This window comes from Ensifer sp. R1-3 (assembly GCF_056739175.1).
The window spans coordinates 509,816-566,170 of sequence record NZ_CP096516.1 but is presented as its reverse complement, the minus strand read 5'-3'; the positions used below and the strand labels follow the sequence as shown (position 1 = coordinate 566,170).

Genomic DNA, 56,355 nt, shown 5'->3' with positions numbered 1-56,355 from the left:
CAGCCATACGCTCTCCCGCACGTTTGTGAGCCTCGGGCGAAACATCGCCGCATGGATCGATGATCAAACGAGCAACGGGCGATGCAAACAGACGTCAACAGCCGTTCACTTATACTGTTCTTGCCGATGCGATTCACTTCCTCATTGTCTTGCAACCCCTCGGGGTGGCGGGACTTCAAATCTTTCCAGGTGTAGGATCCAGCGACTGTTGATCCGCCCCCCCGCATCAGCGGTAATAAACTATTTATATCCATCTTGCGACCAATAGGCCGACGCACTCGAGGGGAGTTCTGCTGCCTTCAAGAAGCGCGGGCGGATACTGAAAGTCATTCTATTTGGTTCCTACGCCCGCGGCAATTGGGTTGACGAGCCGCACACGATGAAGGGCTACCGCTCGGACTACGACATCCTTGTAATCGTCAGTTCGAAGAAACTGGCCGAACCGCAGTATTGGGAAAAGGCGACCGATCGGCTGCTGTGGGACAAGGGTGTCTCAACTCCGGTGGGGCTGATCGCGCACGGCGCCCGGGAGGTGAACAACTACCTGGCCGATGGACAGTATTTTTTCATCGATATTCTGCGCGAGGGCGTCATCCTTTACGAGCTCGACGATCGGCCGCTGGCCGAACCGAAACCATTGTCTCCTTCTGATACGCTCAGGTTGGCCCAGGAGCATTTTGAAGGTCGTTTTCCCGAAGCCCAGCTGATGCTGCGCACAGCGGTTTGGCAAGCCGGACAGATTGGTGACGTTACGGAGTGGGTCTACATCAGGCTAATGAGCATGCCTACTCGACGCTTCTCCTGACCCTCACAAACTACAGCCCGCCTTCGCATAACCTCAAGTTTCTTCGCGGCCTGGCGAGGATCAGGATCGCCGGCTTATCGAGGCATGGCCTCGTGAACAGCACCGCTTCACGGCCTGGTACAATATCCTTAACGAGGCCTATGTGAAGGCGCGCTACTCGAAGCATTTCGAGATCACCGCAGAAGCGCTCGCGTGGCTTCGTGAGCGGACGGAACATCTGCACCGTCTTGTCGGGGCGATTTGCAAGGAGCGGCCCGGAAAGCTTGAACACGTGACCGCCCGAGGTGAATAATTTGTAACAAGCGGCAGTCGCTTAAGACTGGCGGATCGACCGCAGGGCATGTAGATAGCAGTCTTACTTTTTCGGATCCAAGGCGCCGATGGCGGTAACGCGACGACAAAGGGAAGACTTCGCCAATATGTCCTCCGCTCCCACACCGGAGCCGGTGACGACCTTTGCCGTCCAGATCATCGGATGGAAGAGAGAGCTTTTCGAACGATATTTTCCCGACAGGAACTTCCACTTCCTCCCGATGAACGTCGGCAAGCGCGAATTCGAGCGTGTCTGGAAGCCGCGAATCTTGGCCGAGAAGGACGCCGAGTTTCTCGCCTGGGGCCCGGAGCTGCCGGAGCGATTTGATGCACTGGCAAAAGCGAGGAACATTCCCGTCACCTTCATAGAGGACGGTTTCCTTCGCTCGGCCCGGCCAAGCGCCAGCCGCACGCCTCCCCTCTCCCTGGCGCTCGACAGCAGGGCGCTTTATTTCGACTGCCGCCATCCCTCCGACCTCGAAGTGCTGCTGAAGACCTATGACTTCGAAGCGGATGCGGTACTGATGGAGCGTGCGCGCGCCGGCATCGCGCTTCTCATCGAAAGCGGCATCAGCAAATATAATGGCGCACGTCAGCGCACCGCCGAGGAGGTCTACGGCGAGAAGACGGGCAGGCGGGTGCTGGTCGTCGGCCAGGTGGAGGACGATGCTTCGATCCGCTACGGCTGCCTCAGCCGCATGACCAACAACGACCTGGTGCGACTCGCGGCCTCCGAGCAAGCAGGCGCCCAGATCCTCTACAAGCCGCATCCGGACGTGCTGAGCCGCGCTCGCCCGGAAAGGTCCGACCCTGCCGGAGTGGCGCATCTTTGCGAGCTGGTGACCGAGAGCCTGCCGCTCGCCGAGGCGCTGCGCACCGTCGACCACGTCTATACGATCACCTCGCTCGCGGGCTTCGAGGCGCTCATTCGCGGCATCCCCGTTACGACCGCCGGCTGTCCCTTTTATGCCGGATGGGGCCTGACCGACGACCGCCAGCCGAACCCGCGCCGCGGGCGACGCTTGAGCATCGAAGCGCTTTTCGCCGGCGCCTATCTGCTTTATCCTCGCTACTTCGATCCCGAGACGGGAGCGCAAACCTCATTCGAAGCGACCGTGACCGCGATCAGAAGACAGCTCGACGAGCCGCAGGGCCTTGGCCCACCGCGGCCGCAATGGCGCGCCTGGGGTCCCTACGGCCTCTTCGGCTGGCGCCATCTCCTGGCCGCCTTCGTCACGCCGGTGATCCGGAAGCTAGGCAGTGACCGCGATGTCGAAGACTTCAGGGCCGACCCGATCCGTTTCTTCCGCGGCCTGTCCGACCGGAAGTACCGGATCATCGGCCGCATACTTTATCCGTTCGGGTGACTGACATGGGCTATCTCACCACCCATTTCCGGGTTGTCGGCGCCCTTCTGGTTCGCGAAATGGCAACGCGCTTCGGCTCAAAGCCCGGCGGCTATGTCTGGGCGCTACTCGATCCGGCGGCCCACATACTGCTGATGACGGTAGTCTTCCAGGCGATCGCCCGCGCGCCGGCGCTCGGCACTAGCTTCGCGCTTTTCTTCGCCACCGGCTATATCGCCTTCCAGTTCTACCAGGCGATGACGGGCTACCTGAACGCCGCGGTCAAAGCCAACAAGGCGCTGCTCAGCTATCCGAATGTCGCGCCAATCGACACCATCGTCGCCCGCTTCGTCCTGCAGATGGGCACGACGTCGCTGGTCGCCTTGATTGTGCTCGGCACGATCGTCGCCACCATGCGGGTCGACACGAACATCCACTGGCCCTCGATCCTCGAAGCGGTCGGGCTCGCCTGCCTCTTCGGCCTCGGCGTGGCCATGGTCAATTGCGTGCTCTTCCTCAAATATCCGCTTTACGAGCAGGTCTTCAGCATCGTCAATCGGCCGCTGTTCCTGATATCAGGCGTCTTCTTCCTGCCCGACTCGATCCCCGCGCCGTATCGCGATCTCGTGCTCATCAATCCGCTCGTCCACATCATCATGGGCTTCCGCCAGGGTTTCTATCCGGAATATCGGGCGGTCGGCCTCGACATGGAGTATCTCTACGGAATCGCATTTCTGACATTGTTTGCCGGAATGCTGGTCTTCACCCTTTCTAGAAAGACGCTAAGAAACGAATGATCCGGTTCGAGCAGGCGACGAAATACGCCCGCACTAAGGGCATCAAGAAGCCGATCATCGAGGACGCATCGCTGACGCTCAACCGCGGCAAGAGCGTGGGCCTGCTCGGCCGCAACGGCGCCGGAAAATCGACGCTGCTGCGCCTGATCGCCGGCGCCATCAAGCTCGACAAAGGACGAATCATCCGCCGCGGTAAGATTTCCTGGCCGCTCGGCTTTGCCGGCAGTTTTCAGAGCTCGATGACGGGGGAACAGAATGTGCGTTTCGTCGCCCGCATCTATGGCGTCGATACGGAGCAACTGACTGGATATGTCGAGGATTTCGCCGAGCTGGGTCCCTTTTTCAAGGCGCCGGTCGGCACCTATTCCTCCGGCATGAAGGCGCGACTCGCCTTCGGCTTGAGCATGGGCGTCAACTTCGACTATTATCTGGTCGACGAAATCACCGCCGTTGGTGACTCAAATTTTAAGAAAAAGTGTCAGGCTGTCTTCGAGACTAGGCTGCAGGATTCCGACGTGGTCATGGTCTCGCACAGCACCGGCACGATTCGCGACTATTGCGATTGCGGCGTTGTGCTGGAAAAAGGCAAGATGACTTATTATGAGAATGTCGAAGACGCGATCCGTGCGCACGACAAGAATATGAAGGAAAGCTAAATGGCGGCAAGCAAGGACGCGGCAGTGAATAAGCCTGACCCCGCGCAGGCCGCCGACAAGCCGAACACCGCCAAGGCCACGGCGAAAGGCAAAGGCATCGCGGTCCTCGAGGGACTTCTCGGCAGGGAGAGCGCACCTGTCATCCCGCTGCCGGGGCGCAAGGTCGAGCCTCCCAAGAAAGCTGGCTGGCAGCCGAAATGGCTGAGGAAGCTGCGCTGGCGCCACGCCATCATCGGGGCAACTTTCCTGGGACTTGTTGCCGTGCCTGCGACACTCGCCTCTCTCTACATGGCCTTCATCGCCGCCGACCAGTATCACAGCACGGCATCCTTCGCAGTCCGCAGCATCGAAGGCGGAGTTTCGGGGGATATCCTCGGCATGTTCAGTCAGGCTTCCGGCGGCAGCACCGTTTCGGACAGCTATATCCTGATGGACTATATTCTTAGCGAGCGGATGGCCTCGGATGCGGACCGGCGGTTCAAGCTCGAGGATGTCTACGCGACACGCGGGCTCGACTATTTCTACGGCATCGGCTCCGACCTGCCGATCGAGGACAAGCTTGCCTACTGGCGCGATATGGTAAAGGTCAGCTTCGACCATGCCTCCGGCATCATGCAGGTGACCGTGAAAGCCTTTGAACCGACGCAGGCGCAGGAGCTCGCGCAGTTCATCGTCGACCAGAGCGACAATCTGGTGAACAGCCTTTCGCTCTCCGCCCGCAACGATGTGTTGCGCGCCGCACAGGACGAGGTGCTCGCCGGGGAAGCTCGGCTTTCCAAGGCTCGCGCAGGGCTGCGCGACTATCGCGACAAATCGCAGGAAATCAGCCCAGCGGAAGGCGCGAAACTCGCGGTTCAGCTGATCGGTGGCTTGGAAGGAGAGCTGACGAAGCTCAACGCCGATCTCGCCACGGCCAAGAGCCAGATGAGCGAGGATACGCCGCGCATCCGCGTGCTCAAGACCCGCATCGAAAGCTTGGAACAGCAACTCGCCGTCGAGCGCCAGCGGCTGGGGGCGGGCCAAAAGGGCACGTCGGATGCACACAACCCGAACGTCCCGGACGTTGCCGGCCGTATCGCCGAGTTCGAGGAACTGGAGACCGAGCGGGAGTTCGCCGAGCGCGCCTATACGGCGGCACTGGCCGCGCTGGAAAAGGCGCGGGTAGAGGCGAATAATCGGCAGCGTTATCTGGCGCTCTTCATAGAGCCTACGCTTTCGCAGATGGCGCAGTATCCGGCGCGGTTGCTCAATGCTTTTCTTGTGGCTCTTGGGTTGCTATTTGCCTGGGGGATTGGGGTGATGGCTTACTACAACATAAGAGACAGGGCATAAACGTGTGTCCTACCTTGATAGGTTTTGAGCACGTCGCCACAGAATTCATTGGCAAACACCATCTTTTTGTCTAGATAGCTGCCAATATCACTCACTCGCTCACAATCGAGAAGATCAGAATGCACTCAGACGTGATTGCGTTGGTTCCTGCGCGGGCCGGTTCCAAAGGGCTCCCCGGCAAGAATGTCAGAGAACTTTGCGGCAAACCGCTTTACCGGCACAGCGTGGACGCAGCGATTATGGCCGGAATTCCGAAGATCTTTGTTTCCACGGATATAGATGAGATTTTCTCCCATTCTCTTCCCGGCGGCGTGCAGGTCGTGCGGCGCCCACCCGGTCTTGCCGCCGACACTACCACGATGGCGGATGTTCTGATTGATTTCTTAGGATCCACGCTTCCCAATGGCGGCACAGTCGTGTTGCTCCAGCCTACTTCACCGTTGCGGAAGCCAGATCACATCCGAGCCGCTTTGGAATTGTTCGCCGGTGGAGATTGTTCGCTTGTCATGAGTGTGTGTGCAGCGAATTCAAGCGTTTTGAAATGGGGCCAAATAAATGGGGATCGATTTCAGACGCTCTCCGATCCCCGGTACTGTTTTGCCAACCGTCAATCCTTGCCACCCGTGTTTCGTCCCAATGGGGCTTTGTATGTTTTTGATGCAAACACATTCAGGGCTAACGGTGACTTCTCTGCCGCCGCAATAAAGGTTGTGCAAATGTCGGAAGACGAATCACTCGACGTTGACACGATAGAAGATTTTAGAAAGTGCGAAGCAGCAATCTCACAAGGGATCACTCAATGAAGATTCGTAATCGCCAGGTCGGCCCTTCTCACCCGCCTCTCGTTATCGCTGAAATCGGGATTAACCATGGTGGTAGCCTTGAGGTGGCAAAGGCCATGGTCCTGGCGGCTGCCCAATCCGGCTGCGAAATCGTCAAGCACCAAACCCATATTGTCGAAGACGAGATGACGGAGGAGGCAAAGAAGATATTCCCGCCCAATGCCGACGTTTCCATCTGGGACGTGATGAAATCCTGCGCCTTATCACTCGAGGACGAAAAGACACTGAAAGATTACGCAGAGGGCCTCGGCCTCATTTACATATCTACTCCCTTCTCGAGGGCGGCGGCCGATTTCCTCAACTCGATAGACGTACCAGCCTTCAAAATCGGGAGCGGCGAGTGCGACAATATTCCCCTGATCCGGCACATCGCCTCCTTTGGCAAGCCCATCATCATGAGCACGGGGATGCAGTCAATCGAAACCATTCGCGCGTCCGTCGAAGTATTGGAGCGCTCAGGTGTCGAATATGCTCTGCTTGAGTGCACAAACCTTTATCCTTCTCCGCCGGAAATTGTTTCTCTGCGCGGCGTGACGGATTTAAAAACGGCGTTCCCTAATGCTGTCGTCGGATTTTCGGACCACAGCATCGGGCCGGACATGGCTCTCGCATCTGTGGCCCTTGGGGCTTGCATCCTTGAGCGTCACTTCAGCGACACACGGTATCGCAAGGGACCTGACATTTCCTGCTCAATGGATCCCGCGGAGCTGCGCTTCCTGATCGACAGATCCCGAGAAATCTTCATAGCTCTGAATAATGAGAAGCGGCGGACGGAGCCGGAGGAGGCAGTCTACCGGTTCGCGCGGAGCTCAGTTGTGGCTGACCGAGACCTTCAGCCAGGAGACGTAATCTCCGAGTACGACATCTGGGCACGACGGCCAGGCAATGGCGACATTCCCGGCTATCAGCTTGATGAACTGATTGGAAAAACTATCACTGTAGCCCGCAAGCGAAATGAACAGCTCCGCTGGAGTGACTTCGAGACACATCCTGAGGCTCTACTATGACTAAAAAACTATTGTTTCTTACCGGAACGCGTGCAGACTTCGGTAAGATTGAGCCCTTAGCTGTGGCGGCAAATAAAGCCGGCTACGCGATTAATTTTTTCGTGACCGGTATGCACATGCTGGAGAAATACGGTGCGACGAAACACGAGGTCCACCGCCTCGAAGGCATTGAAGTACACGAGTTCATCAACCAGCGCCTCGGCGATCCCCAAGACCTCATCCTTTCGAAAACGATCCTCGGAGTTTCCGATTGGGTGTATGAACACAAGCCCGATCTGGTCGTCGTTCATGGCGATCGGATCGAAGCGCTGGCGGTTTCGCTCGTCTGCGCGACCAACTATATCCGCTGCGCCCATATCGAAGGCGGTGAAGTATCCGGGACGATCGACGAGATCTATCGCCACTGTAATTCAAAGCTCTGCACCTATCACTTTGTCAGCTCGGAAATTGCCAGAGCTCGCGTCTTGGCTCTCGGCGAGGATCCACAGTTCGTTTACAATATTGGATCACCCGAGTTGGATCTCCATCGCGGCGATTCTGGTGTGACCCTCAGCAAGGTTCGGGACCGCTATGCAATACCATTTTCGGAATATGGGATCGTCACTTTCCATCCGGTAACGTCGGAAACGGACACGATAGGGGCGCAGGCGCGAAGCCTTTTTACGACACTGGCTGAGAGCGGCAAAAACTTCGTGATCATCTCGCCGAACAATGATCCTGGCAGCGATGACATTTTCGCTGAGATCTCGGAGCTCGATCCGCATCGTTTCAGGCATTTGCCGAGCATGCGTTTCTCTTACTTTTCCGAACTTATGAAAAATGCGAAAGCCATCATCGGAAACAGTAGTGCCGGGGTGCGAGAAGCACCGTTCTTGGGAGTGCCCAGTCTTAATATAGGGACACGGCAAAACAATCGATCCAGCGCTGCGACAATCACGGACGCATCGGCATTCGACGTCGACACTATTCGAGAGTTCCTAAACACGACGTGGGGCAGAAAGTTCTCAAGCGACCAAAGCTTCGGTAACGGCAACGCCGCCTCTCGTTTTGTCCAGGTTTTGAATGATCACACGTTTTGGTCAGCACCGCTTCAGAAGCAATTCAATGACTAGCGGTGATGTAGTTGGCGGAGCTACATCGGCTCTGCCGGCAGGGACAGACCTGATCATTATCTCTAATGGTCGGCAAGCGCAGAATGCGTTAGCATTTATCGAGGAGTTCGGAGAAACTCTGCTGTTGCGGCCGTTCGTTCTGACCCTTTATACAGACGCTAACCTTAAAGAGCGGAGTAGCATCTCTAACCTTCTGACGGAAAAACATGTCCCCCATGGCCTCCTGAAGCTGCCAGTGGGAGCCGCCTATTTCTCACTTCGAAAGCAGGGCCGAATACTGAGAGCATATCGGTCTGTTCTCACGAAGAACACGCCGCGGCGTCTTTTTCTATTTAATTACAACACCCACTACGGCCTTGTCTACGATCTTGCCAAAAGGGCGGAGATGCAGGTTTTCTTCATCGAAGAAGGATTGTCTTCTTACAAGAAGGCTCATGCATACGCACCGCCTCGGTCTTTGATTGATATAATCAACAAGGACATTATTGCCGATTCTTTTCTTGGAAAGATACTTTTGAAAATACCATATGAATTAGCTTCAAATCCAAAGACAGGTCTCAAAACGCTGGTGCGTTTTATTCAAAAAGAACTTTCTTTTGCCGTTAGGTGCATTGTCGTACCCTTCGACAATGAACTTACGGCCTCCTGTTTCAAAGGCATATTCAGCCGTAGCTATCGCTTCAGACGGTTCCACGAGCCGATATCCGGCTTCAACGGTGTGTTTGGTACTTTTCCGGACCGACTGGCCAACAGTTTCGGTGCGAGTGAAAGGAATTACTTTAGCTATATAAAACGCACCTTCCGAACAACCCAGCATCATTACGCAAGCAAATTGGCCGACTGCGGAATGACCGCTCAGTCCCTTTTATATGTAGATCAAGCCTACCACATAGACAAAGAGGTGATTATAGGTGTCATAGCGAAGTGCATTCAGGACAATTTCCCTCAAACGGATACATTGTATATTAAAGCTCACCCAAAATCTGATTTCAGCCTCGAAAAGCTCGAGGTGATCCGCGAGCGTTATCCCGAGTTTGAGATAAAGCTGCTACCTCATACAGACATACCAGCAGAGTTTATTCCTGCGCTCACCGCCTGTCGAAAAGTGATCGGTATCGCAAGTACAGCACTCGTATACGCAAGTGATCTCCGGCCGGATGTCGAGGCATACTCGATCTATCGACAGCTCTTGCCGCTAATTGCGAAAGACGCACGCACCGCTAAGATTGTTGCAGAGCACGGATCGATCCTCGAGGACTTCAACGGGGTCCAGTTTGTCTGATTCAAAGAAGCGCCGGGACGATTTTCAACGCCATCCCCTGATGCCATCAAAAGCGCTACTCATATATTCGGCAGATTCCTATGTTGGGTATTGCGACGTACTTTATAAGCATTTGACTCGGATCTCATGCGAAATCAACGTCATTGAAGTCGTGGAGGATCTTCGAGAACCCGGCCTGTCAAAAGCTCAGCGTGAAAAATGGGGGGTCTCTTTTCCGGAATGCAGCATAAGCATAGTCGCAGAAGCGGAGCTACCCAGGTGGATAGCTGAGAGCGGTGCAGACTTCCTCTTCCTTGGTCTACCGGGGAGAAAGGTCTTTCATATTTGCAATACTCTCCATGAGTTTCCGAGCTCAATTGCGTTGATGACGATCGCAACGGGATTTCCTGGACTTCAATATTACATGAGGTTTACTGGCCTATTTTGGAGGTCCTTTGTTGACCAGCTTTTGTTCACAGATCCACATTTATACCGACTCGCCAGGAACTGGCTTTCCCTATTGCCACTGTCGACCGCAAACTGCGTGTTGCTAGGCTCCCCTCGACTAAAAGAAGTGCCGCCACGCAGCCACATCCGCATCAGAAAATATATCGCCTTCTTTGAACAGAACGAAGTTCCGGCATCGAGCCACGGCCGATATGAGCTGGCGAGACAACTTGCAATTCTGGCCGACTTGCATCCGGACAGGAAGCTTTTGATAGTCGCGCGCAACAGCTCCGGTGAAACTTCAAATCACCAAGCACTCGACAACATGAGGCTCGCCCATATATTGCTAGAGAGGGAAGGCCGAACGGTCGAAGTGTTCAATGGTAACTGGATGACCATTGCCGACGACATAGAGTTCGCAGTTAGCGTTTCTTCCACGGCTCTGCTTGAGGCAAGCATCTTGCAGATCCCATCGTTCAGCATCGCTATTGGCGAGGAGTCCAAATCGCCATTTGATGCCTCTCGCTTCTTTCAGCGAGTGGGCTTCGAACGGCATTTGGGAGATCTCGCAGGACCGCTCCCTTTGAAACCCGTCGCCCGCGCCGCAGATTTTTTGGCGCCCCTAGACATGAATGCGCTACCGCAGGTCATTTCTCGCAGGCCCAAGCCGCGTCGCACGACAAAGCCGTACGAGTTTGCTCTGAGACGCTGGTGTGTCGCATCAGCGAGGGCGCTCGATCGAGCTTTCCGTTTCATCGACCGTTAGCAATCAGCTTTAGACTAAGACTAGAACAGGTCCCTCGAAACTTTTGACGTCGGCGTGTCTCTCGGTAGCGATTTCCTCGATGAGCTCTCGCCAAAGACAAAGGTTGAAGCAGCATGATTGGACCCAGGAATCGGTGTTCGAGTGTATCTCGCCTGCGGAGCCACGCAGATGCGCAACTATGCGGCGAGGGTAATTATGCGGAGCCGGAGACACCGATGGGCGCATTGCCCGGCTTTTCGACATCCATCGACTGAGGCGGTGCTAGGATTGACAAGCATGAAGCGCCACTGAGCGAGATCGGCTTCCGTTTGTGTGCTTTCGATCGGCGATAGCGCAGCCGGTCTGCTTCTTCATGCCCGGCTTGGATCCCCCTGCTGACTTCGAGAGCGAGTTCGACGACCGCCGGCGTCATCTGCTCAGCAATCAGCGTGCCGATGGCTTCATCGACAGGAGGCCCGGTGATCGACTGACACATAGGCTCCCACTTTGAGGTACTCGACATGCTGAATCCGATCTGGCGCGTCCACATGTGTGGGGCTGTCCTCTTTTCGAAGCGAAAAGCCGCTTGTTCGCGTCCAGGACCATCTAATTACTGCCGCGAGTCACTCAAAGCCTATCCTCTCGTATCTCCCGTGTCGAGGCCGTCAACAGAACCAGCCCTGCCACAAAGCAGACAAGCGCGAATTCGATCACATAGCCCTTGTCCAGCAAGTCGGCCCGGTACTCCGGGTAGATGCTCGCCCTAAACCACATGATGACGTGCACGAGCGGGTTGTGCAGCAGAAAATCGCGGAAGGGGCTCGGCAGCGATTCCGGCAGGAAGAAGACGCCGGAGATCATGAAGAGCGGGCGGTTCATGATGCCGAAGATCTGCTCGTAAAGCGGGAAGCGGGCGAACATCACGATATTGATCGTGCCGATGCCGAGGCCTAGCAGGGCGGCAGCACTCGCGGCCTCGATCATGCCGGCGATGTTCATCGGCTGGGTGACACCGCCGAGTTCGAGGATCATCATCAGGATGAGGATTGTCACCAGCGTATCGGTCATCAGCTGAAGGATGAAGCGCGAGGCGATCGCATCGAAAGGGGTGACGATTGGGTATGAGAAGAGTGCCTTGTTGGCCTTCACCGTGCCGGCCATGAAGCCGGACATGCGCTGATAGAAGGCGAAGGGCAGATAGCCGCTTGCGAAGAACAGCGGGAAGCTCAGGCCCAGCGCCGGCATCCGGGCGATCGCCTGGAAGATCAGCGTCATCAGCGCGACATGCGCCACTGGGTCGAAGATCGCCCAGAGATAGCCCCCCGGCTTCGAACCGAAGCGCGTCGACATTTCGCGCACGATAAGCGCCGCCGTCACTCGCAGATGCTGTTGGATGAGATTCACGTCCGACCCTAGTTGAATTGCCGTTGATGGAGTGCCCGCTGCCCCTCATCCGCCTGCCGGTACCTTCTCCCCGCAGGCGGGGAGAAGGTACTCGCGGCATGCTTCCAGTCCACTCTCCCCGCCTGCGGGGAGAGATTGGGGTTGGGGGCGGCGCCAGCATCTTGCCGCCATATTCCACAAACCGCTCTTGCTGGCAAATCTTTGGCGCTCTCCCTCACCAGACAAAAAGACCGCCTCGATCCTTTTCGGTCGAGGCGGCCAGGCGGCCCCACTGGGAGGTGAGCTCGTCTCGCTCAGCGCCCGCCTTCGAGTTCGCTCAGGAAAGCGCCAAGCTCCTTCTCCTCAATACCGACAAGATGGCCTTTTTCCGGATAGGCGCCGGAGCGGACGTCGAAAGCGAATTCGGAAAAGGCGGCGATGCGCTCCTGCTGCAGGCGGTCATATTCTGCGGCGAAGTTGCGATAGGTCTTGGCGTGGCGCGGACAATGGCCGCGATTGGCGCCCAGCACGTCCTCGGCAAAGAGATATTGCGCGTCGCAGCCCGTCCCTGCCCCCATAGAAAGCATCAGCATCGAGGTGCGCGCGCTGATCGCGGCGGCGACTTCGCCCGGCACCACCTCGATCTCGGCGGCGAAGGCGCCCGCCTCTTCCAGCACTTTCGTCTGGCGCCAGATCTCGAGTGCGCTTGCGGCCGTCTTGCCGACGGCGCGAAAGCCGCCGGTCCAGGTGGCCTTGGAAGGGATCAGCCCAACATGGCCGCAGACTGGAATGCCTTCATCCCGCATGCGCCTGACCGTCGAAAGGCTTGCGGCGCAGTAGACGGCGTCGCCGCCTGCCTTCAGCGCCTGAAAGGCGGCACGGATATAATCCTCCGCGGTGACATGGTCGCCGTATTCGAGGCCGGGAAAGGCAAAGACGGAAGGGGCCGCCTCGCGAAACTCGGGGCTGAGGAGCGCCGGCGGGACGGAGACGAGGTCGATGCGCGCCTTCTCCGCAGCCTCCGCCTCTTCCAGCGTCATGACCCGGAGCATGGTGAGCTGGCGCTTTCCTTTCATCGACAGGAGATCGGCAACGGTCGGGCGGCGGTGTCTCATCGGTCTCTCCAGTAGAGCGCTCCAGCAAGAGCGAGCAGCGCTTTCGCCTCGGAACGTGCGTCGTTTCAAAGAAAGGGTACTCAGGCCGCCAGCAGCTTCTTGAGCCGGGTTTCGGGCGAGGCAAGCGCCAGCGGCTCCGGCTTTGCCCCGGCGGCGATCAGCATTTCGGCAAGGCGGATATCGCGGGCGACTGCATTGCCGCGGCCGATGCCGCTTGCGGCGATCAGCCGTCCCTCGCCATCCAGATGAAAGAGGATGAAGGCTCCCTCCTCCATGTCGCGCCGCACGGTCGTTTCTGCACCGTCGGCAAGCCCCGCGATCTGCAGGGTGAACTCGTACTGATCCGACCAGAACCACGGCACGCTGACCATGGTTTCTCCCGCACCCATCAGATTGGCGGCGGCAAGCGCGCCCTGGTCCTGGGCATTGCGCCAGGCTTCGAGCCGCACTCGCCGGCCGCCATAATGCGGCAGAGGGAAGGAGCAGCAGTCGCCGGCGGCATAGATGTCGGGGTCCGACGTGCAGAGCCTCTCGTCGACGGCAATGCCGTTTTCAATCGCAAGGCCGGCCGCCTCTGCAAGCTCGGTGTTGGGCACCGCGCCGATGCCGACGACGATCAGGTCGGCCTCGATGTCGACTCCCTCGGCAAGCAGCAGGCGTGCGCCGTCTCCGGCTTCGTCGATCGCCGCGATTTGCGCGCCACAGATGATCTCCACGCCTTCCCGCCTGTGCCGCTCGGCGACCAAAACGGCAATCTCCTCCGGCACGCCGCGTGAGAGAACGCGCGGCAGGCCTTCAACAAGCACGACTTCGGCGCCGAGCTTGCGCGCAGTCGCGGCAAGCTCCAGGCCGATGAAGCCGCCGCCGATGACGGCGAGCCTTGCACCGGGTGTAAGGGCGCCGCGGATCGCAAGCGCATCGGCATGCGTCCTCAGCGTCCGGATGCGCCCGGCATTTTCCGGCACGCGCGGAAAAGCGCGGGGCCGGGCGCCGGTGGCAAGAAGCAGACGGTCATAATCGAGGGATCGTCCGTCCGTGAGCGTGACGGCTTTGTGCACGCGGTCGATGCTCTCCGCCGTGACGCCGGTCAGCACCGCAATCCGCGCTTCTTCGTAGCGCGCGGCGCCCGCGATGAATTTCGGCAGGGAGGCCTCCGCGAGGCCGTCCTTGGAAAGCGGCGGCCGCTCATAGGGAAGGTGCGGTTCGGCGCCGATTAGCATGATTTCGCCGCCGAAGCCCTTTTCCCGGAGGGCAAAGGCTGCCCGCGCACCGCATTCGCCGGCGCCGATAATAACGATATGCGTCATGCTCTCCTCCCTTTTCTGCCTAGAAGGCCCCTCTCCCTGCGAAAGCATTTCGTCCGACGCGTTCCGGATTCATGCCCCCTCACTCGCCGGGAGCTTCCAAAAAGTCTCAACGCCTAGGAAAGCCCGATGAACACGCTCCCCGCCTCCACCTTGACCGGATAGGTCTTGAGGTTGACGCAGACGGGGGCGCCCCTGGCCTGGCCGGTCTTGTAATTGAATCGACCGTTATGCTTCGGACATTCGATGATGTCGCCCATGACCAGGCCGTCGGCGAGGTGGATCTGCTCGTGCGTGCAGAGCCCGTCGGTCGCGAAATATTCGTCGTCCGGGCTGCGATAAACGGCAAAGGTGCGCCCCTCGTGATCGAAACGGACGACATCTTCCTCGTCGATCTCTTCGGCCGCACAGACCTCCACCCAGTTCGAGCTCATTCTTTCCTCCATTCGATGGTTTGCTGAGATCGCCCGCTGCCTTACTCCGCGGCAGGAACGAGCCGGTCGTTGTGGAACTCTTCGCGATAGGGCTTTGCCGTCGGCGGCAGTTCGCGCTTCAGGAAGAAATCCTCGTTGCGCAGCTGCCGCAGGAATGCGGGGATCATTTCACGGTAGCCGTGCAGGATCGAAGGATTGGCCGCCGGCAGGTCGTGCTTGATCATGGCGTGCAGCATCGGCAGCGCGTGATAGGGCACCATCGGGAACATGTGGTGCTCCACATGGTAGTTCATGTTCCAGTAGACGAAGCGGCTGACCGGATTCATGTAGACCGTGCGGCTGTTCAGCCGGTGGTCGGTCACGTTGTCGGCAAGGCCGCCATGCTGCAGAAGCCCCGTCAGCACGTGATGCCAAGCGCCGTAAAGCCGCGGCAGACCGATGAGCATCAAGGGCAGGATCGAGCCGAGATAGAGCGAAAGGCCGATCGTCGCCAGATAGATGGCAAGCCAGATCCGGGCGACGCGGATCGCCTTCGGCTGCTCCATTTCCGGAATGAAGGTCTTCTCCGCGGCGCTGATCACGCCGAAGGCGTTTCTGACCATATCGATCATGGCATGCCAGACGTCGATGATGCCGAAGAAGTTGAGGACTAAACGCAGGAGATCCGGCGGCCGCATGACGGCGATTTCCGGGTCGCGCCCGACGATGACGGTATCGGTATGATGGCGGGTATGGCTCCAGCGCCAGGCGACCGGATTGCGCATGATCATGAAGCAGGCGATCTGGTAGACGGCGTCGTTCATCCACATCGTCTTGAAAGCGGTGCCATGGCCGCATTCATGCCAGCGGCTATCGGAAGCGGATCCGTAAAGGACGCCACAGGCTAGGAAAAAAGGCGCCGCCCACCAGCTTCCCCAGAAATAGATGCCGAGGCCGCCGAGAAGAACCATGCTGCCGAGCCAGATCGCGGTGTCACGGATGGCGGGGCCGTCCTCCCGCTTCATCAGCTCCTTCATCTGCTTGCGCGGAATGTCGGTGTGATACCATTCGGCTGCGGCAAGGCCGCTTGCAACCGCCGCCTCGGCATCGCGGCCGAGCAGGCTGTAATCGCGCTTCGTCGCAACTGTCGTCATCCTTGCCTCCCCTGCAGCGGGCGCCTCTCATATGCGCTAATGTGGCTGCAGCCTTTTGAACCGGCGCCACTCCCGATCGGCGCCTCCATCCGATGAAGTGAGGATAGGTTGACTTTGGATGCTTCTCAATGCAGTCATGATATATTCTCTCAATTCCTATCAGAACGACAGGCTCACGGATGAGGGAATAGTTTCAGGGAGGAGACATGACGAAGAGGCCGACGATCGCGGATCTCGCCCGCGCCTCCGGCGTGAGCGTCGCAACGGTCGACCGGGTGCTGAACGGCCGTCATCCGGTGCGCGAGGAAACGGCACGCCGCGTCTATGATGCGGCGAAAACCATCGGCTATCATGCCGTCGGCCTGCTGCGGCAAAGGGTCTTCGAGGACCTGCCGCAATACTCGCTCGGCTTTCTCCTGCAAAAGCCCGAGCAGTCGTTCTACAAGGCCTTGGCAAAGGAGATCGAAAACGCGGCGCTTTCGGTGACGCATGTCCGCGCCAACGCGCAGGTGGATTTCGTCTCAAGCTCCACGCCCAGCGCCATCGTCGAAAAGCTGAAGATGATGGCGGCGCGCAATCAGGCGATCGCGCTGGTGTCGCCCGACTACCCGGCCGTGACTGCGGCAATCGAGGAGCTCAAGGAACGCGGCGTCCCAGTCTTCGCCCTCCTGTCCGATTTCGCGGCGGGCGTACGCGAAGGCTATATCGGTTTGAACAATCAGAAAGTCGGCAGGACGGCTGCCTGGATGATCGTCAAGGCAGCCAAGCGGCCCGGAAAGGTCGCGGCCTTCGTCGGGAGCCACCGTTTCCATGGGCACGAACTGCGCGAAATCGGCTTTCGCTCCTATTTTCGCGAGAACGCACCCGATTTCGAGGTCCTCGACACGATGGTGAACCTCGACACGCCCGAGATCACTCACGAGGCGACGCTCGATCTCTTGCAGCGCCATCCGGATCTCTTAGGCTTTTACGTCTGCGGGGGCGGCATGGAGGGCGCCATCTCGGCGATCCGCGAGGAAAAGCTCGGGGGCAAGCTGCTCGCCGTCGTCAATGAGCTGACGCCAGAATCGCGCGCTGCCCTTGCCGACGAAATGGTCCTGATGGCGGTCTCGACGCCCGTTCCGGCTTTGGCCCGGGAAACGATCGACCTTATGGTCGGCGCGATCGACCGGGGTGCTTCGAGCGTGCCCGGCCAGACCTTCCTGCCTTTCGATATCTATACGCCGGAAAATATCTGACCTCGACGTCGCGAAGACATTTGCGAAATTGCGCTTTCTGGAAAACGATAGCGAATCAACAGCTTTTACAACCAGGAGAAAGCGATGCGGCGCTTCATTCTTAGTCTTGTGGGCGTTGCCGCGCTCGCCGTCGCTGCAATTGCCGTTCTGCCAAGCCTGATTTCCAGCGATTGGGTGCGGGCGGAACTGGGCCGGCAACTGTCGGCTGCGACCGGCAGTTCGATCGCGTTCAACGGCCCTGTGAACCTTTCGGCATTTCCCTATCTCGCAGTCGTCGCGGAAGACGTGACGCTCTCGGCCGAAGCGGAAGGGATAACCGCCGAGTTTGCTGAGGTCTCCGGTTCGGTGGCGCTTTCCTCCCTCTGGTCGGACCGGCTGCACATCAAGCAGATCGCGCTCGACCGTCCCGTCATTGTCCTCAAAGAGAAAGCAGCGGACGAAGCGGCGTCGACAGCCGACCGCGGGATTGAGACCGGTTCCGGCGATCCGCTTCCCGCACTCGTCGCCTTTCTTGAACGAAGCGCAATCGAGTCGGTCTCGATCACCTCCGGCACATTCATACGGCGAAGCGCAGAAGATCCCGAGGAGGTCGTTTCCGATGTCGAGCTCACGCTTTCGGCACCCGACGTCGATGACGCGTTCTCCCTTTCTGCATCCGCCCGCGTGGGGGAGCGGAGCTACGAGACGAGCTTTACCATCTCAACCCTGCGGTCGCTGCTCGAGCGCCAGCCCGCCGATGTCACCCTTACCGCGGAAGCGGATCCGGCTCCCGCGCCGGGCCTGACCAACTTCGAGGCAAGCGGACAGGTCACCCTGAACGCCAATGGCAGCTATCAGATAAGAGGCGGCGAGGTGGAAGCCGGCGAACAGGCCTTCAGCCTGAATGCCCTCTTCGTCCCCGGCGAGCGGGCGCGGTTTCTCGTCGATCTCGAAGCCGACCGGCTCGACCTGACGCCGTTCATGGATGTCGCGCCGGAAACGTCGCAGACGGAAGCGCCGGCCGCGGATACGGCCAAGCCGGCGAATTTGCAGTTTCTGGCCGGCTTCGATGCCGACATGAGCATCAACGCGGCCGCTTTGACCCTTGGCGAAATTTCAGCGTCGGACGTTTCCTTTTCGGCCGCACTCAAGGACGGGGAACTGGCTGCCGAGCTCGGGCATCTGGAGATCGATGCCGGCAGCCTTGCCGCCAACGTCGCGACCGACGTCACGGCCGACGAACCGGCCTTCCGGGGCCGCCTCGCAAGCAAAGGGCTCGACATCGCCAAGCTCTCAGCCCTCGCCGGCCAAACCGTCCCGCTTTCGGGAGCATTGACGATCGACGCCGGCTTCGCCTTTCGCGGCCTTGACGGGGAAGCCATCAGAAAGACAGTAGATCTGGCGGGAACGATCGGCCTTCGCGATGCGGCCTACACCCTGCCGGGCATTGCCGATGAGACGATGCGCGAGGTGAAGGCGAAGAAGATCACGGCCCGGATCGAAAGCCTCGCGAAGCCGTTGCGCGTGGCCGGCCGACTGCAGTGGCGCAACAAACCGGTCGATGTCGATCTGCAAATCCCCGCCGTCGATACGATTCTCGCCGGCAATCTCTCCGCTGAGGGAATCCCCCTCAAGCTTCAGGTGAAGATGCCGGACGCAAACCTGTCGCTCGACGGCAAAGCTGCTCTGGCGGGGACCTATGCGGGAAAACTCGGTTTTTCCACCGCCGACCTTTCTGCTTTCCTTGCCGGCCTCGGGCAGAGCGGTGCTGAGAGCATCGGTCCGCTGGCGTTCAACGGGCATGTCGATGCGGGCGCGACGGGTGTTTCCTTTCAAGAGGCGAGCATATCCGTCAATAGCGTCGAAGGTGCGGGCAGCGGCTCCGTCGAATTCACGACACCCCTGAAGATCATGACCGCGCTGAACTTCGACGAACTGGACCTTGCGCAGCTTGCCGGGGCGCAATCCCCGGCTCTGCAGGCAAAGGCGGCGACAGGGGCTGAACCCGCCGACGTTCCACTCGACCTCTCCGCTCTTCGGTCAATCGATGCGACCATCAAGGTCAATGCCAAAAAGCTCGGCTACGGCAAGGTCTTTGCCGGACCGGTCGCCACCAGTCTCGTCGTCTCTGATGGCGTTGCAAGCCTGACGCTGCCCGAAGCTCCGTTCTATGGCGGCCACGTCGTCGCGAGTCTCCGGGCCGACAGCTCCCAGTCCGAACCCTCGATTGCCCTGAAGACCTCCATCTCCGGAGCATCGGCAGCGCCCCTGCTCACCGATATGGCGGGCTTCAAGCATCTCGAGGGCTCATTGAAAGCCGAGTTCGACGTGACCGGTGCGGGCGGCACAAGCGGGGCACTTGCGAAATCGCTGCAGGGCAACGCCAATGTAGGATTTTCGGATGGAGCCATCCGCGGCATCGACATCGCCAACGTCTACAACAATCTCGTGAGTTTGATGACGTCAGGTTTCAAACAGGATGAGAGCAAAGCCACCACCTTCACCGAGCTTGGGGCTTCCTTTGCCATCGAAGGCGGCGTTGCGCGCACCGAAGACCTCAAACTTGTCGGTCCATTGATCCGCATGACCGGGAACGGCGCGGCAGACCTCGCACAGAGCACTTTGAACTTCCGGCTCGAGCCCCGCCTCGTCGCATCCTTGAAGGGCCAGGGCGCCGAGATCTCCACCGACGGCATCGGCGTCCCCGTCGTGGTCGAAGGCAGCTTCGCCGCACCCCGCATCTATCCGGACCTTTCGGACTTGCTGAAGAATCCCGATGCCGCATTGGCAAAGCTCAAGGATTTCGGACTGCCGATCGACAAGTTGCCGATCGGCGACCTCCTTAACGGAGACGGCGCCGGCGCAGCCGTTAAGGATCTGCTCGGCGGCACGCTGGACAAGGCGCTAAAAGACAAGGCTTTCAAACAAGAAGAACAGCAGCTCTCGATCGAGGAGATCATTGGTGGCGATCCTGCACCGAAGCCCGACGAGGCGGCTGTAGAAATCCCCACAAACGAGGAAGCGGCCAAAGCCGACGCACCAACCGAACAACCGGCAAACGGAACGGAAGTGCCAAGTGAGGAGGCCGATGGTCCAATGGAGGGTTTTTTCAAGCAGCTCCTGCGGTAGCGGAAGCGACCAACCTCTCCCCAAACGCATCGACCGCAGGATGCGTAAAGCTAATCGGGGAAACGATACTTGAAATGTTCGATCTCGGCGCCGAACAACCGTTCGACGCGTTCGCGATCGCCTGGTTTATAATAACTGCGAATATCTGGCCTTGTTGGGTTAGCCTTCGCTCTGGTCAGGAATCGTTCATCAAAAGGCAGTCCGATTCTGTCGCATACGCTTCGTAGATCCTCCGACAGGCGCTCCTGCCGACCGACGAAGTCGACAACGATTTCGTCATTCTTGGTGTAGAGCTGCCACGACTTCCAATTAATACGCTCCTTCTCGGCTGCACCTGCTTCGATCAAGCAGAGCATTTGCGAGAAGCTCGGCCGGGTATCGGCCTTCCTGTAGTGCCAATTGTAAAGAGAAACAGCCCTCTCGAACGGGTTTCGCACGAAGCAGAATTTGAAATACTGTTTCCAGGCAGAGGGATCGAAGGCCTCGATTTCGCTTGCGCTCGAATGATCCGCGAGCCTGCCTGCAAAACGCCGGCTGAGAGCGACACCGGCCAGCGAATCGACGCTGTGGTTGCGGATGAGGGTTTGAGCAATCTTGCGTGGAGACAGGTGGCAGAACATAGCAATCAGCGCCAGCCGATTGGCTTTGGCTCCATTTCCGAGTGCATCCTTCCAGGATCCAAGTTGTACGTCCCATGGTCCGAATTCGCGAGCAAGATAGGCGGATACCGCGCTGCCGGCGGTTTTCGGCACGTGGATGAAAATGAACTTATGGCGATGGGATATAATCACTGCCTGGCCACTCCTTAGCCGGAAATGTCGAACCCGCCTGTCATCGAAAGCGAAGACTCCAGCAAACTGACGCCAATGCCCCTCATATCTGCATCCTATGCATGGCCTCGGCTAGGGGAAGCGGTTTTTTGTCTCGACATGGCCGGACATCATTCGAAACGGAGGCGGAGAACTTCTTCTCCTTCCTAGCCGAAACGGTCATGCGCAATCGGGAGCGTGGAGGCCAACTGGTTCTGCTCCGAGCACCGGCCGGACTGGAACGCGCTGACCTGCGGCCAGTCAACATTGATGCCCCTGCCAAGCTCGCGCCGTGCGTGCAAAGCGTGAGCCGTCTCGTTGAAGCGGGAAATGAGCGAGGACCAAAGACCAAATGCTCAAGTGCCATGCGAAAAGAACCGTCCACGGGAGAGCTGTTCTGCTGGCATCACTTACATGGCTGACAGCTCTGGCGCTGCCGGCTGCCGCGGATGACGGAGCGCCCCCGCCGTCCTCTGTTCTGTGGCCTACACCACATCACCTTGGCACATTGCGATGCCGTTAGGGGGAGGACGGCGGGCGGCAACCACCCCATCTGGCAAGCGACAGCATCTTTCCGCCCTGCGTGATTCCTTAAATCGAAATCGGCATAAGGATGAAAGAGGGTGCCAGTCTCCGCCTTATTGGCGAGCCCACGGGTAAGGTGCTCGCTCAAGTCTTCCGGACCTCAACGTCCAGATATTCGAGCGGCCTTCCAAGGTTCCTGCTAGCATAGCTGCGAAGGTATGCTGCCGTCTCCCCAATGGTTTTCCAGATAGCGGCCTCGTCCTTGTCGCCGGCAGAGATACTGCCCTCTTGAAAATTCTCAATCAGGAAATTGATCAACTCACTCACATCACCGCCCATGCGGTGCATAGAGTATGGCCAGAACTCCATTGAGATTAAATTAGCCTGCGATAATGTACGCTTGCCGCCGGCAACTACAAAAGGCTCAGCTCCTTGCACGTCAATCTTGGCCGCGAGAGGCTTAGCCACATCCAAAACTAAATCATCAAGGCGCTTCGCTACCACAGAGATCCTCTGGCGAGGGCCCTCACTTAATAGCCCATTCGATACGCTCAGACTTATTCGGTGATCTCCGGAGTGGCGCACAGAAATCTCGAAAAGCACAGTCGTATCCTTGTCAAATAGAGCAAGGTTCAGTAGGCGAACGTTACCGTTGTGACAGTTGACGGCGATGTTTTCTGAGAGATAGCGGAAATTGTTCGGCTCTGGCTCAAAAGCGAAGCATTCCACTTGCGGCATTTGGGCGATAGGGATAACTGTCAAGCCGATGTTGGCGCCTATATCCAAGTAAGTTCCACCTCGCTCGGCAAACAATTCCTTAAAGAGGGAACGCTCACGCGGAGCCCAAGAATGTTCTCTTGCGTATTTGACAAGGACTGAATCGTCGTCCACAGCGCCGCGAATAGTTCCGGCGTCCCCGTCAGCGACGAAACCGGTGAAACCCATCCTCCTCGCCATATCTCCGGCGGCCTCAAAGTTTTCTATATTCCTCGCGAGTTCTGCCAAAATCAGTTTCTGGACTCGCAGTGGGAGCGCTGCCACGGTTCGGCACAGTAAACTCTTCCCAAAAGTCTTCATTCCAGAGCTCCTGTGGTCTCTTTCTACATGCTTGATGACATCATGTTGGGGTTAAACCGCTCCTGTTCTTCGCCAGCCCGTTGTAGTTCGCAAACTTAACATCATAAGTCTCAAATTTGTCACCGGGAGCGCATTTGGTTCTGCCTTCATGAGCGGTCGGTAGTTTACCGATTCCATGCGCGGGGCACCACCTGCTGTGGGGCTCACCTTTTAGCTATCTAGCTATCTCCAAAGCAGTAGCGCCGGACACCAGCCGACACCAGATCGATCACCACTCTTGCCGCGAGCCTGGTTGTACTGTTGTACTTCTTCTGGTTCATGGTGTTCGCCGGTGAGGCATAGCGAGGCTCGTTCAGCCTGAGGTCGGTAGTGACCACCGCCGGCAGCTTCAGGTCGACCGTATGCAGGCTGCCGTCGACCTCGCGGGTGACGTTCACCTTGCCGTCGCCGATCTCGACCTTCGAGGCGAAGGTGCCCCGTGGCCAGTCAAACGTCCTTTTCGGCGATCAGTCTGGCGGTTGCCTCGTACATGAGAAAGCCGTGAGCTTGCAGACGCTTCCTTTGAGCGCCGGGCTAGGTTGTGGACCATAGTGGTGGTTGCCTTCTGTGGATCACACAACGATCTTCTAAATTATCCTATTCGAATTTATTAATATGTAGCGGAACCTTTATCCATCCCCTATAGTCCCTTCCCGCAATGGAGGTTGCCTGAGGAGGATTATATGAGCGACACCGCTTTTGGGTTCCTGGTAGCGGCTGAACTGTCAGCCTTGCTCTGGGCCGCACTGCTCATGTTGGCCTTCTCGGTTTTCTGATCATCCTTTCAGTTTCGTCACTCCTCAATGGCCTTTGCGACCGCCGTGCCGCAAAGTTCCGTCTCGGACGCCTCCTGCTTGCTGAGCTTTCCGTACTCCTCGATCGCAGCATCGTGACCTGGCAGCGAGCCGTCTTCGACAAAGGTGTTGACCAGAGCATCTGAGACTGCATCGCGCCAGATGATCTCCTGCCCCGCTGCGGTGCCAACCAGCTAACGGGCTGCATCGGCCTTGGTCTTGAACATGAGTCAGTGACTCATCCACCTTGCTCGCCTGTCAGGCCTCGAGCACCAGCTAAGTGGCATCGGCTCCTACAGTCAATTCCAGAAAGCCACCTTGGATGTTGTGGAGGCGAGCGTAGACGCCGTCCGGACGGCGCGCGAGTTCTTCGTGCGTCCCCTCCTCCACGACCAGCCCCTCGTTCATCACGACGATCTTGTCGGCATTAACGACGGTGGAAAGCCGGTGAGCGATCACAATGACGGTGCGGCCGCTCATCGCCTGATCGAGTGCCTTCTGGACAGCTGCTTCCGACTCCGTATCAAGAGCCGAGGTAGCCTCGTCCAGAAGCAGAATAGGCGCGTTGCGGACGAGCGCTCGGGCGATCGAGAGGCGCTGGCGCTGGCCGCCGGATAACGTCATGCCTTGTTCACCCACAGGTGTATCGTACCCCTGTGGCTGCGCGAGTATGAAATCATGCGCATAGGCAAGCCGGGCCGCTTCCTCTACTTCCGCGTCCGTCGCTTCGGGCCGGCCGTAGCGGATGTTATCGCGGATGGAACCTTCAAAGAGGTAAGCCTGTTGTGAGACATAGGCGAGCCCGTTGCGCAGAGACTGCTTGGTAACAGCGGCTATGTCTTGCCCGTCGATCAGGATCACGCCCGATTGTGGATCGTAGAAGCGTGGAATGAGGCTGATGATCGTCGATTTGCCGGCTCCGGACGGGCCAACGAGCGCGGTAGTCTTGCCACCTTCCGCCAGGAAACTGACACCCTTGAGGACCTCCTCGCCATTGCCATAGGAGAACCGCACGTCGCGAAACTCGACGGTCGCTTCGCTGAAGGCCAGTTGACGCGCCCCGGGCAGGTCCCGTTGATGCGGAACCGTGTCCAAAATTTCGTAAAGCATGCGGGCGTTGACGGCAGCGCGCTCCAGGGACACCTGCAGGCGAGCTAGGCGTCGCACCGGGTCGTATGCCAAGAGAAGCGCCGTTACAAAGGCGAACAAGGCACCCGGGGCCACGTTGCTGTAGATCGTGCGGAAGGCCGCATAGGCAAGCACGCCCGAAATTGCCAGGCCTGCAAAGGTCTCCGTCAACGGCGCCGTCCGTTCGCTCAAGCGCGCGATGCGGTTGGCGCGGTTCTCCGCGCCCTTGATGATGCCCTCGACCTTGCGGCCCAACTCGTCCTCCATCGTGAAGGCTTTGACGATGGAAATGCCCTGGATGGTTTCCTGCATCGCGCCTAGCACGCGGCTGTTGGCCTCGACCGCCTCGCGCGTCGCCAGACGCAGCCGCCTGGAAATGTAGCGGAGCCCGAGGAGCAACGGAGGGGTCCCCACAAAGGTGATGAGCGAGAGCAGCCAGTCCTTGCTTATCATCACGCCGACAAGACCGACCAGAGTCAGGACATCGCGGGCGACCGACGTGACTGTCATGTTGAGCACGTCGCGGATGCCGGAGATGTTCTGGTTAATCTTGGCGGTAAGGTGTGCGGAGCGCTTTTCCTGGAAAAAGCCAATGCTCAACGCCATCAGATGCGTATAAAGCCGGCGCTTATAGCTAGCGACAATACTGTTGCCAATTTTCGATAAAGCGACGGCTTGCCCATAAGTCGCAAGGCCTCTCAGCACAAAGGCAGCAAATATCGAGAAGCAGACGAGTAGAACGACGTCGCCGCGCTTGTTGGCGAAAGCTTCGTTGATCACCGTTTCACTGATCCACGCCGTGAAAGCGGTCGTTGCAGCCACGACCATCAGGCAGGCAATGGCAAACGCATATCCGCCGATATGGTCGCGGCCGTTTTCGGCAATGACGCGCCTTAGGATCCCAGCGATCGTTTCATTATCGACTTCGCGCTCTTTTCGATCCTTGACGTTCAAATAGTCCCGTCCCCGCAATCACGCATGCGTGCCCGTGTACTGGCGCCGTCCCCGGGTCTCTATAGTGCCTTGAGACCGTTTTGACCAGTCATGGGCACCCTGTTGTGGCAAGCCCAACGGTTCAGCCTTCCAGCCGCCTCCCTTCTGCAACTTCACAGGATTTCAGTTCAAACGAGGTCGGAAGCCACCCACTCTGCCATGACTTCGTTTTCAATGTTTTCCGTGCGGGCGAGGCTTCGGCTCCGTGTGAGCGAGGCTTCGGAGGCCCTTCGCAATTTCTTGATGTCGGACTGAAATTTGTGCACTTATACAGGAGCCATTATCCTGAACCTGATCGAAAGCACGAAAATTGTTCGAGGGGATAAAGTCCGCCATACATTGGCGGTTCGCCAAAAAGCTGAGGAATTCGAATCCTGACAGAGCTGCAAGGCACTTGGTGCTGGCAGCTACAGGACGCGGGGCAGACGTCTCCAGAGCCAGGCGCGCTGCGGGATTTCTCGTGGCAGACAAAAGGTACTCGGACGCCCGCACGATTTGCCGGGAGCATATATCATCAGGCGATCCATCCGGCTTTTGGCGGCATTACGAGAGCTTCGTTGACGAGCTCGCAAGCTCCTGCCGACAGCAAGAAGTGTCCGGCTTGAAAATCAAGATTGCTCTGTTCAACGATACAGACTTTAGGGTCAATATCGGATGCCGACTGACGAGCCAGGGTCTCAAGCAACAAATTCTAGATGCGTTCCCCGCGGCTGAGATTACGTCCATCGGTTTCAACTTCGCCGCCTTCAGGAAGGAATTCCCGAAGTCCACATCCGCTGGAGGATATGAACTCTCGGACATTGAGACCCGACTTTCCACTGCATATGGCGAAGGCGCTGTTGACCATATAACGGCCGCCGATTTCGTGATCCTTCAGCCAGAGGGATCGTTGGACCACAGGACAACGGCAGAAGGGCTTGCAACCTTCTTCACCCCTATTCTCACCGCCAGGAAGCTAGGAAAGCCATTTGCTGTATTGAACGGAACGATACCTATCTACGAGGGCGAACGATCGGATTATCTCAAAGGGCTTTTCCGCGAACTCGGCCATGTGGCCGCACGCGACGAAATCTCGGCGGAGTATTACGGGATCGAATTTCTGGCAGATGCTGCATTTCTTCGGATATCGCCAGCGCCCGTCGCGGATCGCGATGGTTGCCTGATAACCACCGGCGCCAGAAACAATGCCGAAGAAGACGTTGAAATTCTAAAGGCTGCGCTGAAGATTTGCGAGGCGTGGAAGCTTCGGCCTGTTGTTCTTACGCACGCAGTTGAACGATTCTCTCCATATGAGGCCGAGATCATTGGCCGTGGCGGCATTTTTGCTGAGACGGCCAGTATCGAACATGCTGCCGAGACGATCTCAAAATGCCGCCTGCACATCGGCGGGCGATATCATATGGCGATCTTCAGTCTCCTCTGTAACGTTCCTTCTCTCCTGTTCGACGTCAAGACCCACAAGAATCAATGGCTTGAACGATACTCTCCTCTGATAACGCTTGTGCATCCGCACACGGACCTCGATGCCGCGGCAGCCGCGGTGCTGAGCGGGGGCGTATCGCAGGGACATCCGGGATCAACGGCCGCGGAGAAATACGTTCATTTCCTGAAGCGCGCTATGGCTGAGCAGCCGCTATAGTCGGTCCCCCGTTCGACCAGACGCTGCTGCGGCGAGCGGCCAATTACAGCGGCGCGCGTTCCGAATTATCGCCATTGGCGGTAATGCGAGGCAGATAGCGGCCTACCCGCAATTGGCGAGATCGTGGTTGTCCGCCCCTCCACCGCCCAGTTCAGGATTGCATTTGCCTCGGCATGCATCTTTGCTCTGATCTCGGCCCGTTCCACTTCACTGGAGACGAATTGCAGCGGTATACGTTCAAGTGCGCTGAGTACGTCCTGCTTGAGGTCGGCATCGGGATCGTCCCTGAGCCTTTTGGTTGCAAGGACTTTCACCAGAAACTCAAGGGTCGCTACCCGCAATCCGTCATCTTCGAAATGCAAACTTCCGCCCCCCGGTGATTGCACCTTGAGCGGAGATTAACAGCGGCGCTTGTCAGTGGCAATTCGGATTTACAATACACGAAGTAGAAGAATGAACGCGGCACAATATTCAAAGTTTCTTGGACGGAGAACTGTCTCACGTGTGGGACGAGTACCGGCCGCCGCCCGCTCAGCGACTCGCAGCCTGGACGCTCTCTCGCATTATGCTCAGCACGGGACGGAAGAGTGCTGAGAGACTTTCCGCACCTTTCGCCGACAGGTGATCCCCGTCCTTATAGAGAACGGTGCCCTCTCGCATAGCATGACACCTGGAGGCGTCGCAGATTGCGCTCATCGGATCGACAACCAAAGCTCCGCTCGATCTGGCCGCATCCGCCAAAACCCGCCGGGCCAAAGCTTGCCGCTTATTGGTGTATTCAACAGAAGGAGCTATATCGAGCGAGCGTCCAGACGCAGCGGCTCGTGCAAGAGCTTCGGGAACATCATATCCCATCTCCGGCACATCCATAACCAACACCGCCTTCGATCCCTGCCGAGCGAGGTTGGTCAAGGTCGCATCAAGTCCCTTCCTGACCGGAGTAGACCAGTCGGTCCGGGAGGGTACGACGCGAGGGTCAAAGAAGATACCCTGACCCGGAAGCTCATCTCGGTGGACGTACTTAGGCCAATAGCCCACCATGAACACAAAGGCGAACTTTCTCTTCTCGATTAGCGACATCACTGCGGAATTGTGATCGATGCATCTCTTGACCGCCCCCGGAGGACCGAAATCCGTATTGGGCAAGGGCGGGCACGATCCGCGCCCGACGAACATGCCCGATATACCCATTTGGCGAGCGGCAAGGTCAATAGCAGGAGCGATCGCAGCGGCATGAGAATCTCCCCACACGAGGAACCGCGGCTCGCCTGCAGTCTCGACTCCGACCCGGCAGATCTCCCCTCTCCTTATCTGAACCGGTGTCAGACCTTCCCCATTTGAATCGGTGAAACACCGCTTGGAGGAAAATGGGCTCTCATCATAGGTGGCCTGGTAAAGCGTTCGTGCCTTTTCGGGCAACCTTTGGGGAATACCTTTCAGGTCATTGACAATGAAGCCGAAGGCGACCGCCGAAGAAATAGCAGCGCTACTCACGCCGATGATCGCGACGCGCGAGGAGGCCAGCACGCCATACCGCGCGGGCTGCTCGACAAACCTCCATGAAATGTATGCGAGCGCGAAGGACATCGCCACGGCGGTCAGTGCCCATCCGGTTGTCAGTTCGTGGCCAAGGCCATAGCGCAAGAACACGATTATCGGCCAATGCCAAAGGTAGAGCGAGTATGAGATGCGTCCGATGAAGACCGAAACGGGATTACCCAGTAAGCGCCCTATCGCTCCGCCTCGACAGTGTGCGTGGATCACAAGGGCCGTACCGAGGCAGGGCACTGCCGCATAAATACCGGGAAAGGGCGTATCAGGAGAATAGACGAAAACGGCCAGGAGAACTGCCAGCAGTCCGAGTGCCGCCATTGCCTGTGACCCGCGGGGCCCATAAGTCGAGGCAGGAGCAATGGCAACAAGGACTCCGATCAGCAGCTCCCAAACGCGAAAATGCAGCAGGTAGAATGCTTTTTCGGGCGAGTGAACAATCCCCCAAGTGCTTGCCCCGAAGGACAAGAGCGCAACTGCCAACACGATTGCACGGATGTGCCTATGCGCGAATTTGAAGGCAAGGAAAACCGCGACGGGAAAAATCAGGTAAAACTGCTCTTCCACCGACAGAGACCAGGTATGAAGCAATGGCTTCATTTCTGAGGAGAGATCGAAATAGCCGCTCTCGCTACGGAACAGGATGTTCGAAGTGAACAAGGCAGCGGCTTGTACGCTGTCGCCGAAATACCGAAACTCTTGCGGCATGAGCAAAAACCATGACGCAACCGCCGAAACGGCAATCATCGAGAACAATGCCGGGAAGATGCGCCTCATCCGCCGAAGGTAGAACGACCAAAAGCTGAAGCTGCCACGCTCGAGGTCGGTGAGGATGATCCTCGCCATAAAAAACCCGGACAAGACAAAAAAGACATCGACCCCGACGAATCCGCCTGAGAACGAACTGAAGCCTGCGTGAAAGAGGAGCACAGGCAAGATCGCCACGGCTCGCAAGCCGTCCAGGTCCGGGCGATACTCGAAGTCTCGGTGGATTACTGCCAAGCGCGTTCCCATTTCCGTGATGGACTGCCAAAGCCAAAGCGGCGTTTTAAGCCACCTTAGATCGTACGGTGTGCTCTCCTCGGAGGCTGGCTCGCCAACCATCTCCGGGCGGCACCATTTGTCTTAGGCCACGCCGGCACGCAGAAGATCGTGGACATGCAAGATGCCCGACGGCCGGCCAACATCATCGACCAGAAACAGCACCGTGATCTTTTGCGATTGCATCATTTCCATGGCTGCACTGGCCAGCATTCCAGGCGTAATCACGCGAGGCATGTGCGACATCACGGTCTCGACGGTGAGGAGCAAAAGATTTTGTGACATGTGGCGCCGCAAATCGCCGTCGGTAATGACACCGACAAGCTCACCGTCGCCACCAACGACGCCGACGACCCCGAAACCCTTGGAAGACATCTGAATGACTGCTTCGCTCATCGGACTGCCGATCGGCAAAAGTGGCACAGCCTCGCCCGAATGGGCCAGCTCATGGGCGAGCAGCAACTGCGAACCGAGCTTGCCGCCCGGATGAAACGTCTTGAAGTCCTCGGCCGAAAACCCCCTCCGCTCAAGCAAGGCTATTGCAAGAGCATCCCCCACTGCCAACTGCAGCATTGCAGACGTGGTCGGGGCTAGACCATGTGGGCATGCCTCCGGCACTTTCGGCAGAACCACGGGGATCGTGGAGTTGCGAGCGATTGTGCTATCGGCATTCGACGTGACGGAAATGACCGGGACATTGAAGCGCTTGGCGTAAGTGAGTACGTTCCCGAGTTCGACCGTCTCACCGGACCATGAAAGCAGGATGAGCAAATCCTCGGCGGTGATCATGCCGAGATCGCCGTGACTTGCTTCCGTCGGATGCACGAAATAGGCGGACGTACCGGTGGAAGCTAGCGTCGCGGCGATCTTGCGTCCGATGTGCCCGCTCTTGCCAACACCCGCCACAACGACCCGGCCACGCTTGGAGGCGACGAGTTCGATGGCATCGACAAAACTACGGCGCAAGGCCGCATTATCCTCCAGACGGCCCGCCAGCGCATTGATTCCGTCGGCGGCAGTGGCGATCGTACGACTGACCGACGCCAGTATTGGGTCACTTACAACTACGTTCATTTCTTGACTGTCCGAAATTGTCGACGACCGTTTTAAAGGCGTCGCTTACCGTTGAAGTCTTCGAAATCAAATCAAGATGGCTAAATTGTGCGATTTGCGGGTAATTCCACGCTTTCTGCACCGTGACGGCAGAGTATTGAGAAATTGCAATACTGGCTCACCCCTTTCTAGCCGAAGACCCGGCGGCGAATGGACAGGTAGTCTGGCTTGTGCGAGACATAAAGTCAGTCCATTAAGTGAATCTCGCCCGCCTACCTGTTCAATGGAATTTCGCGATGACGATTGAACCTGAAGCGCTTGAAAAACTGCGAGAAAAGCACCGCCGCTGGCTCTCGCGACTCGGCATTATCGACAAGCCGTGGCTGATTCTCGGTTCCGCGCCCTCCCCCACGATTCCGCCGGACCTGATTGGACATTGCGCACGCGTTGACGTCAATAACGCTGGCAAGACGGCCAATGCACTGGGTCTCCCACCCGCCGATTTGACGTTTCGAAAGCGCAAGAAATCGTGGGAAGAGCATCCCTATGTAAGGACGAGAGGCCTTCTATGGCTTCATACGAAGTCTATCTGGGTGATGTACCTGAAACTTCTGGCAATGCCGCATGTTCGCTACAAGAGCCTGATGCGCGCCACCAAAGCTGAGCGCGAAGCGATCGTCAACGTCGTGAGTGGCGGGCTTCCCTCCGATATTGGAGAAGTCGGCAAGGTGACGAACGGAGTTGCCGCCCTGTGCTATGCACTTTTCATGGGAGTGCCGTCAGTGACGCTTGCCGGGTTCTCAGTCACCAAGATGGGCCATTCTTACGATGAGAAGGGCAGAATTCGCCGGCAGATTGCGGAAGACACCTTCGTTCTCAGGCGTTTGAGAGATCGAGGAAATGTCTTCACGACGGAGCTGGAACTCTCTGAGCACATCGGCCTCCCTTTCGTTCGCGACAGAGAAGACGTCATTCGCAACATGGGCGGCGCGATCGGCGCCAACCCGGCTCAGTGGAAGTCCGCCCAAATATAAGCAAAAGTGTATGTGTCGCCCGGGCGCCCGGCGTTGTACGGAACTGAGACGATCGTCGGCTTTGCGTCCGCAATCCTGACGGGCATGAGTTGCAGTAGGCCCGTAATGCGAGGAGGAACCTCCTCTCGCCCCTTACCTTCAGCCGACCAGGCCGCCAAGATTCGACCCGGCGGAAGGTGTTTCTCCGCCTCCTGTGAAAATCCGGTCAGGATGATCGGGGTATCGGGAAACTGAATCCTGAGATTACCCGCCACGATCCTGTCGTCGACGACGATGGCGACCGGGGGCGGACCCGGATCAGCGCGCACCGTGCTGGCAAAACCGTTGTAAGGCGTGTGCGCGAAGGAATAATCGCCAATCATTGGTCCGACAAAGACCCTTGCCCAAAGCATCACGATGACGCCGACGGAGAGGATGCCCGAAATCGAAAAAAGTGCGGGCAGGCGCCGGGCAGGATCCAGGTCGGCGGCATCGATTTTCAGCGTCAGATAAAGTGGGAGGAGCGCAGTAAAAAGCGCCAGCCATTTCGCACGGATGTGGGTCGCATCCATTGCTACCACGATAAACGCTATTATGAGGAAGCAGGCGACAATCATCCTGCCGATGACCCTCGTCCCTAGGCTCTCGGCGCGGAGGATTTTCCCGACATCCGCGTAGAAGAGCAATCCGAAGACGGCAAGGGTCAGTGCGACGCCCTTCAGGGCCGAAACCGCGAGGGAAACAAGGCCTTGGATCGCGTGCGGAAGCCGCGCGCTGTCTGCCCCCTCCTTCATCTCAGCGACAGTGACACCGGTGGCATGTCCAAGATTATTGACGATCCAGTAGGCATGGGGTGCCACGATCATCGCGCAAACCGCAACTGATGCGAGCACACGCCAGTCGAACAGATATTTGCGCAGCTTTGCCTCTGGCAGAATGGCGAGCAGTGCCGCCACCGGCAAGATAACGAAATTGTATTTCGAAATCGCCCCGAGCCCCACGGCAACGCCGACAAGCAAATAATGGCCAACCTTTGGTGGGCTCTTTAGCGCACGGAAAAAGCCGTAGAGGAACAGCGACACCGCAAATAACGCGGCGACGGTGTGCGATAAGTCGCGCTGTGACAGCAGGAAAACCGGTGGGAGCGTGAGGACGCCCAGCACCGCCACCGCCGGAGCGAGCCGACTGCTGGAGAGAAGGCGCGCCGTGAGCCCGTAGAATAGAAGGAAGAGGAACAGAAGACCGTTTTTTACAATGGCGAGCGACGCAACGGAGATACCAAATAGCGTCACGACTCCATATTGAAGCCAATTGTAGAAGGGTGGCTGGGCTCCGTATCCGAGCAGCAGATATTGTGACAGCAGTGCTTGCTCGGATTCGTCTATCTCAAGCGAGTCCGGTCGAAGAACTTTCAGGATGATGCTCAGCAGGCAATAGCCGGCGATCAGAACGTATAAGAGATTCGGTCTTCGAACCAGGAGACTGCGCATTCTTCCCCCATCGTCCTCGCCCGCATTGGTGGCAATATCGCGGGCCAGCGACAAAGCTACTAGGCGAAGTTCGCGGAAATTGCCAGACGCCCTCCTGTGGACGACGGACAACCAACCATATCGTTCCGCTGCCCCAGGCTTCACGCCGCCGCCTTTTTTGGTTACACCTGGTATCCGGTTGAGACGCAAATCAAACGTCAGTTGAAATCGTTTCGCCGCTTAGAGGATCAAGCCAGACCAACGACGTTTTGAAGCCTACCCATAATCGGAGGTGAAATGACGCAAGGTGCTCATATTTACATCGGCTTCGACAGCAAGGAAGTCGTCGCCTATCATGTTCTTTGCCAAAGTATTCTGGAAAAGAGCTCCATCCCGGTTACGTTCACGCCGATATCCTTGAACAATGTCGAGAATATTTTCACGCGCGAGCGGAATCCTCTCCAATCTACAGAGTTTTCCTTTTCGCGATTCCTGGTGCCTTATCTAAGCCGTTATGAGGGCTGGTCGCTTTTCGCCGACTGCGACATGCTCATGCGGACTGACATCGCCCAGTTGTGGGAGTTGAGAGACGATCGCTATGCAGCGATGTGCGTAAAACACGACTACGTTCCGAAAGTCGAAACGAAGTTCTTGGGCCAGGTCCAAACCAAGTACGAAAAGAAGAACTGGTCGAGCGTGATCCTGTTCAATAACGCCAAGTGCCGAAAGCTCGATTTGGATTACGTCAATACTGCGTCTGGGCTGGAGTTGCATCAGTTCAAATGGCTAGAGTCCGACGACCTGATCGGCGAACTGCCCGCAAGTTGGAACTGGCTCGTAAACGAGTACGAATATTCGCCGGATGCAAAGCTTGTCCATTTCACAGATGGAGGGCCTTACTTCGATGAGTATAAAAACGATGATTACGCCGAGGAATGGTTCGCTACACGTGATCGTGTTCTTCATGTAACGCAGCGCTCGGCTTAATGGCGCGACACTCATAAGCCAATTTCATCGGGGCGGCGGCGAGCAACTAACCGCCTCCGCCCCGATATGGTGCTGCGATACAGCTTCAGTGCTTTAACGTCAGCTAACGCAATCCCAGCTAAAGCGTCATTCAGCTTGGGCAAAGGTGGCGTCGTAGCCAAACCCCATCCCGACAAGGGCCGAGATAGGCGAGTGGTTTACGACCTCGATACCGCTTTCGGCGGCTATACTCCGTGTCATGACCAGATGGTCGACGATCCGCTTTTGGGCCGCGACGATTCCCGAATAGGCCTTATCGGTTGTTTCGTAGTATCTCGGTTCATCGGCATTACTGAGATCGATCCCGACGAAGCCGATCGAGCGGGGCCTCCAGGCGACGGCAAACTGTGCGGCTGAAACCGCGACCGAGCCTGCCTGGAAAATGCCGGCAAAGGGGTCTTCGGAAAAGCCGACGTCGCCGTCCTCGCTCAGCCTCACATACGGCAGCTTTCGTAGTTCCGCGGTGTCCCGACGTGCCACCCCGTACGGCTTTCGCACGTTATCGATCAATACGATTTGTCTGTCTCGCAGCCATGTGCGATCCAGCTCGCAGATCGCCCTTATCACGCTCACAGAGAGCAGACAGACGCATCCGGCAGGAATCCGCTTCACGAGATCGAAGTGTCTCCATACGAACCGTTCGTCTTCGATTGCTATCGCCAGAGGCTTTGCGATTACGCTGGGAAAAAGGTGTAGCGCGCCGTTCAAGAGAAGGCAGGAAGACCCGTCTGCGCGGGTCAGATCGCATCGTGCCACCGAGGGGCCGGAGCCGACGATAAGCACATTCGCCGGCTTTTCTTCCAGGGCGCGCAACGGGCTCGTTAGACGTCCTACCAACTCGCCTCGATACTGGATCGTGCCGTCTCGATCAGCGGTTGCAAGTTCGAGTTTCAGCCCGGGAAACCAATCCTGAACATGGGCCCTGGAACGACCCAGTAGGAGGCGAACGGCGATCTTGATGCAGGAACGTGAAAATGGACGATTTGAAATCATTGATTTCTCTAACGCAGGCGTTGAGCGAGCAAAACGACGACACAGGGCAAATATGCAAAGGACTAGCGGTTTTTACCGCTCCACAACGGAATGCCTAATTCTTCCGAAACCGGCGGATCCGCCGTGAAGATCGGGCGGCCCTCACTAATCAGCTTGGAAACGAGGACTTTGTCCATTTGAACATGAAGACGCGTCAAACCCGTTGAATTGTAGACGTGACCGCTTGAGTTCGGATTTATTCCCGTGACGATGACGGCAGGTGCTCCGTTGTAGAGGGCAAAAAGGACCGCGTTCATACCGTTCGAGCACTTGGAATCGGCGTCCATCTCGAGGGAGCGCAAGTCAGCCACACGATCCAGCAACGCCATCCGCTCATACCGATCGACGATTTCCAGTCGATCGTATTTGTAATCGAACGCTCGCAAACCCTCCTCCAGGCGCGCGCGATCGTCCTTGCGCCAGAGAAATACGTAGAGCGTCCCTGTACGCTGCCCCTTCAGCACACGCCTGACCTCGATCGCGTTCGCAGTGGTTCCTTCGACCTGGTTGAACATCATCATGGTAATATCCGGCGCATCAACGCCCCACTTGGCGATGACCGATTGCGAGCCGTTCACGGTAATGATCCTGAAGCTCTCGTCCAATCCGGCCGGCCTATTGGAGACAGGCGCGGAGCCTACAACCACGACGGGGCTATTGAATCGAAAGGGTGCGGCCGGTGGATCCGGCCGCATGATGCGGTACTTCAGATTCCGGTATATGCGCTTACGCGCGTCGGAGATCCATGATCCCATTTGTCCTCACCAGAAAATCGGTACTCGTCAATTCGATGCTATTTACGCCTTCGTTTTCTTCAAAAACTTCGGCTTCAGCCGACGTAAAAATTCGTCGATCGACCGCAACACGTTTGTTAGAGATATCAACTTGTCCACTTGTGCATCGGTCTGGTTCAGACGCGATGACAAGACTTCTGCGATCGTCGAAGAGATTTCCGCAGCGGGCAACTCCGGGAACCTTGAAGCAAGCGATGCGTAACTGTTTGTGGCGATACCACCGTGCATCGTCAACTTGCCCACCCTTTCGAAAAGGCGCAAGAAGACCTGCTCGAAAGTCCAATCGTGGACAGCCACCACCCGCCACTTTTCGCTGCGCTTTGCCGAGAATCCCGCCAGGATGATCTTGGCCGGAAGCGCCTGGTCAACTAGCCATAGGGCGATGGCGAAGCCGCTCGTAGGGACTTTGGCCTGTGGGTAAAAATCAGCGCAGAAGCCGGTCAAATCCAGATGTCCCGTGGGCGTCCCCAGGTAATCGGAGCTTGTGTTCAATCTCTCGCTCGCCGCCAGGCGGATGTTCATGATGCCCAGGAAGTCCTGCGGCGCGAACAGCTTGACGACGTCAGCGACCTCTTGGCGGTAGACGATATTTGCGCCTCCCGGTTGAGCGCGTGAAATCAGCAAGGAGTGGCCGGAAAATTGTTCATCAAGAATCTTGTAGACCTTATTGAAGAATACAAAGAGGGCCGTCCGCGGGTATTCGGCCTGAAGTTCCTTGACGTTAACCTGATCGCTGTTAGCTACGAGGATAACGTGTGAATACCTCGAAAACAAAGCACACCATTGCTCCGCCGTCGTCAAATTCTCCGTCGTTCCGGAGGCGGGAAAGTCCATGTTCACTCATCCCAACTTCAGCGTGCTATCGGCGCGCGACTTCTCCATGCTACCGAGGCTTGGATTCCAAGTTCGGCTCTCTCCCTCTATAAAGGTGATGTATTCCAAATCAAAGCCGGCATGCTAGTTCGGAAGGTACATGGTCAAAGGTTTGGAAGGTCCCTTCTGCGTCGGCTGGGGCGAAGGGCAGGAAGGAGAGCCGTTCGATGTTTAGAGACCAAGGGGCGTAGATGTTTGGACTGAAGGCTAAACGGCATCTTACGAGAGAACTTGCTATCACACCTCCGCAAGGGGAGTTGAACCGACACGGCATTGCGATCGTCGCCTGCGTGAAAAACGAAGCCAGTTACATTGCGGAGTGGGTGCGTTTTCACCAAGCTGTTGGTGTTCGACATTTCCATCTCTACGATGACGGCTCGACTGATGGAACGGTCGAACTACTTCAGCGGTCGCTGACCGGCCAAGAACTGACCGTCGTCCCTTGGAAAATGCGCATGCGGGATGAACAAAGTGGTGAATTCTTGAACGGGCAGACGATTGCTTTCGCGCATGCGATCTTAAACTTCGGCGGTAAATATGAGCGTATGGCTTTCATCGACGTTGATGAATTCTTATTGCCCAAGAAAGGTCGAACGTTAGAGGAGGCATTACGAGGAGCCGGCGGCTTTCCTAACATCTCTTTGCCCTGGCATATGTTCGGCCATAGCGGTCATGTCTCGCGACCAGCAGGGCCTGTATGCCTCAATTATAAGATGCGGGTCTCCGATCCCATGCGGCAGAACCTCGACGCAAGCAATTTCAAATGCATTATCGATCCGGTCGAAGTCACGAAAGTGGGCGTGCATCACTTCCAAACACGTTCCTACGGCGACGAAACCGCAAATGATGCGGGGATGGTGGTGCCAAAGAAAAAGCGGAAGGCTGCCGATTTTTACTCCGCAGAGTTCCTGCAGCTCAATCACTATTACGCGAAATCGATCGAGGAGCTGAAGGAAAAGACAGAGAGAGGTTGGTCTTTCGACGGTTCTGCCGAGAAATACCGGAACAAGGTCATGACCACTATTAGGTATATCGAAGCGAACGCCACCGAAGACCGCAGCATGATCGATTTTGTCGACAAGAATGGGATCGATCTCGGCCAGTAATATTTAGCCAACGCGGGGCACGGCGGGAGCGGACCAACGTCACAACGGAGCTCAGCTTTGCAAGATAACCACGACGAAACGGCGAACACGCTCAACACGAGCTGCGTGTGGGCTGTGGCAGAAAGCAAGGCGGGAACGCTTACGCAGTGCCTTGGCGTGGGTAAACAATTCCATCGTGAGCCAGTGGTCAAGTTAATCAGTCGGACTCGCGGCTTGAGAAAACTGTTCGAACCCAGATTGTTTCGCAAAAGAGAACAGCGTCCGGAACTCGTAATCTCCTGCGGTTTCCGCGCTGAACCTGCGGTCCTCGACATCAAAGCGGCCTATGGCGGTAAGCCTCTCACCGTCCATCTCCAACGCCCACGCATCGAAGGATACGATCTTGTTTTCGTCTCTCGTCACGATTGGGTCGAGGAATTGGACCAGCGGCCGAACTATCACTCGATGGTCGGAGTACCGCATCAGATTACCTGGGCGCGGCTCGCGCCTCTTAGGGATGCTGCCCTCAGACGATTGTCACCGGACGGGCGCCCAATAGTCGCCGTTTTCGTAGGCGGCTCGAATGGAGCATATGTTTACGACGACAGAACCCACCAAAACATAAAGGGCGCAATCGAGCAATTGGAGAAAGAGGGCTGGCGCATCGTTGTATCGGCCTCACGTAGATCTGAAGACCACACACAGCAGGCCCTGTCGACACTCAACAGCGAAAGGATTGCTGTTTGGGACAGGCGAAGCGAGAACCCCTACCTCGACTACATGGCGGCCGCTGACGCGTTCGTCATCGCAAAGGACTCGATCACGATGCCCTGCGAGGCCCTGGCGACGGGCAAGCCTGTCTTTACACTCGAGTTAACCCACGTCGCGGGTCCGCGGCTGGACAAGTTCGAGCGCTATCACCGGGATCTGCATGAAACTTTGCAACTGACCCGGCCGTTTGAGGGAAAGATCGAACCCTACAGCTACGAACCACTCGATGAAACGCGCCGCATCGCCTCGGTAATTCGTTCCAAGCTCGACCGTCCGTAAGGCGCTAAGTGCGGTCCCACGATTATTCGCGCCAGTGCTCCGCCACCCAAGGCGTCGGACGGATATAATGTCGCAAGTATTGTAGCGGTCCCTTGTTCTTCCTTTGCTTCGCATCGAAGACTCCCGCTATGTGTTTGAACGCTGTCTTGCGGGGACCCTTGGTTCCGTATCGGCCCTCTACCGCGTGCTGTGGATGCAGACCGCGCGGAAAAATCACGACACGTGCATCATGCGGCAGACGTGGCGCAAAGAAGTAATTGAGCGGAAATGGCCAGCGGCAGTCCTGGCGAAAATGGAGAACCCATTTCCGCGGAAAGAACTTTATCCCCCCAGGCGCCTTGCGGCTTACGAAGCGCTGCTCGTACCGGTACTCGTCGGCCACGCCCTGTGGATCGGATCGGAACTTGTCCTGCAGCGGCACGAGTTTCCCAACGGGAAAGCGAAAGAGGGACGTTTGCCCGAGACGCTCAAATGGTGTGGTTTGGTTTCTCGCCAGTATTATGTCATCCGCCTCCCCTATCTCGAAGAAAACATCCAGCGACGACACGATCACGAGATCCAGATCGAGAAAAAGCACCGGGCCCTTCAGATTTCCCAAGGACGGGCCCCACAGCCGGGCCTTGGGCCATATGCCTCTCGTGTTGGTCGGCATGGTCTCCACGTCGAGTGGAGGCAAGTCTTCGCAAAGTATCGCGGGGTTCAGACCTGCGCGACTATCGGTAAAACAGGTGAAGGTGAAAGGCGGCGTGATGTTGCGAGCAACCATCGCGTAGAGCCGGTTAATAAAGGGGGCTCCATATTTTGTGCCCCAATTGATGCAGATGACTTGCTTCACGCCGCCGCTTGCTGCCAAAACGCTTGTGGTCATTTGCTCCGTTCCCAGTTGCTGCACACTTCCTGCAGCTGTCGATCTCAAATCCGCTAGCAGGCGTGCCGACATGGGCACAAAGACTGAATAAGCGCGTGCATCGCAAGACCCTATTACTTGCAAGCCGCGCATTCGCCAAGGCGGTGCGGCAACTCAAATGAGTTCTCGCCGTCAACGCACGAGTTGCAGCAAATGATACTGTCCAGGTTGTGGCTGGAAATGGACGCTGGAGTGCCGATCTCAGCTCCGTCGAGTTCACCGGCACGCCGCGCCAATTTTGCTATCTTTGCGTCGCCTGTTCTGGTCTGGCCACCATCATCAAGGGGTGCACAGTCGGAATTGTAGAGCACACCCTTGACCTTGCCATCGTTGGAAGCTCCACATTCGCTCAAGTCAGATCAAAGGAGACTTTTCGATGTATCACCTCAACGTAGAAGACGTGACCTGCGGACACTGCGCCGCCACGGTCGAGAAGGCCGTCAAAGCCGCCGACCCGAAGGCCAAGGTTGCCGTCAATCTCGAGGCGAAATCCGCCTCGATCGAATCCGAGATTGCACCCGATGTTTTCATCGCTGCGATTGAAGACGCTGGTTACCGGGCGTCCTTCAAAAAGTCCTGCTGCAGCCACGTCGACTGATTCCCCAGGTTACCGAACAATCACACGCGCCGCGCCGGGGGCGCGCGTGATTGGCAAACAATAGAAACTTAACGAGCCGTTCCGGCAAAACCAAAGCAGGTTGGGAATGGTTTCTTGAACCCTCAGATCAGCGGGCGTATCCCCGCAGCTCGCTGTACTGCTTGACCTGAGCTTCGGTTAGCACGCGCATCATCTCAAGATGGGCTGTTAGATGAATGTAGCGCAGGTTTGCTCTGATTGTTTCCACCGCGCGAAGTTGCGCACGAAGATTGGCCTTGTTGATCGAGCCCTCACGGAACGCAATCTCAAGCGCCAATTCGCCCGCGATCAGTCTCTTTCCTTCGCTCACCGCGTCTTCTCGCATCTTCTCGAAGATGCGCTGCGTCGATGTTTCCTGGTCGACGCTTAAGGCGAGGTCGGCCTTCATTTTCAGCACATGAGAAGGTCCTGGGATGCCGTTAAGCTCGGCGGCTTTCGCCAAGCCCCACCCTCCGCCACTTTCAAGTTCTGCAAGATCGTCCGCCGACAGGCTTTTGATTTCGCTGAGCTCTTGGTTGGCGTATGGCTAATGGTGGACGTGTTCTCCCGCGGCCGCTGGGGGCAGCGGCAAAGTAACGGCCATAAGCGTAAGGAACAGGATTTTCATGGGGACACCAGTTGGAACTAACGAGAGAGGGTGTTCAGCTTGCCAACCGATCGCCACCGTGAACATGATAGTTATCATGTCGGATGAAATTCTTGCCTTTCTTCGGCCGAGGGCCGTCGCGCGTAGATCCTTTGTGAAGGGCGATCACCTCTTTCACAGAGGCGATCCGGTGCGAGTCATGTTCCTGGTAACCGATGGATGTGCAAACCTCGTGCGCTATCAGGAGGACGGCCGCCCTGCGGTTTTGCAGCGTGCCAGGCGAGGAACGGTGTTAGCCGAAGCCTCTGTGTTTTCGGATCACTACCACTGCGACGCCGTCGCCGCGATGGCGACGGAAGTGGTTCTGGTCGCAATCGGCGAGATCCAGCGGCTGCTAAACGAGGACCATGTCTTCGCCTTGGAATGGTCACGCCACCTCTCGAACGAACTGCAACATACCAGGAAGCGCGCCGAAATCCTTGCCTGCGGACAGTCGCAGCCCGGCTGGACGGCTGGCTAACATGGAGCGACGGCGATCTTCCCCCAAAGGGTGAATGGCGAAGACTTGCCGAAGAGATCGCAGTTTCTCCGGAAGCACTGTACCGCGAGATTTCACGTCGCCGTGACTAAGATCGGAGATGCAACTCAGGAGCCGGGCGTCGGCAGCGACTGAACGGCCGGCGGGTTCGACATGGCAGCAGTGACAGAATTCAAAGCACGCCCTGTCCGCGCGCGAATTGATTCGGCCATGCGAGAGCGACAGGTCCGCAGACGTGGAGGCGATCGCTTCGACATGCCGCAAGGTTGGCGATCTTCAACGTTGGCCATTCCTCTTGTCGAGAAAACTTCCGTCAGAGTGCCCTGGGATAATCGCGTGGAATGACGAGTGCCTGAAAGAAAAAGGCCCCACCGGGGAGCCTTGTCATGTGATTGGATTTTCGGTTTGATCGACACCGGCAACACAGGGGCAGCTCGATGACTTACCTCGAAGAAGATTCAGAACGCGGAATTCAGCTCTTCATGGCTGAATATGCAGTCAACCGGGAAGAAGCCCTTCGTCTCATCGTTCGAGACTGGTTAGGCAGTCACGGTTATCTCGCTTTAACCGAGGATGAATCAGAACTCGGCAAAGACACCGCAATCGACGAAACGGCGACGCTTGGCGGGGCTTAGAGCAGCGAGGCGCTTTTTCCCCGCCACTCCTGTATGTTGAAGAATGAAGCACCTTGTATCTCTCCAATTCGGAGCTTTATTTCGTCTCGGCAGGAACACGCGTCGCCGGCATTTGGCAGCTGACCGGAGAGAAGGCAGATGAACCTTTCTATGCGCCTTGCACTTCTCAGCCTCGCCTGGCTGATGGTCGGGCTCGGCATTGTCGGAATCTTTCTCCCGCTGCTGCCCACGACGCCTTTCCTCCTCCTGGCGGTATGGTTGTTTTCGCGCTCCTCGCCGCGTCTCGCGAAATGGCTGATGGACCATCCATTGTTCGGGCCGCCATTACGTGACTGGCGGGAAGAAGGAGCAATCTCACGTCGTGCCAAAATATCTGCAGTTTTGCTGATGAGTTTGGCACTCATCTATTTGTGGGTTGCGTTCGAACCACCGGCAATCGCTTTGCTCGTGGTTACCGGTATCATGTTCACCTGCGGTGCCTTCATCGTGTCCCGTCCAGAACCGCCAAACAAACCATGAGAAAAGCAGCACGCGCGCCGCTCCTTGTTTCGACACGTCCCTTTGCCGGCAATGCATGCGCAATAGGTGCGAGTGCCGTAGCGCTCTCTGAGGGATGGCTCTCAATGCTTCGAGGTTACAGTCGCTTGCGTTTCAAGGACGTTCGTTGCAAGTCCAACTTCCTGCCCGACTAACACTGATATGGCGAGGATGAAGGCCGCAACACCTAGACCGGTCAGCAATTCGACGTCCATTATTACCTCCTGGTATACGCGCCCGAGGCATAAATGCGTTTCGGAGGCGCCGCGGCAACCCTAGGTATTTAGGGAATTTCCAGCGCCTGCCGTTCGCGGCACACGCCTGTTCGATTGCGAATAACACGAACGAGAGCCACAAACTGCGCTCCCTCGCATTTTTTCGCGGCGACCCAAGCGCGGATGGGCGCACATCGAACGAAATGCTAGGACGCCCAGAATCCCATAATAACTTGCTGAAACAATTCCTGACCCTCAAAGTGATGGGCGATGCAGCACCATTGCGGCAGGGTATTTTGGAACAAGTCGCTCGTAGCGGCAGGATCGGAACGTCGCGAGCGGTCATGTGTTGACCCCCGAGGAGATCCCACCCATGCCGACAAACAGAAGATGAAGAGGCTGATCTGGGACTGCCAGAAGGACATCGCCGCGTATGTGACGCCGCAAAGCGGAATTGGGCAGGACAAGCCGCTCCAGATGCTAACTTCCCGGCTCGACGGTGGTCAGGCGGAGAGGGCGTGGGCGACGATTGGCACGACTGGTGGCCGGACGACAATGATGGTGAAGACGCGACGGCGGAACCCCCGTGCCTCGGACAGCGAGACGGCCTGACACAAACAGAGCTGCGGTGGCATTGAAGGCTGATCCGCCGCAGCTCCGACGCGACATATTCTTCGTCCCGCTGGGCTCTCGCCCTCTTCCGATCCGCTTCGAATGCCGCTTACTGCTGGAGAATTGGGAACGGCGAAAGCGAGATCAATTCCGCTTACGCCTCAGATTATCGCCCCCATACCCATGCACTGGGCGTGTTCATAATCACGCCGCCTGATGCAGTCTGATATTGAACATGGGACCACGACTGTAGCGATCAAGCGCCTTTGCACCGGCGAGAACACCCAAGTCGATCAGCGGCTCCAGCAGAATGACGCTCATGTAGGCAGCGCCGAACGAACCCACGGCCGCGAGATTTTCGACGCTGAAGCCGTGGCCATAAAGTGCCCAGAAGGCAACCCATGCAACAATACCGCCCTGATAGGTCGTGGAGAGCGCCAAAGTTTGCCTATATTTCAATTCCACGTATGCGGTCCGAGACGGAATAATCCGCGCGGCGAGCAGACTGGTTGCCCAAAGGGGCACCAGCAACGTAGTTACGTTCATCCCATATTGTGGCAAATCGAACGGCGCAAAGAAAAGCCCTTGAAGAAGCAGACCAGCCGCAAGGCCAACCGCAGCGGCGCCTGCTCCGAACAAGAGAAGAAGGGTTGAACCCAGGATAAGATGGACTTCCGAGACACCAGCAGGATGGTGCGGCAGAACTTCGAAAAAGCAGAAGACCAAAGCCGTTGTCACGACACTGCGTAACACGAGCGCACCGGCACCACCGTCGTTGCGAATACTGTCAGCCGCCAACTTGGCGGTGAGCCCGAGAGCCCCTGCGGCAGTGGCATAACTCAATATAATCTTTGCGCCATCGACGACGCCTGGTTCGATATGCATGTGCTCTCCTTTCCGCACCCACCGTGCGGCGTGGCAGTTGTTGAGGCGTGTCGCCCAAGGTGATGGCAGGTCTCCTGGCTTGCGGGTCGTAGCTTTGTCCGCCTTATCAGCCGATTCACGGCCAATGGCATCCTTGGACTTTGCTCGCCGCTCACAGTTGCGGGGGCAGCCACGGTTTTAGCCCCTGATGGGTCGTCCTCACCGTGTTCCCTTTTCATCCGCCGTTCTTCAGTCGGGCGGAACCATCACATGATCTGGTATGCTCACGCTGGCCAGAAAACAACGGAAAATGTTCTATCCACAAGACCATTCAGGCCTTCGGCTGCTCGAAGTTCGCGCCGATCGAAGATTTGCCGAGGGCAAGGTCATCACCCAACTCGAATACCGCGGCCGAACCAGAGGCCAACGCCCCGGAGTATTGTGGCCTGGTTGCGCGAGAACCCATCTTCAAACAAGATGCGAAAGACCAGGGTCGGACACGAGCGGCTTCCCCTGGAAAGGGCAAATCGCCGTTTGGTTGATCCTCCGCGAATGACGCAAAGGCCGGTGACGGCGGTCGAGACTGGTATTCTATCTTTCCATGCGGCGTTGTTGGGCCAGATCCTGCATCCGACCGGCGAGATCGTTCACGAGCGCATGGCGTCGGCAGAGGCTGCTGTCCGGGGCGGAAGAGGCTGAGTGATGGGCGACACGCTCGATGTATTTCCAACCGAGGTGAAGGCTTCGGCTACTATCTCAAGATGCGGTGCCTACCGTTACCGTCTCGAGCGGCAATGGGATTCGGAGAAGGCCAAGGTCGCCTTCCTCATGCTGAACCCGCCCATAGCGGACGCCTGCCAAGATGACCCGACGATTCGCCGGTGCATCGGCTTCGCGAGGGCTTGGGGCCACGGCGGCTTGATTGTTGGTAACCTCTTTGCACTTCGCTCCACCGATCCGAAGGCCCTTTACGACCACCCTGACCCGATCGGCCCAGATAACGACAGGCACTTGCTCTCGATCGCGCAAAGCGCACGTAAGATCATATGTGCGTGGGGAACACATGGCACACTTCATGATCGTGGACGCGAAGTCGCGGAGAGGCTTGCGTTCTTCAACCCAGCGGCTCTCAAACTGACGGCAGACGGTCATCCCGTACACCCGCTCTATGTGGCTGCGTCCACGCAACCGAAGGAATATTTCGCGCGATGACCACCTCCCCCTCAACTACCGCTGGGAAAACCTCGCGCCCGGATGTCCGCCGCGGCGCCGGGGAAGGCGGCCGCGTGGTCAAGACGGCCATCACCGGCACTGCGCGCGATATTCTGCTGCCCCTGTGCGGGCACCATCCGGAATTCGTCTTCACATATCACATACCAGGCGGCCCGGCCCCGATCGGGTAAGAGTCATACAAGGTAGATGGGAAGGATCGAAGAAGGCATCATTATAGGCCTCGAGACGCGGTGGAGCGCATCAGAGCGAAGGCCAAGGTCGAGAATTTCCGATTCCGCGACTTCCGCCATGGTCTGGCGACGAGGCTCCTGCGAAAGACCAGGAATATGAAAACCGTCAGTAGGCATCAGCCACGCCGATGTCGAGACCACCCGCTATGCGCACGTCCTCGATGAGGAGGTCGCGGAAGCGCACGAACTCAATACCGAGCAGCCGCCCGAGTTGCGGCCGTATCTGCCACATCGCAAGAAGATCAATTTCTCGGAAAAACAATGAAGGCCGGCGCGAAACCACACCGACCTCCCTCCGCATCGGTAAGCGCGATCATCATGCTATTGAGGCGCGCCCTCAAGACGCTGCTTCAGCAGCCAATCCCAGAGTTCAGCATCATTCAAGGTCGCCCACTCGACGCCGGAATGATCGACACCTTCCAATACGGTCAGTCGAGCATTGCGATCCAGAGCTTTAAGGCGTTCATAAAGCACAACGGAATCCGATAACGGAATTACACCATCGTTTGAGCCATGAAAGACCCAGAATGCAGCTTTCTCGTTCGTTCTATTGAGATAGTGCCGATTGCCACCGCCGGCGATTGGGACGATAGCGGCGAACTTATCTGGAAACTGTTCGGCCAAGGCCCAAGCCCCGAAGCCGCCCCGGCTAAAACCGATCACATAGATCCGTGAACGGTCAACGCGATATTTTGAAGCTACTTCCTCAAGTGCAGCGTCCACTTTCTCAATAGGATACAGCAGTTCTTCGCTCGGGTTTTGGGGAGAAAAGACGAGAAATGGAAATTTCTTCCCGTCTTCGATCAGTTTTGGAATGCCGCTCGATTTGACTTTGTCGATATCACTTCCGCCCTGATCTCCTCCATGTAGCCATATAACGAGGGGATAACTCTCCGTTGACGTCGCGTATCCATCCGGCGTGTACAAAAGATACTTGAGCTCATTCTTAACGCTCACAGTCGAAGTGAGTGCTACCTGCTCTGCATTTGCGGTCTCAGGATCGAACAAGCCGAGCGCAGCTATTGCAGCCAAAGGTAAAATTCCACGCAACATTACACCACCTCCTCTGAAACGTTCAGAGGACAGGTTGGCACATGGTGTGGTTGCGGACAATGCTTCCCGCCGCTCCACAATCACCCAATCAGCCAGAGCTGGTCAATCAATAGCATCAGTCTGAATTTGCCCCGCGGCCTTTCGATTGGCTGCAGGCCCGGGAAATCGAACTGGTCTTTCGTTGTTATGAGCCAGGCGGCTTACCCGTTGCCCTGCCTGCGGAAATGAAAGGTGACCACCTTACCGAATAGACGCGGGACAGGTGCTTATCACCAGACAACAAAAAAGGCCGGGGCGAAACCGCACCGACCTTCCTCATCATCGCTTACCAAACCAGTGCCAGTACATCCGTGGTCAAAAGTCGAAAACGATGCAGCAATTGCGAGCGGCGAGTTATCAGCGCTCATAAGCAATGCCGATGCGTGGTATATAGGGGACCAATGTGTTCGAAACAAGGGCGCAGGCCAGTCGCAATGAATTGGGTGCATTTCTCCTACGGCGTAACTCGGCGGTGAGCCGGCGGGCTCTCGGTGAACAGGCGGATGGCGCACGCGAGGCGCACTAGCCGAGAGCTGTTCACAGTCTCGTATCGCTCGCTGGGGAGTGTTCAAGCCGCCATCTGGCATACCGTCGGGCCTAATCGATCGCGATTCATCTTCATGTTGATAAGGGAGCCGCCTCGTGTTCCTTAATGTCCAAGGTCTCGGCAATCGGCATCGTGTCGGGCCCGAACTTGGCGTAGGCTTCCCGGATGGTCATGGCGCACCTCGGACGAGTAGCGACGAAGATCGATCACCGACCTCTTGAACCCGCTGAACAGAGACAACAAATCAACACCGGGCGCTGGTCCGCAGCGCCTTCCTTGTTGAACACCGTCGTATTCAGTGAGGCTGAAATGAACTCGAAGATGTTTGCTCGACCGGTTTACCTGAAGGAGAAGAAGGATCTGATCCGAGAGATTACGAACCTGTACGATGCCATCGATTTTCTTGAGGGGTGGCCGGAGCGCGACCACGACATAGTGCACGACGCCACCCTGAAGACTTGCTACATGGCGCATGACGGCCATAAGCCCATTCAGGTTGCGCGGGATGCGATCCGAGCCTTCGGAAAGAAGAAGGGGATCCTGGTCAAAGCACCCGCAGTTCTCCCGTGGATGATCAAGCCAAGTTCCGGCAGCGGACGCGTTTCTGCCTGAGCCACCACTCGAGGGGGAGAGGCTGCGATCGCGGCCTCTCTGTTCCCGGCCCGGCGGGTATGGGGGGTGGAGCTCGATCATGCCGACGCCCTCATCTTGCCGGCGGCAGCAGCGAGGTTGGAACAATCTCGCTGCCCGCGCGTTTGCATTGATTCACCCGAAGGAATTTTGTAATGGGTACCGTTTGGGGCGAGTGCGTCATCCTCGATCTGCCTGATCTGGACGGCGTACAGATCGTGTGGCATCCCGCCTACGCTGCACGCTTGCTCATCGACAGTTGGCCCGTGGATCATGGACGTGCTTACGGCACGGCCATCAACGCGTGCGCGGACGCCATGGTGGGCATATGTACGGGGGAGCGTGCGAGGATCGCCTTCATAGCGGCGATCAACGAGGCGAAGATTGATTTGCTCGCTTGAAATCAATCCGCCACCTCCGGATCGAGCTTGGTGACCTCATTGCCGAAGGCGTGCCAACCCTGGCGCTGTTCTCGAGCGAACACGTCGGCGCGCCGCGCGTGCGGCATCACAGGTCAGAAAGGGCATAGAACTCGTCTGGCTTGCGGCTGTGCTCGCGAACGATGCCATCAAAGATGGTCGGCGGAACATGGGACTGCTTCGGATTGCCGAGGGTGCCAACGAACACAATCTCGCCGGTGGTGCGGACACGGCAACCGGTGCCCATGCGGACCTTGCCGGCGGCAGTCGTCTTCCGCCAAGCCATGAAGCTCTTGTACTCGAAGCCCCACGCCTTCAGGCATTCAACCGTGAACGGGAGATGCGGAGCCGTCGCCCGCGAATAGATCAGGCAATTCATGCTGGCGAGTTGACCGACGGGAAGCGCACGGATCTGCTCGGCGCTCATGACGTCGTAGTGTGCCGATGCCGACTTCTTAGCGCCCGCATCGCTGTAAAGGTTGAACGGCCACGGAATGTCGATGACAATCATCTCGTAGTGGAGGGAAGCGGGTCAAAGAACCAATCGCTCACGCCACAACTCCCGGCTCGTGGAACAAACACAGCCCAGCATCGGTTGCGCCTCAAAGAGGAGGCCTGAATGGCTACGACGCCGATCCCGAAGCCCAACGACCCTGAATTCCAGCCAGACATGCCGCCGGATGTGCCGCCAGATCTGCCCGAGCCACCGATCGAAGAGCCAGAGCCGGACGTAGGCCCGGACGAGCCACCCGACATCAGTCCGGTGCCCGGCGAAGAGATCCCGCAGAGAATGAGGAACTGAGGTCATGGCGCGCTCCTGGCCTGATCTCTGCGGTCGAGCGCCCTCAGATACGCGCCGCGGCCGCTTCGAATCGGGCGATGTCGTTTTCCTTGGTCTCGATCTCCGTTTCAGGACGAGGCTTTTTTGAACGGCGGCCGATCTAGCCATGCGATTATTTCGGCGGGATCGGTCATGCCGCACCGGCCTTCGTCCGCACCTGCTTCACTGCATGCTTCAGCTTGGCGACTGACATGATGACCGGCTTCTCCTCAGGCTCCGCGCCGTCGAAACCCAGCCAAACTTCCGCCGAGATGAGGCAGAAGGCCACGTGGTATCAGGGCCCAATTGGAAGGGTCCGTGTTGAGCCGGTTGCTATCCAGGCCTTCAGGCAATGCCCCTCTGGCATCGGCCCATAGCCCGCAACGGTGCGCTTCTACGAGAGGCGACGCAGGCCTTGTTATGGCTCGGGAAGCTGCGCAGTAGCGCACGTGGATAGATGTCACCTCTTCCCGATTCTGCTCGGGAAGGGACGACCAGGCACGAATCCCGATCTTCACGAACTACTGTCCGCCTTCCCGATCTTGTTGAGGCATTGCCTCGAAACTGGTTGAGCCGATCTGCGGTCGGTGCCGGGGAGCTTACAGCGGGCTAGGTTGGTCCTCGGTTGCCTCGGTCTGCGGCCTCGGCCTGAACAGATGCTTGGGTCCTTGTGCAAATTCCGAGGCAATCCGCCCCCTGATTCCGAGATGATGCCGCCCCCATCGGAAAGCATCTGGCGTGGGTGTTCTGCTGGTGTGAAGTTTCTTCCTTCGACGTGACGAGGAAGGAACGGATGCCTGCGGAGAGACTGGAGATGCGGCGTGTCCGCGAGATATTGAGATATTGCTTCGAACAAGGACTTGGCCACAAGTCGATCGCGGTTCGGGTTGGAGCTGCGCCATCGACGGTGCGCGAGACGCTTCGGCGTGCGGCCATTGCGGAGCTATCGTGGCCGTTGGGTGACGACGTCAGCGATGCAGTCCTGGAAGCGGCGCTTTACAAGGCAGCCGGGACGAAGACGGGTCATCGTCGGAGCCCTGAGCCGGACTGGACGCAGGTCCACCGCGAGCTGAAGCGCAAGCATATGACGCTGCAGATCCTTTGGGACGAATACATCAGCCGTTTTCCGGAGGGCTATCGCTACAGTCGCTTCTGTGATCTCTACCGCGGCTGGGCGATGAAGTTGCCTGTGACGATGCGGCAGGATCACGCGGCCGGCGACAAGCTGTTCGTCGACTACGCCGGCGACACGGTCACGGTTGTCGTTGATCGGCTGTCCGGCAAGACACGGCAGGCGCACCTGTTCGTGGCGGTTCTGAGAGCATCAGCCTTTCATATGCGCAGGCACGTTGGAGCGAGACGCTTCCCGACTGGATTGGACGATTGAACGCGAAGCCTCTGCGATGGGGCCGGATGTTGCGCTGTTGTGCGAGCGCATTCTTGCCGACAGGCCTCATCCCGAGCAGGGCTTTCGAGCTTGCCTCGGCATCATCCGCCTCAACAAGAGCTTCGGCCGCGACAGGGTCAATGCCGCTTGCGGCCGTGCGTTGGAGATTGGCGCACGAACCTATGGCTCGGTGCGATCCATCCTCGACAATCACCTTGACCGGACGGCTGCCTCAAATGGAGCGGCGCCGCATGAACCGATCCATCACGCCAACATCCGCGGACCTCGCTATTACCACTAAGGAGAACGAAAGATGCTTGCCCATCCAACACTGGATAAATTGAATGCCATGGGCCTGGCCGGCATGGCAAAGGCCTTTGGCGAACTTGTTGCCAACGGCGAAGCCGAACATCTCTCGCACGCCGAATGGCTCGGACTGCTGCTCGAACGGGAATGGAGCTCCCGTTACGATCGGAAGCTTGCGGCACGCCTCAGGTTTGCCAAGCTTCGCCACCAGGCCACCCCAGAAGATGTCGACTATCGCGCCGACCGCGGCCTCGACCGTCCTCTCTTCATGAAGCTGCTCGGTGGCGACTGGATCAACGCCTATGACAATCTGGCCATTTGCGGCCCCTCGGGTGTCGGAAAGAGTTGGTTGGCTTGCGCTCTCGGCCACAAGGCTTGCCGAGACGATCGCTCAGTTCTCTATCAGCGTGTCCCAAGGCTGTTTGCCCAGCTTGCGCTCGCGCGTGGTGATGGCCGCTACGCCCGCCTGCAACGAACCTTGGGCCATGTTCAGCTCCTGATACTGGATGATTGGGGGCTCGAGCCGCTCAACGAACAGGCCCGCCACGACCTGCTGGAAATCCTCGAAGATCGCTATGGACGCAAATCAACGATCATTACCAGCCAACTTCCCGTGTCCGCATGGCACGGCGTCATTGGCGACCCAACCTACGCCGATGCCATACTCGACAGGTTGGTCCACAATGCCCACCGCATCGAATTGAGCGGCGATAGTCTGCGCCGAAATCTACCGCGCAAAGCTTGACACCTCGCCTGAATGACTGACAACAATCATCGCCTGCAGACCCCACTAACAGGGGGCGCGATCATCCCGGAAACCGGGGGCGCAATCATCTCGGAACAAAGGGGCGGCTTCATCGGAATCGGCAGTCCTTGCGGTCATCGGAAAACTAGATTGATTGCCAATCCACAGAACTCCTGCGCATCGTGTCGTTCTAGCAGGAGGGGAAAATGTCAGAGCTGGAAGAAAACCGCTTGTTAGACAGTGAATTCCAGACAATTTCGTCAGAGCCATTGATTGGGCGCTTCAATCTCGAGACCGACTTGGGCACCATCGGCCTTTTGGTGAACAAAGAGGCCGCGGAGTTCTTAATTTCGGTGCTGCTCGAGTTCCTTGCAGAAGGGGCCGGCGAAGACGCTCCGAAGTTCACGGTGCATACTGAGCAATAACTGCCCGGTGAGCCCTGGATGAGCCGGCCGTCGGCACACAACGTCGGTCATTCAGTGGCATCTGCCTAAAGCGAGGCGGGCTCGTGAAAGGAAAGGCGATCACCCTACCGCATGGACGGCGGTCATCGGGTGGTCCCGCTTGCCCAGTCGCGGTCTATCTGCCTTTTCCAACAGCACTACCGGGCGAAGGCAACAAAAAGGCCGAGGCACGTTGGCGGCCCCGGCCTTCTGTCTTTTCGCTCTCAAAACTCGTGCCAGTACTCCGTGGCCACAAGTCGAAAGCAATGCGCGATTGCCAACGTATCCCCCCGCCGACAAATGCGCTTATGCAAACTTTATAGAGGGCGGGGGTTTTCTGAACAAGTTGTCCTTTCGGAGTATGCGCTGCCTGGATTTCGGGCGCATTGCTTCCACCGCCTACCTCGGCGGTGGCCCGGCGAATCTTCCCTCAACAGAGGTCCGCAACTGAACAGCCACAACAAATCACTTGAGGAAACCTATACGCCTTTGCGCATATTTTCAACCTCCGCGTCGGCGGTGAGCGCGCTCAATTCGCTCATGATTTTCTCCACGGGCTCTTTGATCTGCGGGCTTAGAGAATCTATAGCGCTCTCGGTCTGATTGACCATGGAGACGCGCGCCTTCCTCCCCTTAGGCAGGATCTTGCGGAGCTGGCCGCGCAGGTGCTGGATTTGCTCGGGGCGCTCGTTCTCCTTCCGGCAGTGCTGCTCCTAGAGGAGGGCCTGCCGGCGTTCGTGCTCGGCGAAGTACAGGGGCCTCGATGGTACCGTCGGGGAACTCGAGCGGCCCTAGTTGGCACCGCGCAGGAAGCACACGACGCCGTCGACCCGGCGGAGCTCCTCGAAATTCAGCCTCGGCAAATTGACGAAGGCATAGCCGACCAGGAACGGGAACCATTTCTGTAGGATCTGTTTCGTCCGGTGATGCCTCAACTCGGTGTAAAGGACGGCATGAAGATGTCGAAGCCGTCCTTGCGGCAGTTCCGCTCGATGATCGATTCCATGCGCCGACTTTCCGGCAGGCGCTCGTCGACGGCCGCCATGCGCTGATAGCCCGGGGCAACACGGATTGCGTACCAACGTGATCTCTTCATTTTTCCCTCTTCGCAATGCGATGGACTGCAACCGCTCTGGATTGATGGTGTTGGCAGTACTTCCCGGCGGTCTTTGCTGCACAGAACAGGAAAGGGGTGCCGTCGTTGATGGGCCAAATGCACTCGCCGGGCCTCAATTCTAAGAGGCGTTTGGCGAACGGCAGTCGCTCCAGGTCATATTTGTGGGGAGGGATGATCACGGTATCGGGCTTGCGGTCGCGCATTGCAGTCTCGTCCTTCCGCGGAGCTCTCTCTTGCTCTCGTGCGGTCGGCAATTTGCGAGCTCGCGGCTTCCATGAGAACAACGCGCGATTTCGAAATGCGATCCCAGCGATGACGTTGGGAGACACACGGAAGCGCCTTGCCATCTGTGAAGCCGACAGATCGTCCTTCCAAGGCTTAGAAGCAGCATCGAAGTCGACGGTGCGGTGCCGGATAGTTATGCCGCTTGCTCCTCTTCGACCGGCTCGATGTCCATCTCGATCTTTCGTCGTAGGCCATCTGCTCGGCGCTGACCAGGCGTGCGTCCGGCAATGCCAGCATCCGTGCGAGCTCGGCGGACCAATTGGCGCAGGAGCCTCAGGAGAGCGATCGATCTCTGGCGCCTGGTTGGTGAGCGTCGCGGCGATCTCCGGGGAGGAAAGGGCTCAGCGTCCACCCGTTTCCACCTGTTTCCACCGGACAAGGCACAATTCCACTGTTTCCGCATCCCTTCGCGATCCCACTCGCGCCGCTTCTCGGAAGCACGGTCGACGCCCGGCGTCATCTCACGCTCCATCTCCGCGACAGCGGCAACGATCGCGTCGGAGTCCATGCCGTCGGCAAGCATGTGCTTCAGAGCCGTGGCAATCACGCTCACGCCGCAATCCCTTCTTCCCGTACTTGGATGATGACGTCGCACTCGGCCCTAGATCGCCGTCCCAGGGATCAGGCCATCGCAGAGACTGTCGCTCTTGATGAAGCCGTAGTGCTGAAGGCATCGGAGAATCGCCTTCGAGCGCTTGTCAAATGCTGCCGCATGTTTTGGCGCCGCAGGCAGAGCGGAGGGCTGGCAATCGCCTGCTTCAGGCCTCGATGAAGTAGCGGCGTCGTTCCGCCACTTCTTGCAGGTGGGAACAGGCGGCGCGTCTTGCCCCAGCCGTTGTAGAGGTCCCGGCCGGACGGTGCATACGGTAGGTAGAGCTTGATCATGCTGCCCTCCCCTTGCAAGCAACGGTAGTTACTCTGGAACGATTGAGAGGGAAGTCGGTTAGACCGTCAGAAACAGCAGGTAAATGAACATGGCTGAGAAATGGGACGAATGCGTAATCATCGATCTGCCCAATCTCGAAGGCATTCAAATCGTGTGGTCACCCGCTTATGCGGCTCAATTGCTTAGCGAAAACTGGCCGGATACGACCGGCCGAAGCTATTCCGCGGCGCTGAACTCCTGCACGGATGCGATGCTCGGCGCCGCCTCGGCAGCGCCTGCACGAGACGCTTTCCTCGCGGCGGTCGAAGAGGCGAGGATTAAAACCCTGCATTGAGATCACGCGGCTACCCTCCCCTTGTCAGGCTCGGCTCAGAGCGTGCGCGCTTGGAGCACGGGTGGTGGTCGTCAGGCCAACGCTTTTCTGCCCGATCCAGTCTCCGCTCCTCCGAATGGGGCGCCGTACTTGTCAGCGTCCCCAGCACGGACGCAAGATTGATCTCGTTCACTCTGCCCTTTGCGGCGTCGCGAACGTGCTGAGCGGTTAGCGCTCATTGGTAGCTCCTGATTGTTGTTGGAAATGTTCAGCGGGGCTAAGCCGCACTGGCTAATGGCTGCAGGAAACTGATTGTGGTTTCCTGATCCCCAGCCGCCAACACCCATCACTCCCAGGCGGTCAGAGGTCTGCCGTTATCGGAGAAAGCGGCGGACCTCGGTCTTTTGGCGATCAGCCCGAAGCAAGGTCCGAGCGCGGCGCCGTTCCCCTTAGCCCTCTCCGTCTCGCCGCCATTAACGGCAATGATTGACCAGCGGTACTGATTGCCCTTGTGATGGGCCCTTGCCTGAACTGACGACGTGAGATTGGCGGGGACATCCAGCGCCACGCTGTCGACGGTAAGATATGGAGTGGTGACGCCGGGTTATATTATGTCGGATCATACTCGACCGAAGGCGCCGGCTGACGGCCGCTGTAACCACAAGCCGCCATACGACGCACAACGGCATCACGTCGGATTTCGGCTTCGATAAGGTCACCATAAATCTCGATGGCGGCGTTTTCGAAGAAAGCATCTTGGCCAAAGGACGTCGCCGCAAGCACCTGGCATGGTGAATGTGATCGCTCCTAATCAATAAGTGCGGCAGCGCTCTTGACCTCCAGGAGAGAGGGCTACTTTTCTGGACGCCCTGATGCACGAGGCTTTACGGCATGTCCAGAAGGTCAGTTCGGGAATTATTTCGGGAGCCGGCGACTTGAATTTGCATTTGGAGTTTTCGGGCTAGATCAGCTCGAACACCCGCGCGTCATCCTGTTTCAGCCT

General features: G+C 57.7%; 52 protein-coding genes, 7 pseudogenes and 1 riboswitch. Of the genes and pseudogenes, 30 read left to right on the top strand and 29 right to left on the bottom strand.

The features are described 5' to 3' along the window. Positions 1-268: 268 nt before the first annotated feature. The 10 genes and pseudogenes from M1D43_RS20045 to M1D43_RS20000 form a co-directional block, all read left to right on the top strand. Positions 269-1,097 (top strand): annotated as a pseudogene (locus tag M1D43_RS20045) (nucleotidyltransferase and HEPN domain-containing protein); the annotation flags it as partial. An 88-nt stretch (positions 1,098-1,185) separates the two neighbouring features. Then, on the top strand, positions 1,186-2,484 hold the full coding sequence (locus M1D43_RS20040; protein ID WP_040121045.1) for a capsular polysaccharide export protein, LipB/KpsS family: 1,299 nt from the start codon (positions 1,186-1,188) through the stop codon (positions 2,482-2,484). Positions 2,485-2,489: 5 nt separating this feature from the next. Then, entirely contained in the window at positions 2,490-3,260 is a 771-nt protein-coding gene (locus tag M1D43_RS20035) for an ABC transporter permease (RefSeq protein WP_127621921.1), read from the top strand. Next, the gene (locus M1D43_RS20030) at positions 3,257-3,916 is read left to right on the top strand and encodes an ABC transporter ATP-binding protein (protein WP_024311918.1); all 660 of its coding nucleotides are present in this window, start codon (positions 3,257-3,259) and stop codon (positions 3,914-3,916) included. Before M1D43_RS20035 ends, M1D43_RS20030 begins: the two co-directional genes overlap by 4 nt. Next, complete coding sequence (locus M1D43_RS20025; protein WP_040121046.1) at positions 3,917-5,248, top strand: KpsE/RkpR family capsule polysaccharide export protein; 1,332 nt, start codon at positions 3,917-3,919, stop codon at positions 5,246-5,248. Positions 5,249-5,367: 119 nt separating this feature from the next. After that, positions 5,368-6,051 carry an acylneuraminate cytidylyltransferase family protein gene (locus M1D43_RS20020; RefSeq protein WP_040121047.1) on the top strand — a complete coding sequence of 228 codons (684 nt, stop codon included), beginning with the start codon at positions 5,368-5,370 and terminating at the stop codon, positions 6,049-6,051. Next, positions 6,048-7,097, top strand: a complete 1,050-nt coding sequence (locus M1D43_RS20015) for an N-acetylneuraminate synthase family protein (protein WP_040121048.1) — start codon at positions 6,048-6,050, stop codon at positions 7,095-7,097. Before M1D43_RS20020 ends, M1D43_RS20015 begins: the two co-directional genes overlap by 4 nt. Beyond that, positions 7,094-8,209 (top strand): UDP-N-acetylglucosamine 2-epimerase, encoded by a 1,116-nt coding sequence (neuC, locus tag M1D43_RS20010; RefSeq protein ID WP_024311922.1) that lies wholly within the window; start codon positions 7,094-7,096, stop codon positions 8,207-8,209. Before M1D43_RS20015 ends, neuC begins: the two co-directional genes overlap by 4 nt. Further along, positions 8,202-9,491: an alpha-2,8-polysialyltransferase family protein gene (locus M1D43_RS20005; RefSeq protein ID WP_040121049.1), complete on the top strand. Its 1,290-nt coding sequence runs from the start codon at positions 8,202-8,204 to the stop codon at positions 9,489-9,491. The genes neuC and M1D43_RS20005 overlap by 8 nt, the downstream gene beginning before the upstream one ends. Beyond that, a complete protein-coding gene (locus M1D43_RS20000) occupies positions 9,484-10,683 on the top strand; it encodes a DUF6716 putative glycosyltransferase (protein ID WP_127510669.1) in 1,200 nt (399 codons plus the stop codon). Before M1D43_RS20005 ends, M1D43_RS20000 begins: the two co-directional genes overlap by 8 nt. A 193-nt stretch (positions 10,684-10,876) precedes the next feature. On the opposite strand, the gene M1D43_RS19995 is transcribed toward M1D43_RS20000, so the two are convergent. From M1D43_RS19995 to M1D43_RS19970, 6 genes are all read right to left on the bottom strand, one after another. Continuing rightward, positions 10,877-11,212, bottom strand: coding sequence for a hypothetical protein (locus M1D43_RS19995; RefSeq protein WP_234843374.1), 336 nt, complete (start codon positions 11,210-11,212; stop codon positions 10,877-10,879). A gap of 77 nt (positions 11,213-11,289) precedes the next feature. Next, complete coding sequence (locus M1D43_RS19990) at positions 11,290-12,066, bottom strand: ABC transporter permease (protein WP_127621922.1); 777 nt, start codon at positions 12,064-12,066, stop codon at positions 11,290-11,292. Positions 12,067-12,359: 293 nt separating this feature from the next. Continuing rightward, positions 12,360-13,160, bottom strand: a complete 801-nt coding sequence (locus M1D43_RS19985) for a 3-methyl-2-oxobutanoate hydroxymethyltransferase (RefSeq protein WP_013850889.1) — start codon at positions 13,158-13,160, stop codon at positions 12,360-12,362. A gap of 80 nt (positions 13,161-13,240) precedes the next feature. Further along, positions 13,241-14,467 (bottom strand): NAD(P)/FAD-dependent oxidoreductase, encoded by a 1,227-nt coding sequence (locus M1D43_RS19980; RefSeq protein ID WP_127621923.1) that lies wholly within the window; start codon positions 14,465-14,467, stop codon positions 13,241-13,243. A gap of 113 nt (positions 14,468-14,580) precedes the next feature. Beyond that, entirely contained in the window at positions 14,581-14,898 is a 318-nt protein-coding gene (locus M1D43_RS19975) for a MocE family 2Fe-2S type ferredoxin (protein WP_013850891.1), read from the bottom strand. 41 nt (positions 14,899-14,939) lie between these two features. Then, entirely contained in the window at positions 14,940-16,031 is a 1,092-nt protein-coding gene (locus tag M1D43_RS19970; RefSeq protein WP_498814440.1) for a fatty acid desaturase family protein, read from the bottom strand. A gap of 206 nt (positions 16,032-16,237) precedes the next feature. Between M1D43_RS19970 and M1D43_RS19965 the strand changes: the two genes are divergently transcribed. Beyond that, entirely contained in the window at positions 16,238-17,269 is a 1,032-nt protein-coding gene (locus M1D43_RS19965) for a LacI family DNA-binding transcriptional regulator (protein ID WP_127643057.1), read from the top strand. Between the two features lie 84 nt (positions 17,270-17,353). Next, positions 17,354-20,377 carry an AsmA family protein gene (locus tag M1D43_RS19960; protein ID WP_127616404.1) on the top strand — a complete coding sequence of 1,008 codons (3,024 nt, stop codon included), beginning with the start codon at positions 17,354-17,356 and terminating at the stop codon, positions 20,375-20,377. Between the two features lie 50 nt (positions 20,378-20,427). Here M1D43_RS19960 and M1D43_RS19955 read toward each other — a convergent pair whose 3' ends face one another. From M1D43_RS19955 to M1D43_RS19935, 5 genes and pseudogenes are all read right to left on the bottom strand, one after another. After that, positions 20,428-21,168: a sulfotransferase family 2 domain-containing protein gene (locus M1D43_RS19955; protein WP_498814439.1), complete on the bottom strand. Its 741-nt coding sequence runs from the start codon at positions 21,166-21,168 to the stop codon at positions 20,428-20,430. Between the two features lie 687 nt (positions 21,169-21,855). Continuing rightward, positions 21,856-22,788 carry an FkbM family methyltransferase gene (locus tag M1D43_RS19950; protein ID WP_127643059.1) on the bottom strand — a complete coding sequence of 311 codons (933 nt, stop codon included), beginning with the start codon at positions 22,786-22,788 and terminating at the stop codon, positions 21,856-21,858. Positions 22,789-23,093: 305 nt separating this feature from the next. Further along, positions 23,094-23,273 (bottom strand): annotated as a pseudogene (locus M1D43_RS19945) (electron transfer flavoprotein subunit beta/FixA family protein); the annotation flags it as partial. A 347-nt stretch (positions 23,274-23,620) separates the two neighbouring features. Then, positions 23,621-23,848: pseudogene (locus M1D43_RS19940) on the bottom strand (anti-CBASS protein Acb1 family protein); the annotation flags it as partial. 49 nt (positions 23,849-23,897) lie between these two features. Next, positions 23,898-25,703: an ABC transporter ATP-binding protein gene (locus M1D43_RS19935; RefSeq protein ID WP_498814437.1), complete on the bottom strand. Its 1,806-nt coding sequence runs from the start codon at positions 25,701-25,703 to the stop codon at positions 23,898-23,900. 499 nt (positions 25,704-26,202) lie between these two features. Here M1D43_RS19935 and M1D43_RS19930 point away from each other — a divergent pair, with 499 nt between their 5' ends. After that, positions 26,203-27,381, top strand: coding sequence for a polysaccharide pyruvyl transferase family protein (locus M1D43_RS19930; RefSeq protein WP_127643061.1), 1,179 nt, complete (start codon positions 26,203-26,205; stop codon positions 27,379-27,381). Positions 27,382-27,446: 65 nt separating this feature from the next. Here the strand turns inward: M1D43_RS19930 and M1D43_RS19925 are convergent, their stop codons facing one another. The 3 genes from M1D43_RS19925 to M1D43_RS19915 all read right to left on the bottom strand — a co-directional run bounded on the left by M1D43_RS19925 (position 27,447) and on the right by M1D43_RS19915 (position 31,047). After that, entirely contained in the window at positions 27,447-27,743 is a 297-nt protein-coding gene (locus M1D43_RS19925) for a hypothetical protein (protein WP_013850942.1), read from the bottom strand. A 169-nt stretch (positions 27,744-27,912) separates the two neighbouring features. Then, positions 27,913-29,946: an acyltransferase family protein gene (locus tag M1D43_RS19920; protein ID WP_127643062.1), complete on the bottom strand. Its 2,034-nt coding sequence runs from the start codon at positions 29,944-29,946 to the stop codon at positions 27,913-27,915. Between the two features lie 111 nt (positions 29,947-30,057). Continuing rightward, a complete protein-coding gene (locus tag M1D43_RS19915; RefSeq protein WP_498814436.1) occupies positions 30,058-31,047 on the bottom strand; it encodes a KpsF/GutQ family sugar-phosphate isomerase in 990 nt (329 codons plus the stop codon). A gap of 275 nt (positions 31,048-31,322) precedes the next feature. Here M1D43_RS19915 and M1D43_RS19910 point away from each other — a divergent pair, with 275 nt between their 5' ends. Continuing rightward, entirely contained in the window at positions 31,323-32,060 is a 738-nt protein-coding gene (locus tag M1D43_RS19910) for a hypothetical protein (protein ID WP_014527380.1), read from the top strand. On the opposite strand, the gene M1D43_RS19905 is transcribed toward M1D43_RS19910, so the two are convergent. Next, on the bottom strand, positions 32,036-33,673 hold the full coding sequence (locus tag M1D43_RS19905) for an ArnT family glycosyltransferase (protein ID WP_498814508.1): 1,638 nt from the start codon (positions 33,671-33,673) through the stop codon (positions 32,036-32,038). The genes M1D43_RS19910 and M1D43_RS19905 overlap by 25 nt on opposite strands. Positions 33,674-33,805: 132 nt before the next feature. On the opposite strand from M1D43_RS19905, the gene M1D43_RS19900 reads away from it, so the two are divergent. Continuing rightward, the gene (locus tag M1D43_RS19900; protein ID WP_010975426.1) at positions 33,806-34,495 is read left to right on the top strand and encodes a glycosyltransferase family protein; all 690 of its coding nucleotides are present in this window, start codon (positions 33,806-33,808) and stop codon (positions 34,493-34,495) included. Positions 34,496-34,621: 126 nt separating this feature from the next. Here the strand turns inward: M1D43_RS19900 and M1D43_RS19895 are convergent, their stop codons facing one another. The 3 genes from M1D43_RS19895 to M1D43_RS19885 all read right to left on the bottom strand — a co-directional run bounded on the left by M1D43_RS19895 (position 34,622) and on the right by M1D43_RS19885 (position 37,194). Beyond that, on the bottom strand, positions 34,622-35,527 hold the full coding sequence (locus M1D43_RS19895) for a glycosyl transferase (RefSeq protein ID WP_127643063.1): 906 nt from the start codon (positions 35,525-35,527) through the stop codon (positions 34,622-34,624). Positions 35,528-35,589: 62 nt separating this feature from the next. Next, positions 35,590-36,321, bottom strand: a complete 732-nt coding sequence (locus M1D43_RS19890) for a hypothetical protein (RefSeq protein WP_013850948.1) — start codon at positions 36,319-36,321, stop codon at positions 35,590-35,592. A 42-nt stretch (positions 36,322-36,363) separates the two neighbouring features. Next, positions 36,364-37,194, bottom strand: a complete 831-nt coding sequence (locus tag M1D43_RS19885) for a hypothetical protein (protein ID WP_015243265.1) — start codon at positions 37,192-37,194, stop codon at positions 36,364-36,366. Positions 37,195-37,424: 230 nt separating this feature from the next. Between M1D43_RS19885 and M1D43_RS19880 the strand changes: the two genes are divergently transcribed. Further along, complete coding sequence (locus M1D43_RS19880) at positions 37,425-38,339, top strand: glycosyltransferase family 92 protein (RefSeq protein ID WP_127643064.1); 915 nt, start codon at positions 37,425-37,427, stop codon at positions 38,337-38,339. Positions 38,340-38,396: 57 nt separating this feature from the next. Further along, positions 38,397-39,368, top strand: a complete 972-nt coding sequence (locus M1D43_RS19875) for a mitochondrial fission ELM1 family protein (protein ID WP_498814434.1) — start codon at positions 38,397-38,399, stop codon at positions 39,366-39,368. Between the two features lie 22 nt (positions 39,369-39,390). Here the strand turns inward: M1D43_RS19875 and M1D43_RS19870 are convergent, their stop codons facing one another. Further along, entirely contained in the window at positions 39,391-40,236 is an 846-nt protein-coding gene (locus tag M1D43_RS19870; protein ID WP_003526549.1) for a hypothetical protein, read from the bottom strand. A gap of 415 nt (positions 40,237-40,651) precedes the next feature. On the opposite strand from M1D43_RS19870, the gene M1D43_RS19865 reads away from it, so the two are divergent. Further along, entirely contained in the window at positions 40,652-40,873 is a 222-nt protein-coding gene (locus tag M1D43_RS19865) for a heavy-metal-associated domain-containing protein (RefSeq protein WP_127643066.1), read from the top strand. Between the two features lie 127 nt (positions 40,874-41,000). Here the strand turns inward: M1D43_RS19865 and M1D43_RS19860 are convergent. Then, positions 41,001-41,597: pseudogene (locus M1D43_RS19860) on the bottom strand (hypothetical protein). On the opposite strand from M1D43_RS19860, the pseudogene M1D43_RS19855 reads away from it, so the two are divergent. The 3 genes and pseudogenes from M1D43_RS19855 (at position 41,596) to M1D43_RS19845 (ending at position 43,190) form a co-directional block, all read left to right on the top strand. Beyond that, positions 41,596-42,128 (top strand): annotated as a pseudogene (locus M1D43_RS19855) (Crp/Fnr family transcriptional regulator). The pseudogenes M1D43_RS19860 and M1D43_RS19855 overlap by 2 nt on opposite strands. A 345-nt stretch (positions 42,129-42,473) precedes the next feature. After that, the gene (locus M1D43_RS19850; protein ID WP_014527388.1) at positions 42,474-42,671 is read left to right on the top strand and encodes a hypothetical protein; all 198 of its coding nucleotides are present in this window, start codon (positions 42,474-42,476) and stop codon (positions 42,669-42,671) included. Between the two features lie 138 nt (positions 42,672-42,809). Beyond that, positions 42,810-43,190: a YbaN family protein gene (locus tag M1D43_RS19845; RefSeq protein WP_017264807.1), complete on the top strand. Its 381-nt coding sequence runs from the start codon at positions 42,810-42,812 to the stop codon at positions 43,188-43,190. A 101-nt stretch (positions 43,191-43,291) separates the two neighbouring features. Here M1D43_RS19845 and M1D43_RS19840 read toward each other — a convergent pair whose 3' ends face one another. Next, positions 43,292-43,423, bottom strand: coding sequence for a hypothetical protein (locus M1D43_RS19840; RefSeq protein ID WP_017264806.1), 132 nt, complete (start codon positions 43,421-43,423; stop codon positions 43,292-43,294). A 390-nt stretch (positions 43,424-43,813) separates the two neighbouring features. Here M1D43_RS19840 and M1D43_RS19835 point away from each other — a divergent pair, with 390 nt between their 5' ends. Continuing rightward, complete coding sequence (locus M1D43_RS19835) at positions 43,814-44,035, top strand: hypothetical protein (RefSeq protein ID WP_164873289.1); 222 nt, start codon at positions 43,814-43,816, stop codon at positions 44,033-44,035. Between the two features lie 204 nt (positions 44,036-44,239). Here the strand turns inward: M1D43_RS19835 and M1D43_RS19830 are convergent, their stop codons facing one another. Continuing rightward, positions 44,240-44,920, bottom strand: coding sequence for an energy-coupling factor ABC transporter permease (locus tag M1D43_RS19830; protein WP_127643068.1), 681 nt, complete (start codon positions 44,918-44,920; stop codon positions 44,240-44,242). A 47-nt stretch (positions 44,921-44,967) separates the two neighbouring features. Then, positions 44,968-45,182: riboswitch (cobalamin riboswitch) on the bottom strand. Between the two features lie 419 nt (positions 45,183-45,601). Here M1D43_RS19830 and M1D43_RS19825 point away from each other — a divergent pair. Beyond that, on the top strand, positions 45,602-46,111 hold the full coding sequence (locus M1D43_RS19825; RefSeq protein ID WP_127643069.1) for a DUF1643 domain-containing protein: 510 nt from the start codon (positions 45,602-45,604) through the stop codon (positions 46,109-46,111). Positions 46,112-46,468: 357 nt separating this feature from the next. On the opposite strand, the gene M1D43_RS19820 is transcribed toward M1D43_RS19825, so the two are convergent. Next, complete coding sequence (locus M1D43_RS19820) at positions 46,469-46,594, bottom strand: hypothetical protein (protein WP_267901633.1); 126 nt, start codon at positions 46,592-46,594, stop codon at positions 46,469-46,471. Between the two features lie 89 nt (positions 46,595-46,683). Then, complete coding sequence (locus M1D43_RS19815; RefSeq protein ID WP_127643070.1) at positions 46,684-47,415, bottom strand: carboxylesterase family protein; 732 nt, start codon at positions 47,413-47,415, stop codon at positions 46,684-46,686. Positions 47,416-48,310: 895 nt separating this feature from the next. Here M1D43_RS19815 and M1D43_RS19810 point away from each other — a divergent pair. Together M1D43_RS19810 and M1D43_RS19805 are read left to right on the top strand one after the other, a co-directional pair. Further along, entirely contained in the window at positions 48,311-48,613 is a 303-nt protein-coding gene (locus M1D43_RS19810; RefSeq protein ID WP_164873292.1) for a DUF982 domain-containing protein, read from the top strand. 173 nt (positions 48,614-48,786) lie between these two features. Continuing rightward, a complete protein-coding gene (locus tag M1D43_RS19805) occupies positions 48,787-49,032 on the top strand; it encodes a DUF982 domain-containing protein (RefSeq protein WP_010975409.1) in 246 nt (81 codons plus the stop codon). 106 nt (positions 49,033-49,138) lie between these two features. Here M1D43_RS19805 and M1D43_RS19800 read toward each other — a convergent pair whose 3' ends face one another. Next, positions 49,139-49,561: an MT-A70 family methyltransferase gene (locus M1D43_RS19800; protein WP_234844528.1), complete on the bottom strand. Its 423-nt coding sequence runs from the start codon at positions 49,559-49,561 to the stop codon at positions 49,139-49,141. Between the two features lie 108 nt (positions 49,562-49,669). On the opposite strand from M1D43_RS19800, the gene M1D43_RS19795 reads away from it, so the two are divergent. Then, positions 49,670-49,852, top strand: a complete 183-nt coding sequence (locus tag M1D43_RS19795) for a hypothetical protein (protein WP_498814432.1) — start codon at positions 49,670-49,672, stop codon at positions 49,850-49,852. Positions 49,853-50,021: 169 nt separating this feature from the next. Here the strand turns inward: M1D43_RS19795 and M1D43_RS19790 are convergent, their stop codons facing one another. Continuing rightward, on the bottom strand, positions 50,022-50,159 hold the full coding sequence (locus M1D43_RS19790) for a hypothetical protein (RefSeq protein ID WP_164873290.1): 138 nt from the start codon (positions 50,157-50,159) through the stop codon (positions 50,022-50,024). A gap of 525 nt (positions 50,160-50,684) precedes the next feature. Here M1D43_RS19790 and M1D43_RS19785 point away from each other — a divergent pair. From M1D43_RS19785 to M1D43_RS19775, 3 genes and pseudogenes are all read left to right on the top strand, one after another. Then, positions 50,685-51,558 (top strand): annotated as a pseudogene (locus tag M1D43_RS19785) (IS21 family transposase). 12 nt (positions 51,559-51,570) lie between these two features. Continuing rightward, positions 51,571-52,308 (top strand): IS21-like element helper ATPase IstB, encoded by a 738-nt coding sequence (istB, locus tag M1D43_RS19780; RefSeq protein ID WP_498814431.1) that lies wholly within the window; start codon positions 51,571-51,573, stop codon positions 52,306-52,308. 206 nt (positions 52,309-52,514) lie between these two features. Continuing rightward, complete coding sequence (locus M1D43_RS19775) at positions 52,515-52,733, top strand: hypothetical protein (RefSeq protein WP_127643119.1); 219 nt, start codon at positions 52,515-52,517, stop codon at positions 52,731-52,733. A gap of 497 nt (positions 52,734-53,230) precedes the next feature. Here M1D43_RS19775 and nusG read toward each other — a convergent pair. The 3 genes and pseudogenes from nusG to M1D43_RS19760 form a co-directional block, all read right to left on the bottom strand. After that, positions 53,231-53,847, bottom strand: a pseudogene (gene nusG / locus M1D43_RS19770) (transcription termination/antitermination protein NusG). Then, the gene (locus M1D43_RS19765; RefSeq protein ID WP_327436968.1) at positions 53,844-54,215 is read right to left on the bottom strand and encodes a GcrA cell cycle regulator; all 372 of its coding nucleotides are present in this window, start codon (positions 54,213-54,215) and stop codon (positions 53,844-53,846) included. The pseudogene nusG and the gene M1D43_RS19765 overlap by 4 nt, the downstream one beginning before the upstream one ends. Before the next feature lie 559 nt (positions 54,216-54,774). Continuing rightward, on the bottom strand, positions 54,775-55,038 hold the full coding sequence (locus M1D43_RS19760; protein WP_234826427.1) for a hypothetical protein: 264 nt from the start codon (positions 55,036-55,038) through the stop codon (positions 54,775-54,777). A gap of 83 nt (positions 55,039-55,121) precedes the next feature. Here M1D43_RS19760 and M1D43_RS19755 point away from each other — a divergent pair, with 83 nt between their 5' ends. Further along, entirely contained in the window at positions 55,122-55,373 is a 252-nt protein-coding gene (locus tag M1D43_RS19755; RefSeq protein WP_164873304.1) for a DUF982 domain-containing protein, read from the top strand. Positions 55,374-56,355 lie beyond the last annotated feature (982 nt).

Excerpts from the sequence above, each read along its gene's own strand:
- M1D43_RS20025 (WP_040121046.1), top strand. The coding sequence starts at position 3,917 with ATGGCGGCAAGCAAGGACGCGGCAGTGAATAAGCCTGACCCCGCGCAG.
- M1D43_RS19885 (WP_015243265.1), bottom strand. The coding sequence starts at position 37,194 with ATGGACTTTCCCGCCTCCGGAACGACGGAGAATTTGACGACGGCGGAG.
- M1D43_RS20015 (WP_040121048.1), top strand. The coding sequence starts at position 6,048 with ATGAAGATTCGTAATCGCCAGGTCGGCCCTTCTCACCCGCCTCTCGTT.
- M1D43_RS20030 (WP_024311918.1), top strand. The coding sequence starts at position 3,257 with ATGATCCGGTTCGAGCAGGCGACGAAATACGCCCGCACTAAGGGCATC.
- M1D43_RS20020 (WP_040121047.1), top strand. The coding sequence starts at position 5,368 with ATGCACTCAGACGTGATTGCGTTGGTTCCTGCGCGGGCCGGTTCCAAA.
- M1D43_RS19795 (WP_498814432.1), top strand. The coding sequence starts at position 49,670 with ATGGCTACGACGCCGATCCCGAAGCCCAACGACCCTGAATTCCAGCCA.
- M1D43_RS19775 (WP_127643119.1), top strand. The coding sequence starts at position 52,515 with ATGTCAGAGCTGGAAGAAAACCGCTTGTTAGACAGTGAATTCCAGACA.
- M1D43_RS19755 (WP_164873304.1), top strand. The coding sequence starts at position 55,122 with ATGAACATGGCTGAGAAATGGGACGAATGCGTAATCATCGATCTGCCC.
- M1D43_RS20035 (WP_127621921.1), top strand. The coding sequence starts at position 2,490 with ATGGGCTATCTCACCACCCATTTCCGGGTTGTCGGCGCCCTTCTGGTT.
- M1D43_RS20005 (WP_040121049.1), top strand. The coding sequence starts at position 8,202 with ATGACTAGCGGTGATGTAGTTGGCGGAGCTACATCGGCTCTGCCGGCA.
- M1D43_RS19995 (WP_234843374.1), bottom strand. The coding sequence starts at position 11,212 with ATGTGGACGCGCCAGATCGGATTCAGCATGTCGAGTACCTCAAAGTGG.
- M1D43_RS19865 (WP_127643066.1), top strand. The coding sequence starts at position 40,652 with ATGTATCACCTCAACGTAGAAGACGTGACCTGCGGACACTGCGCCGCC.
- M1D43_RS19800 (WP_234844528.1), bottom strand. The coding sequence starts at position 49,561 with ATGATTGTCATCGACATTCCGTGGCCGTTCAACCTTTACAGCGATGCG.
- M1D43_RS19915 (WP_498814436.1), bottom strand. The coding sequence starts at position 31,047 with ATGAACGTAGTTGTAAGTGACCCAATACTGGCGTCGGTCAGTCGTACG.
- M1D43_RS19840 (WP_017264806.1), bottom strand. The coding sequence starts at position 43,423 with ATGGACGTCGAATTGCTGACCGGTCTAGGTGTTGCGGCCTTCATCCTC.
- M1D43_RS19765 (WP_327436968.1), bottom strand. The coding sequence starts at position 54,215 with ATGGCAAGGCGCTTCCGTGTGTCTCCCAACGTCATCGCTGGGATCGCA.
- M1D43_RS19890 (WP_013850948.1), bottom strand. The coding sequence starts at position 36,321 with ATGGGATCATGGATCTCCGACGCGCGTAAGCGCATATACCGGAATCTG.
- istB (WP_498814431.1), top strand. The coding sequence starts at position 51,571 with ATGCTTGCCCATCCAACACTGGATAAATTGAATGCCATGGGCCTGGCC.
- M1D43_RS19835 (WP_164873289.1), top strand. The coding sequence starts at position 43,814 with ATGAAGAGGCTGATCTGGGACTGCCAGAAGGACATCGCCGCGTATGTG.
- M1D43_RS19845 (WP_017264807.1), top strand. The coding sequence starts at position 42,810 with ATGAACCTTTCTATGCGCCTTGCACTTCTCAGCCTCGCCTGGCTGATG.
- M1D43_RS19980 (WP_127621923.1), bottom strand. The coding sequence starts at position 14,467 with ATGACGCATATCGTTATTATCGGCGCCGGCGAATGCGGTGCGCGGGCA.
- M1D43_RS19870 (WP_003526549.1), bottom strand. The coding sequence starts at position 40,236 with ATGACCACAAGCGTTTTGGCAGCAAGCGGCGGCGTGAAGCAAGTCATC.
- M1D43_RS19985 (WP_013850889.1), bottom strand. The coding sequence starts at position 13,160 with ATGAGACACCGCCGCCCGACCGTTGCCGATCTCCTGTCGATGAAAGGA.
- M1D43_RS19810 (WP_164873292.1), top strand. The coding sequence starts at position 48,311 with ATGAACTCGAAGATGTTTGCTCGACCGGTTTACCTGAAGGAGAAGAAG.
- M1D43_RS19825 (WP_127643069.1), top strand. The coding sequence starts at position 45,602 with ATGGGCGACACGCTCGATGTATTTCCAACCGAGGTGAAGGCTTCGGCT.
- M1D43_RS19760 (WP_234826427.1), bottom strand. The coding sequence starts at position 55,038 with ATGATCAAGCTCTACCTACCGTATGCACCGTCCGGCCGGGACCTCTAC.
- M1D43_RS20040 (WP_040121045.1), top strand. The coding sequence starts at position 1,186 with ATGGCGGTAACGCGACGACAAAGGGAAGACTTCGCCAATATGTCCTCC.
- M1D43_RS19950 (WP_127643059.1), bottom strand. The coding sequence starts at position 22,788 with ATGAAGACTTTTGGGAAGAGTTTACTGTGCCGAACCGTGGCAGCGCTC.
- M1D43_RS19910 (WP_014527380.1), top strand. The coding sequence starts at position 31,323 with ATGACGATTGAACCTGAAGCGCTTGAAAAACTGCGAGAAAAGCACCGC.
- M1D43_RS19920 (WP_127643062.1), bottom strand. The coding sequence starts at position 29,946 with ATGGGAACGCGCTTGGCAGTAATCCACCGAGACTTCGAGTATCGCCCG.
- M1D43_RS19880 (WP_127643064.1), top strand. The coding sequence starts at position 37,425 with ATGTTTGGACTGAAGGCTAAACGGCATCTTACGAGAGAACTTGCTATC.
- M1D43_RS19965 (WP_127643057.1), top strand. The coding sequence starts at position 16,238 with ATGACGAAGAGGCCGACGATCGCGGATCTCGCCCGCGCCTCCGGCGTG.
- M1D43_RS19830 (WP_127643068.1), bottom strand. The coding sequence starts at position 44,920 with ATGCATATCGAACCAGGCGTCGTCGATGGCGCAAAGATTATATTGAGT.
- M1D43_RS19895 (WP_127643063.1), bottom strand. The coding sequence starts at position 35,527 with ATGATTTCAAATCGTCCATTTTCACGTTCCTGCATCAAGATCGCCGTT.
- M1D43_RS19970 (WP_498814440.1), bottom strand. The coding sequence starts at position 16,031 with ATGACGACAGTTGCGACGAAGCGCGATTACAGCCTGCTCGGCCGCGAT.
- M1D43_RS19960 (WP_127616404.1), top strand. The coding sequence starts at position 17,354 with ATGCGGCGCTTCATTCTTAGTCTTGTGGGCGTTGCCGCGCTCGCCGTC.
- M1D43_RS19805 (WP_010975409.1), top strand. The coding sequence starts at position 48,787 with ATGGGTACCGTTTGGGGCGAGTGCGTCATCCTCGATCTGCCTGATCTG.
- M1D43_RS19815 (WP_127643070.1), bottom strand. The coding sequence starts at position 47,415 with ATGTTGCGTGGAATTTTACCTTTGGCTGCAATAGCTGCGCTCGGCTTG.
- M1D43_RS19850 (WP_014527388.1), top strand. The coding sequence starts at position 42,474 with ATGACTTACCTCGAAGAAGATTCAGAACGCGGAATTCAGCTCTTCATG.
- M1D43_RS19975 (WP_013850891.1), bottom strand. The coding sequence starts at position 14,898 with ATGAGCTCGAACTGGGTGGAGGTCTGTGCGGCCGAAGAGATCGACGAG.
- neuC (WP_024311922.1), top strand. The coding sequence starts at position 7,094 with ATGACTAAAAAACTATTGTTTCTTACCGGAACGCGTGCAGACTTCGGT.
- M1D43_RS19820 (WP_267901633.1), bottom strand. The coding sequence starts at position 46,594 with ATGTGGCAGATACGGCCGCAACTCGGGCGGCTGCTCGGTATTGAGTTC.
- M1D43_RS19900 (WP_010975426.1), top strand. The coding sequence starts at position 33,806 with ATGACGCAAGGTGCTCATATTTACATCGGCTTCGACAGCAAGGAAGTC.